This window comes from Catellatospora bangladeshensis, assembly GCF_016862575.1.
In the GTDB taxonomy this organism is placed as follows: Bacteria; Actinomycetota; Actinomycetes; order Mycobacteriales; family Micromonosporaceae; genus Catellatospora; species Catellatospora bangladeshensis.
Genome location: NZ_BONF01000012.1, coordinates 114,722 through 170,350 on the forward strand (window position 1 = coordinate 114,722; position 55,629 = coordinate 170,350).

51 protein-coding genes, 5 tRNA genes, 1 other RNA gene and 1 pseudogene (2 of these 58 only partly in view) are annotated in these 55,629 nt (G+C 70.5%); 31 read left to right on the top strand and 27 right to left on the bottom strand.

Annotated elements, in window-relative coordinates; genetic code table 11:
- The 3 genes in view from Cba03nite_RS13020 to Cba03nite_RS13030 are tightly spaced (each overlapping or abutting the next) and all read right to left on the bottom strand, a layout consistent with a single transcriptional unit that may run on beyond the window.
- Nucleotides 1-1,126, bottom strand: the 5' portion of a protein-coding gene (locus Cba03nite_RS13020; protein ID WP_203745581.1) for a DUF4153 domain-containing protein. 707 nt of this gene lie to the left of the window's left edge; 1,126 of the gene's 1,833 nt are visible here — the first part of the coding sequence; the start codon lies at nucleotides 1,124-1,126; its stop codon lies off the left edge, out of view.
- On the bottom strand, nucleotides 1,089-2,243 hold the full coding sequence (locus Cba03nite_RS13025; RefSeq protein WP_239125690.1) for a sensor histidine kinase: 1,155 nt from the start codon (nucleotides 2,241-2,243) through the stop codon (nucleotides 1,089-1,091). The genes Cba03nite_RS13020 and Cba03nite_RS13025 overlap by 38 nt, the downstream gene beginning before the upstream one ends.
- Nucleotides 2,240-2,932, bottom strand: coding sequence for a response regulator transcription factor (locus Cba03nite_RS13030; RefSeq protein ID WP_203745582.1), 693 nt, complete (start codon nucleotides 2,930-2,932; stop codon nucleotides 2,240-2,242). The genes Cba03nite_RS13025 and Cba03nite_RS13030 overlap by 4 nt, the downstream gene beginning before the upstream one ends.
- Nucleotides 2,933-3,105: 173 nt before the next feature.
- Between Cba03nite_RS13030 and Cba03nite_RS13035 the strand changes: the two genes are divergently transcribed.
- Nucleotides 3,106-3,663, top strand: a complete 558-nt coding sequence (locus Cba03nite_RS13035) for a Uma2 family endonuclease (RefSeq protein ID WP_239125704.1) — start codon at nucleotides 3,106-3,108, stop codon at nucleotides 3,661-3,663.
- 63 nt (nucleotides 3,664-3,726) lie between these two features.
- Here the strand turns inward: Cba03nite_RS13035 and Cba03nite_RS13040 are convergent, their stop codons facing one another.
- The 3 genes from Cba03nite_RS13040 to Cba03nite_RS13050 form a co-directional block, all read right to left on the bottom strand.
- Complete coding sequence (locus Cba03nite_RS13040; protein WP_203745584.1) at nucleotides 3,727-5,679, bottom strand: peptidase associated/transthyretin-like domain-containing protein; 1,953 nt, start codon at nucleotides 5,677-5,679, stop codon at nucleotides 3,727-3,729.
- 70 nt (nucleotides 5,680-5,749) lie between these two features.
- A complete protein-coding gene (locus Cba03nite_RS13045; protein WP_203745585.1) occupies nucleotides 5,750-7,315 on the bottom strand; it encodes a sugar transferase in 1,566 nt (521 codons plus the stop codon).
- A 210-nt stretch (nucleotides 7,316-7,525) separates the two neighbouring features.
- Complete coding sequence (locus Cba03nite_RS13050; protein ID WP_203745586.1) at nucleotides 7,526-8,380, bottom strand: Fpg/Nei family DNA glycosylase; 855 nt, start codon at nucleotides 8,378-8,380, stop codon at nucleotides 7,526-7,528.
- Nucleotides 8,381-8,426: 46 nt separating this feature from the next.
- Between Cba03nite_RS13050 and Cba03nite_RS13055 the strand changes: the two genes are divergently transcribed.
- Nucleotides 8,427-9,587, top strand: a complete 1,161-nt coding sequence (locus Cba03nite_RS13055; RefSeq protein WP_203745587.1) for a glycosyltransferase family 4 protein — start codon at nucleotides 8,427-8,429, stop codon at nucleotides 9,585-9,587.
- 71 nt (nucleotides 9,588-9,658) lie between these two features.
- Here Cba03nite_RS13055 and Cba03nite_RS13060 read toward each other — a convergent pair whose 3' ends face one another.
- From Cba03nite_RS13060 to Cba03nite_RS13075, 4 genes are all read right to left on the bottom strand, one after another.
- Complete coding sequence (locus Cba03nite_RS13060) at nucleotides 9,659-11,107, bottom strand: ATP-binding protein (protein WP_203745589.1); 1,449 nt, start codon at nucleotides 11,105-11,107, stop codon at nucleotides 9,659-9,661.
- Nucleotides 11,108-11,267: 160 nt separating this feature from the next.
- Nucleotides 11,268-11,972, bottom strand: coding sequence for a CDP-alcohol phosphatidyltransferase family protein (locus Cba03nite_RS13065; protein ID WP_203745591.1), 705 nt, complete (start codon nucleotides 11,970-11,972; stop codon nucleotides 11,268-11,270).
- A complete protein-coding gene (locus Cba03nite_RS13070; protein WP_203745592.1) occupies nucleotides 11,959-13,029 on the bottom strand; it encodes an iron-containing alcohol dehydrogenase family protein in 1,071 nt (356 codons plus the stop codon). Before Cba03nite_RS13070 ends, Cba03nite_RS13065 begins: the two co-directional genes overlap by 14 nt.
- Complete coding sequence (locus tag Cba03nite_RS13075; protein WP_203745593.1) at nucleotides 13,017-13,766, bottom strand: phosphocholine cytidylyltransferase family protein; 750 nt, start codon at nucleotides 13,764-13,766, stop codon at nucleotides 13,017-13,019. The genes Cba03nite_RS13070 and Cba03nite_RS13075 overlap by 13 nt, the downstream gene beginning before the upstream one ends.
- A 212-nt stretch (nucleotides 13,767-13,978) precedes the next feature.
- Here Cba03nite_RS13075 and Cba03nite_RS13080 point away from each other — a divergent pair, with 212 nt between their 5' ends.
- The 3 genes from Cba03nite_RS13080 (at nucleotide 13,979) to corA (ending at nucleotide 17,243) form a co-directional block, all read left to right on the top strand.
- The gene (locus tag Cba03nite_RS13080) at nucleotides 13,979-14,377 is read left to right on the top strand and encodes a CBS domain-containing protein (RefSeq protein WP_203745736.1); all 399 of its coding nucleotides are present in this window, start codon (nucleotides 13,979-13,981) and stop codon (nucleotides 14,375-14,377) included.
- 177 nt (nucleotides 14,378-14,554) lie between these two features.
- Nucleotides 14,555-15,649 (top strand): aminotransferase-like domain-containing protein, encoded by a 1,095-nt coding sequence (locus tag Cba03nite_RS13085; protein WP_203745594.1) that lies wholly within the window; start codon nucleotides 14,555-14,557, stop codon nucleotides 15,647-15,649.
- Between the two features lie 526 nt (nucleotides 15,650-16,175).
- Nucleotides 16,176-17,243, top strand: coding sequence for a magnesium/cobalt transporter CorA (gene corA / locus Cba03nite_RS13090; RefSeq protein ID WP_203745738.1), 1,068 nt, complete (start codon nucleotides 16,176-16,178; stop codon nucleotides 17,241-17,243).
- Nucleotides 17,244-17,298: 55 nt separating this feature from the next.
- On the opposite strand, the gene Cba03nite_RS13095 is transcribed toward corA, so the two are convergent.
- A complete protein-coding gene (locus Cba03nite_RS13095) occupies nucleotides 17,299-17,943 on the bottom strand; it encodes a hypothetical protein (RefSeq protein WP_203745595.1) in 645 nt (214 codons plus the stop codon).
- A gap of 259 nt (nucleotides 17,944-18,202) precedes the next feature.
- On the opposite strand from Cba03nite_RS13095, the gene Cba03nite_RS13100 reads away from it, so the two are divergent.
- From Cba03nite_RS13100 to Cba03nite_RS13130, 7 genes are all read left to right on the top strand, one after another.
- On the top strand, nucleotides 18,203-18,730 hold the full coding sequence (locus Cba03nite_RS13100) for a peptidylprolyl isomerase (RefSeq protein WP_239125691.1): 528 nt from the start codon (nucleotides 18,203-18,205) through the stop codon (nucleotides 18,728-18,730).
- 10 nt (nucleotides 18,731-18,740) lie between these two features.
- Nucleotides 18,741-19,670 (top strand): rhomboid family intramembrane serine protease, encoded by a 930-nt coding sequence (locus tag Cba03nite_RS13105; RefSeq protein ID WP_373315745.1) that lies wholly within the window; start codon nucleotides 18,741-18,743, stop codon nucleotides 19,668-19,670.
- Between the two features lie 83 nt (nucleotides 19,671-19,753).
- A complete protein-coding gene (locus tag Cba03nite_RS13110; protein WP_239125692.1) occupies nucleotides 19,754-20,248 on the top strand; it encodes a hypothetical protein in 495 nt (164 codons plus the stop codon).
- Nucleotides 20,249-20,403: 155 nt separating this feature from the next.
- Nucleotides 20,404-21,093, top strand: a complete 690-nt coding sequence (locus tag Cba03nite_RS13115) for a response regulator transcription factor (RefSeq protein WP_203745744.1) — start codon at nucleotides 20,404-20,406, stop codon at nucleotides 21,091-21,093.
- Nucleotides 21,086-22,501: a sensor histidine kinase gene (locus Cba03nite_RS13120; RefSeq protein ID WP_203745596.1), complete on the top strand. Its 1,416-nt coding sequence runs from the start codon at nucleotides 21,086-21,088 to the stop codon at nucleotides 22,499-22,501. The genes Cba03nite_RS13115 and Cba03nite_RS13120 overlap by 8 nt, the downstream gene beginning before the upstream one ends.
- Nucleotides 22,502-22,535: 34 nt before the next feature.
- Nucleotides 22,536-23,093: a hypothetical protein gene (locus tag Cba03nite_RS13125; protein WP_203745597.1), complete on the top strand. Its 558-nt coding sequence runs from the start codon at nucleotides 22,536-22,538 to the stop codon at nucleotides 23,091-23,093.
- 150 nt (nucleotides 23,094-23,243) lie between these two features.
- Nucleotides 23,244-23,951: a glycosyltransferase family 2 protein gene (locus Cba03nite_RS13130; protein WP_203745599.1), complete on the top strand. Its 708-nt coding sequence runs from the start codon at nucleotides 23,244-23,246 to the stop codon at nucleotides 23,949-23,951.
- On the opposite strand, the gene Cba03nite_RS13135 is transcribed toward Cba03nite_RS13130, so the two are convergent.
- Nucleotides 23,948-24,883 (bottom strand): NAD(P)H-quinone oxidoreductase, encoded by a 936-nt coding sequence (locus Cba03nite_RS13135; RefSeq protein ID WP_373315746.1) that lies wholly within the window; start codon nucleotides 24,881-24,883, stop codon nucleotides 23,948-23,950. The genes Cba03nite_RS13130 and Cba03nite_RS13135 overlap by 4 nt on opposite strands.
- 75 nt (nucleotides 24,884-24,958) lie before the next feature.
- Between Cba03nite_RS13135 and Cba03nite_RS13140 the strand changes: the two genes are divergently transcribed.
- Both Cba03nite_RS13140 and Cba03nite_RS13145 read left to right on the top strand, forming a co-directional pair.
- A tRNA-Ser gene (locus Cba03nite_RS13140) sits at nucleotides 24,959-25,045 on the top strand.
- A 213-nt stretch (nucleotides 25,046-25,258) separates the two neighbouring features.
- On the top strand, nucleotides 25,259-25,723 hold the full coding sequence (locus Cba03nite_RS13145; protein WP_203745603.1) for a hypothetical protein: 465 nt from the start codon (nucleotides 25,259-25,261) through the stop codon (nucleotides 25,721-25,723).
- A 16-nt stretch (nucleotides 25,724-25,739) separates the two neighbouring features.
- Here the strand turns inward: Cba03nite_RS13145 and Cba03nite_RS13150 are convergent, their stop codons facing one another.
- Nucleotides 25,740-26,756 carry a GOLPH3/VPS74 family protein gene (locus Cba03nite_RS13150; protein WP_203745605.1) on the bottom strand — a complete coding sequence of 339 codons (1,017 nt, stop codon included), beginning with the start codon at nucleotides 26,754-26,756 and terminating at the stop codon, nucleotides 25,740-25,742.
- Between the two features lie 549 nt (nucleotides 26,757-27,305).
- Here Cba03nite_RS13150 and Cba03nite_RS13155 point away from each other — a divergent pair.
- A complete protein-coding gene (locus Cba03nite_RS13155) occupies nucleotides 27,306-27,587 on the top strand; it encodes a hypothetical protein (RefSeq protein ID WP_203745607.1) in 282 nt (93 codons plus the stop codon).
- Nucleotides 27,588-27,667: 80 nt separating this feature from the next.
- Here the strand turns inward: Cba03nite_RS13155 and Cba03nite_RS13160 are convergent, their stop codons facing one another.
- The 3 genes from Cba03nite_RS13160 to Cba03nite_RS13170 all read right to left on the bottom strand — a co-directional run bounded on the left by Cba03nite_RS13160 (nucleotide 27,668) and on the right by Cba03nite_RS13170 (nucleotide 29,410).
- Complete coding sequence (locus Cba03nite_RS13160) at nucleotides 27,668-27,823, bottom strand: lamin tail domain-containing protein (RefSeq protein WP_203745609.1); 156 nt, start codon at nucleotides 27,821-27,823, stop codon at nucleotides 27,668-27,670.
- Nucleotides 27,824-28,042: 219 nt separating this feature from the next.
- On the bottom strand, nucleotides 28,043-28,315 hold the full coding sequence (locus tag Cba03nite_RS13165; protein WP_203745612.1) for a hypothetical protein: 273 nt from the start codon (nucleotides 28,313-28,315) through the stop codon (nucleotides 28,043-28,045).
- Between the two features lie 276 nt (nucleotides 28,316-28,591).
- Complete coding sequence (locus Cba03nite_RS13170) at nucleotides 28,592-29,410, bottom strand: hypothetical protein (protein ID WP_373315751.1); 819 nt, start codon at nucleotides 29,408-29,410, stop codon at nucleotides 28,592-28,594.
- 278 nt (nucleotides 29,411-29,688) lie between these two features.
- Here Cba03nite_RS13170 and Cba03nite_RS40295 point away from each other — a divergent pair.
- Nucleotides 29,689-30,642 (top strand): annotated as a pseudogene (locus tag Cba03nite_RS40295) (helix-turn-helix domain-containing protein); the annotation flags it as partial.
- Between the two features lie 68 nt (nucleotides 30,643-30,710).
- Here the strand turns inward: Cba03nite_RS40295 and Cba03nite_RS13180 are convergent.
- A complete protein-coding gene (locus Cba03nite_RS13180; RefSeq protein ID WP_203745616.1) occupies nucleotides 30,711-31,823 on the bottom strand; it encodes a globin domain-containing protein in 1,113 nt (370 codons plus the stop codon).
- A gap of 63 nt (nucleotides 31,824-31,886) precedes the next feature.
- Here Cba03nite_RS13180 and Cba03nite_RS13185 point away from each other — a divergent pair, with 63 nt between their 5' ends.
- Complete coding sequence (locus tag Cba03nite_RS13185) at nucleotides 31,887-32,684, top strand: CPBP family intramembrane glutamic endopeptidase (RefSeq protein ID WP_203745618.1); 798 nt, start codon at nucleotides 31,887-31,889, stop codon at nucleotides 32,682-32,684.
- A 58-nt stretch (nucleotides 32,685-32,742) separates the two neighbouring features.
- On the opposite strand, the gene Cba03nite_RS13190 is transcribed toward Cba03nite_RS13185, so the two are convergent.
- Nucleotides 32,743-35,223: an MSCRAMM family protein gene (locus Cba03nite_RS13190; RefSeq protein ID WP_203745620.1), complete on the bottom strand. Its 2,481-nt coding sequence runs from the start codon at nucleotides 35,221-35,223 to the stop codon at nucleotides 32,743-32,745.
- A gap of 306 nt (nucleotides 35,224-35,529) precedes the next feature.
- On the opposite strand from Cba03nite_RS13190, the gene Cba03nite_RS13195 reads away from it, so the two are divergent.
- Nucleotides 35,530-35,620, top strand: a tRNA-Ser gene (locus tag Cba03nite_RS13195).
- 56 nt (nucleotides 35,621-35,676) lie between these two features.
- Nucleotides 35,677-35,749: transfer RNA gene (locus Cba03nite_RS13200), tRNA-Arg, on the top strand.
- A gap of 133 nt (nucleotides 35,750-35,882) precedes the next feature.
- Here Cba03nite_RS13200 and Cba03nite_RS13205 read toward each other — a convergent pair.
- Complete coding sequence (locus Cba03nite_RS13205) at nucleotides 35,883-36,107, bottom strand: winged helix-turn-helix domain-containing protein (protein WP_203745622.1); 225 nt, start codon at nucleotides 36,105-36,107, stop codon at nucleotides 35,883-35,885.
- 588 nt (nucleotides 36,108-36,695) lie between these two features.
- Between Cba03nite_RS13205 and Cba03nite_RS13210 the strand changes: the two genes are divergently transcribed.
- Nucleotides 36,696-37,334 (top strand): DUF6230 family protein, encoded by a 639-nt coding sequence (locus tag Cba03nite_RS13210; RefSeq protein WP_203745623.1) that lies wholly within the window; start codon nucleotides 36,696-36,698, stop codon nucleotides 37,332-37,334.
- A gap of 64 nt (nucleotides 37,335-37,398) precedes the next feature.
- Nucleotides 37,399-38,736 carry a DUF6114 domain-containing protein gene (locus Cba03nite_RS13215; protein WP_203745624.1) on the top strand — a complete coding sequence of 446 codons (1,338 nt, stop codon included), beginning with the start codon at nucleotides 37,399-37,401 and terminating at the stop codon, nucleotides 38,734-38,736.
- 71 nt (nucleotides 38,737-38,807) lie between these two features.
- Here the strand turns inward: Cba03nite_RS13215 and deoD are convergent, their stop codons facing one another.
- From deoD to Cba03nite_RS13240, 5 genes are all read right to left on the bottom strand, one after another.
- Nucleotides 38,808-39,518: a purine-nucleoside phosphorylase gene (gene deoD, locus Cba03nite_RS13220; protein ID WP_203745625.1), complete on the bottom strand. Its 711-nt coding sequence runs from the start codon at nucleotides 39,516-39,518 to the stop codon at nucleotides 38,808-38,810.
- A gap of 66 nt (nucleotides 39,519-39,584) precedes the next feature.
- Nucleotides 39,585-40,160 carry a hypothetical protein gene (locus tag Cba03nite_RS13225; RefSeq protein WP_203745626.1) on the bottom strand — a complete coding sequence of 192 codons (576 nt, stop codon included), beginning with the start codon at nucleotides 40,158-40,160 and terminating at the stop codon, nucleotides 39,585-39,587.
- 162 nt (nucleotides 40,161-40,322) lie between these two features.
- A tRNA-Ser gene (locus Cba03nite_RS13230) sits at nucleotides 40,323-40,412 on the bottom strand.
- A gap of 22 nt (nucleotides 40,413-40,434) precedes the next feature.
- Nucleotides 40,435-40,980, bottom strand: coding sequence for a hypothetical protein (locus Cba03nite_RS13235; RefSeq protein ID WP_203745627.1), 546 nt, complete (start codon nucleotides 40,978-40,980; stop codon nucleotides 40,435-40,437).
- 565 nt (nucleotides 40,981-41,545) lie between these two features.
- Nucleotides 41,546-41,633, bottom strand: a tRNA-Ser gene (locus Cba03nite_RS13240).
- Nucleotides 41,634-41,692: 59 nt separating this feature from the next.
- Here Cba03nite_RS13240 and ffs point away from each other — a divergent pair.
- From ffs to Cba03nite_RS13280, 8 genes are all read left to right on the top strand, one after another.
- Nucleotides 41,693-41,786, top strand: an RNA gene (ffs, locus tag Cba03nite_RS13245) — signal recognition particle sRNA small type.
- 113 nt (nucleotides 41,787-41,899) lie between these two features.
- Nucleotides 41,900-42,205, top strand: coding sequence for a YbaB/EbfC family nucleoid-associated protein (locus Cba03nite_RS13250; protein WP_239125693.1), 306 nt, complete (start codon nucleotides 41,900-41,902; stop codon nucleotides 42,203-42,205).
- Nucleotides 42,206-42,217: 12 nt separating this feature from the next.
- A complete protein-coding gene (gene recR, locus Cba03nite_RS13255) occupies nucleotides 42,218-42,811 on the top strand; it encodes a recombination mediator RecR (protein WP_203745629.1) in 594 nt (197 codons plus the stop codon).
- Nucleotides 42,812-43,194: 383 nt separating this feature from the next.
- Nucleotides 43,195-44,208, top strand: coding sequence for an ABC transporter permease (locus Cba03nite_RS13260; RefSeq protein ID WP_203745631.1), 1,014 nt, complete (start codon nucleotides 43,195-43,197; stop codon nucleotides 44,206-44,208).
- Nucleotides 44,209-44,277: 69 nt separating this feature from the next.
- Complete coding sequence (locus Cba03nite_RS13265; protein WP_203745633.1) at nucleotides 44,278-46,035, top strand: ABC transporter substrate-binding protein; 1,758 nt, start codon at nucleotides 44,278-44,280, stop codon at nucleotides 46,033-46,035.
- Between the two features lie 125 nt (nucleotides 46,036-46,160).
- Nucleotides 46,161-47,174, top strand: a complete 1,014-nt coding sequence (locus Cba03nite_RS13270; protein WP_203745635.1) for an ABC transporter permease — start codon at nucleotides 46,161-46,163, stop codon at nucleotides 47,172-47,174.
- Nucleotides 47,171-48,241 (top strand): ABC transporter ATP-binding protein, encoded by a 1,071-nt coding sequence (locus Cba03nite_RS13275; protein WP_203745637.1) that lies wholly within the window; start codon nucleotides 47,171-47,173, stop codon nucleotides 48,239-48,241. Before Cba03nite_RS13270 ends, Cba03nite_RS13275 begins: the two co-directional genes overlap by 4 nt.
- Complete coding sequence (locus Cba03nite_RS13280) at nucleotides 48,238-49,254, top strand: ABC transporter ATP-binding protein (protein WP_203745638.1); 1,017 nt, start codon at nucleotides 48,238-48,240, stop codon at nucleotides 49,252-49,254. The genes Cba03nite_RS13275 and Cba03nite_RS13280 overlap by 4 nt, the downstream gene beginning before the upstream one ends.
- Nucleotides 49,255-49,340: 86 nt before the next feature.
- Here the strand turns inward: Cba03nite_RS13280 and Cba03nite_RS13285 are convergent, their stop codons facing one another.
- The 3 genes from Cba03nite_RS13285 to Cba03nite_RS13295 all read right to left on the bottom strand — a co-directional run bounded on the left by Cba03nite_RS13285 (nucleotide 49,341) and on the right by Cba03nite_RS13295 (nucleotide 52,978).
- Nucleotides 49,341-51,695 (bottom strand): DNA polymerase III subunit gamma and tau, encoded by a 2,355-nt coding sequence (locus Cba03nite_RS13285; protein ID WP_203745639.1) that lies wholly within the window; start codon nucleotides 51,693-51,695, stop codon nucleotides 49,341-49,343.
- 105 nt (nucleotides 51,696-51,800) lie between these two features.
- Nucleotides 51,801-52,334: a DUF5615 family PIN-like protein gene (locus Cba03nite_RS13290; RefSeq protein ID WP_203745640.1), complete on the bottom strand. Its 534-nt coding sequence runs from the start codon at nucleotides 52,332-52,334 to the stop codon at nucleotides 51,801-51,803.
- Nucleotides 52,331-52,978 (bottom strand): DUF433 domain-containing protein, encoded by a 648-nt coding sequence (locus Cba03nite_RS13295; RefSeq protein ID WP_203745641.1) that lies wholly within the window; start codon nucleotides 52,976-52,978, stop codon nucleotides 52,331-52,333. The genes Cba03nite_RS13290 and Cba03nite_RS13295 overlap by 4 nt, the downstream gene beginning before the upstream one ends.
- A gap of 280 nt (nucleotides 52,979-53,258) precedes the next feature.
- Here Cba03nite_RS13295 and Cba03nite_RS13300 point away from each other — a divergent pair, with 280 nt between their 5' ends.
- Together Cba03nite_RS13300 and Cba03nite_RS13305 are read left to right on the top strand one after the other, a co-directional pair.
- Entirely contained in the window at nucleotides 53,259-54,923 is a 1,665-nt protein-coding gene (locus tag Cba03nite_RS13300) for an ABC transporter substrate-binding protein (RefSeq protein ID WP_203745642.1), read from the top strand.
- A 128-nt stretch (nucleotides 54,924-55,051) separates the two neighbouring features.
- Nucleotides 55,052-55,629, top strand: partial view of an MSCRAMM family protein gene (locus tag Cba03nite_RS13305; RefSeq protein WP_203745643.1) — the start only. It continues 1,471 nt past the right edge of the window; only the first 578 of its 2,049 coding nucleotides appear in the window; the start codon lies at nucleotides 55,052-55,054; its stop codon lies off the right edge, out of view.

Below are 55,629 nucleotides of genomic sequence, written 5' to 3' on the forward strand. Positions count from 1 at the left end.
AGAAGAAGCGCAGCTGCACCGCGACGAACGCGGCGAACAGCAGCACCAGGCCGCCCAGCGGCAGCGCCACCTCGATGCGGCCGATGCGCCGCGAGGACGGGCGCTCCAGCCCCGACAGGTCCGGCGGGGCCAGCACCGTGAAGATCGCGCCCGCCGTGATCAGGCCGCCGATAACCGTGTAGATCAGCAACCGCATGAACGTACGCATGTTGATCTCAGGCAGGATGTCGCCGAGCAGCGTGGCGAATGCGGCGTCGGCCGAGGCCAGCAGCGCGCCGAAGACGATCAGCAGGATCACCGTCACGACCAGCGACAGCACGATGCGGCCAGCGGTGCCGCCCTTCTCCCGGGACTTCTGCCAGGCGCTCGCGCCCCGGCCCAGCCACGGGATCGCCCGGAACGCGGCCAGCGGCAGCGCCAGCGCGCCGACGATCACGGCGCGCACCGAGTGGCCGCCGGCCACCGCCAGCGAGCCGCAGGCCACCGCGCCCAGCACGCAGAACACGTACAGCCAGCCCGCGTCGCGGAAGGTGCCGACCGCCAGCAGGGCCAGCGCGAGCACCGCCCAGCCGATCCGGATCAGTCGCTCGCTGCGGGTGTCCGGCTTCGGGCCGAACCGGGCCGCGTGCCAGATCGCCCCGGCCATGACCAGGCCGACCAGCAGCCAGCCGACGGCGGGCCGGCTCAGCGGCAGCGCGATGGCCGTGGCCAGGCCGCCGATGAGCGCGGCGGTCCAGGCCGCCGGACCGCCCGCGTAGTCAGGCCCCTGCCAGCGGGTGGCGAGGAAGCCCGGCGGGGGCGGCGGCAGCGGGGCGAACCGGGCCGCTTCCGCCGGGTACGGCTGCGCGGGCAGCTTGGCCGGGGCGGGCGGCTCGGTCGCAGGGGCGACCGGCGCCGCGAACCCACCGGGCGCCTTCGCCGCGGCGGCAGCCGGGTCGCCGACCGCGTCCGGCGCTGCGGGCGCGTCGGCGGCAGGGGACCCGGCGGTCACCGACTCCGCTGCCGGGGCCTCGGCGGGAGCCGCCGGTGCCGGGTCGGCGGAAGCCGGGGCAGCCGCCGGGACCTCGGCCGACGCGGGTGGCGACGGCTCAGGCGGGGGCGTGCCTTCCGGAGAGGTGTGGGACATCATTGCCTCCGACTTCTGCGGGCGACTGATGAGGGATCGGCTTCTGGGGGAGCGTGATGCGGATGCGGCAGCCGGTCCCGCCCGGGGGATCGACGATCGCGATGGTGCCGTGGTGCAGTTCCACCGCCCAGCGGGCGATGGCGAGTCCGAGGCCCGTGCCGCCGTCCTGCGACTGCGCGTTCTTGCCCCGGGTGAAACGCTCGAAGACCCGCTCCCGGAGGGCGGGCGCGATGCCCACCCCCTGATCGAGCACCTCGAAGACGGTGTTGTGGCCCGACGGGCGGGCGCTCACGGTGACCAGGCCGCCGGGCGGGCTGTGCCGTGCCGCGTTCTCCAGCAGGTTCGCGAAGACCTGGTGCAGCCGGGCCGGGTCGGCGTGGATGGTGTGCGCGACGACGCCGTCCAGCCGGAACCGGGTCGCCGGGGCGTTCAGCCCGGCCTCGTCGACGACGGCGGCCAGGAACTCGGCCACCTGCACCGGCACCCGGTGCAGCGCCGCCGCGCCCGCGTCGACCTTCGACAGGTCGAGCAGCTCGGTGACCAGGCGGCCCAGCCGCTCTGTCTGCGCCAGCGCGGTGCGCAGCGTCGCCGGGTCGGGCGCGCTCACGCCGTCGACCATGTTCTCCAGCACCCCGTGCAGCGCGGTGATCGGCGTACGCAGCTCGTGCGACACGTTCGCGATCAGCTCGCGGCGCTGCTGGTCGCTGGCGGCGAGGTCGGCCGCCATCAGGTTGAACGCGCGGGCCAGCGTGCCCACCTCGTCGCGGCTGGTGGCGCGTACCCGGCGGCTGTAGTCACCGCGCGCCATGGCCCGCGCCGCCGCGGTCATCTGGCGCAGCGGCCGGGTCATGCCGTGCGCCAGCACCTGCAGCGTGATCAGGCCGACCAGCGCGGCGGAGATGGCCACCGGCCAGTTGACGAACCCGAGCCGGCCCCAGAAGACCAGCAGGCCGGTCGCGCCGGAGATGCCGAGCAGGATGGCCAGCTTCAGCTTGATCGAGCGGAACGGGTCCAGCGGGCGCGGCAGCCGGTCCAGCACGTTGTTCGAGAGCACGATGAGCGGCCCCAGCACGCGGTACATGGGGATGCTCAGCCAGTCGAGGACGCGCTCGATCACGCCGGCTCGGCCTCCAGCGCGTAGCCGACGCCGTGCACGGTGCGGATCAGGTCCGCACCCAGCTTGCGGCGCAGCGCCTTGATGTGCGAGTCGACGGTGCGGGTGCCGTAGCCCTCGGCCCAGCCCCAGATCTCGGCCAGCAGCCGCTCCCGCGGCAGCACCGACCGGTGCCGCTCGGCGAGGTACACCAGCAGGTCGTACTCGGTCGGGGTCAGGTGCGCCTCGGCGCCGTCGCGGCGCACCCGGCGCTCCGAGCGGATGATCTCCAGCGGGCCGAGCTTGATCGACGCCTCCGGCGAGGTGGTCCGCTCCGCCCGGCGCAGCAGCGCGTGCACCCGGGCGGCCAGCACCCGCAGCGAGAACGGCTTGGTGAGGTAGTCGTCGGCGCCCACCGCGAGCCCGACCAGCAGGTCGTTCTCGTCGTCGCGGGCGGTGAGCATGAGCACCGGCACCGGCCGTCCGGCCTGCCACTGCTGCCGGTGGATCTGGCGGCACACCTCCAGCCCGTCGAAGCCGGGCAGCATCAGGTCGAGCACGACCAGGTCGGGCTTGAGGCGCTCGGCGGCGTCCACAGCGGCCGGCCCCGTCCCGGCGTGCGCGACGGCGAAGCCCTCGGCCCGCAGCCGGGCGATCACCGACCCGGCGATGGTGGGGTCGTCCTCCACCACCAGGACGCGACGTTCACTCATGACCTGGGACTGTAGCGGTCACCTGTGGTGACCATCAGTACCAGTTGTGAAGAACCTGTGCTGGGCCACGACGACCCGACTTATTCCCGACCTAGGGAAACTTCCTATCGGGGTACGGCTGAGGCAGGCTGGAAACGCCGGACGCGCATCGCTAGGAAGGACGGGTGACCACCATGGCCCATCCACTGCTCCGGGCTGAGCCCCTGCGCGCCTGGCGGTTCGAGGACCTCCTCGACTCGCCCGACGACGGCTACCGGTACGAGATCTTCGACGGGAGCCTCCTCGTGACCCCACCACCCCCGATGCCACACGCGAACCTGGTCTACCGGCTGCGCCGGGCCCTCGAACGGCAGGCACCCGAGACTCTGGCCGTGTGCGAAGCGATCGGCGTGCTGCGCGAAGACGGCACCTCGTATTTCGTCCCCGACCTGGTCCTCTTCGACGCCACCCTGTTGGGCACGACACTGCCCGCGCTGCCCCCGTCGGCGGCACAGCTGATCGTCGAGGTCGTCTCGCCCAGCAATCCCAGCAACGATCTGGTTCTCAAACGTCACGGATACGCCCTGGTCGGTGTGGCCGAGTACTGGATCGTCGATGTACGCACGCAGGAGGTGCTGGTGCTGACCGACCCGTCGCCGACGGGATACCTGACCGAGGAGAAGCACACAGGCTCGCTGCGCAACGACAGGCCGTTCTCCTACGAGATCGACCTGGCCGCGATCTTCGCCTGACTCTGGAGACGATCAGGGCTCCCCGCACGCCGAGCGGGGAGCCCTGATCGGTCTGGGGACGGGCTACCGGCCGAGACCCTGCGGCCGGGTCGGTGCCGTCATCGTGCCGGGCTTGCGGGGCACCGGGATCCGGTAGAGGGTCGGCTGCGAAGTGCAGCCCTGCACGCTCAACGCGACGTCGGTCTCGGCCCCGGCCCTGGTCTGCACGGCGCGCTGGTTCGTGGCGTCGAGCGGCAGCCGCAGCCAGCAGCCGCCGGTGCCGGTGTCCAGCCGCACCAGCACCGGGCCGCTGTTGAGCCCGAGGAGGTTGAACTGCCCGTCGGTCAGGGAACCCGCATTGATCAGGTCGCCGGTGTACGCGTCGTGCACGCTGACCGTTCCGCCCGTGGCGCCGGCGACGGTGCCGTACAGGAGTCCGCCGAGCGGCAGCGTGACGTCGTAATAGCTGATCTTGCCGGGCAGGATGCGCAACGGGGCGGCCAGCAGGCGGCTGGATGCGCCGCCGGACCAGGTGACCGCGCTCTCCACCGGCTCCCGTTCGGCGATGCGCAGCGGCCAGGCGTACGGGCCGATCCGATTGATCCAGTAGGCGCCGTCGCTCCCGGCGCAGCCGAGATGCTCCATCAGGACGGCCAGGTTCGGGCGCGGTGCGAAGGGCTGCACGCAGATCCGCGCGTCGGTCGGCGCCGCGGTCGTGGACACGTGGCCCATGACTGTGCCGCCGTGATCGAGCCTGATGTCGGGGGCGTCGATGAAGGCGCCCTCGGCGAGCTGGTACACCGCGGCTTTCGCCGCATCGCCGGTGCCGCCGGTCACGCTGACCCACTGCATGGCCGGTTGGGGGTAGCCCAAGCTGGTCGGCTGATCGGGCAGCGCGAACAGCCGGACCCGGGAGGCGTCCAGCGGCGCGATCTCCAGGCGCCCGTCCGCGTCGGAGCAGAACGTGCCCGCCACCCGCGCGCCGCGGTCGGAGGAGGTGAGCACGACGCCGTCGGGCTCGGCAGGCACCGCAGCGACGCAGGTGCGCGGGTGCAGGCCCGGGTCCGCCCGCATGGCCACCCGGGTACGCAGCGCGTACGCCCGCTTCAGGCGGATCTCCACGCGGGTGGTCCGGCCCGGTTCGATGACGACGGTGCGGGCCTCCGGTGACCAGTGGGTGCGCTGACGCGGGGTGAGGACGAGGTCGTACTCGCCGAAGGTGCCCGTCCAGGCTGCCGGGCTGCCGTCTGTTGCCGTGCACCTGGTGATCGTCGTGCCGCTGTTCAGCTGCCTGAGTGCGCCGCACAGCTGCGCCGGCGCGCCGGTCACGTCGTCGACCGCGACGAGCTCGATCCCTCCCGGTGGCAGGAGCTGCTCGTCGACCGTGAGGTCACTGCCGTCCCCGACTTCGAACCACGTGCCTTCCTCGTAGGTCGTCTTGCCGGGCACGTACTGGAGAGGGAGGTTCTCACCGGTCACCGCGATCTTGAAGCGTCCCGGCGGGGCGTTCTCGATGGTGTACTGCCCGCCGTAGGAGAAGGCTCGCGCGTACCCGCCGGGGTGGAGTTCGGTCATCAGGGTGACGGCGCCCAGCGCCGGGTCGCCGTGCTCGTCGGTGATCCGGCCGTGGACCCGCGGCGCCTGGTGCAGCAGGTCGAAGCTCGCGGACCTGCGGTCGCCCGATCGCACGGCCTGGGGTCGCATGCTGTTCCACCCGGCCAGCTCGTTCCACCAGAACTCGGGGTAACCCACGGCCGTCGCCTTCAGGGCGTACCAGGTGTCGCCGCTGCTGGTGCAGCAGGCGATCTCCATCCGGTAGTACCCCTCGGCGTCGGTGCAGGCGGAGCCGACGGGCTGGGCGGTGCCCCAGGGCAGCACGCTGACGCACGCACCGGCCAGCGGGGACCGGGTCGAGTAGTCCCGCACCAGGCCGCTGAACGTGACAGTCGTTCCCGCGGCCTGGGCGGGCACGGCCACGAGGGGGATGAGCAGCGCGCACGCGAGCGCGAGAGCGCCGCGGCGGAAGAGGCGGGGCATGTCCGCTCCGAGTTCAAGATCGGCGTTGGCCACCGGATCTTAAGTCAGCGGCATGCCCCGTCGGCTCCTCCTAGTAGGCACCCTTGCGGCGCAGCACGACACCGACGGTCCGCCAAAGAATGCTCAGGTCGTATGCGAGCGACCAGTTGTCGACGTAGTACAGGTCCAGCCGGACCGACTCGTCCCAGTTCAGGTCGGAGCGGCCGGAGACCTGCCACAGACCGGTCATGCCGGGCCGGACCAGCAGGCGGCGGCGTACGTCGCCCAGGTAGTCGCCGTCCTCGGCGGGCAGCGGACGCGGCCCGACCAGGGACATCTCGCCCTTGAGCACGTTGATCAGCTGGGGCAGCTCGTCGATCGAGCTGGCGCGCAGGAACCGGCCGACCGGCGTGACCCGCGGATCGTCACGGATCTTGAAGAGCATGCCGTCGGTCTCGTTCTGCGCCTCCAGCTTGCTCTTGCGCTCCTCCGCGTCGGTGTACATGGTGCGGAACTTCCACACCTTGAACAGCTGACCCTCGTGGCCGACGCGCAGCTGGCGGAAGAACGCCGGGCCCCGGTCGGTCAGCGAGATGGCGAGCGAGATCAGCAGGAACAGCGGCGCGAGCAGGATCAGGCCGATGGCGGCCGCGACCCGGTCCAGCGTGTTCTTGGCCAGCCAGGCGACGCCGGAGAGCTTCGGCTCCTCGACGTGCAGCAGCGGCAGGCCCTCGATCGGGCGGATGTGCACGCGGGGCCCGGCGATGTCGGTGAGCTGCGGCGCGACCACCAGGTCGATGCCCGTGCCCTCCAGCTGCCAGGCCAGGCGGCGCAGCTCGTCGGGTTCCGCGCCGGCCGAGCCGCACACCGCGATGGTGTCGGCGCGCAGCTCGCGCACCAGGTCGACGAGGTCGCGGCCGTAGTACACCGGCACCGGCGCCTGGGAGCGCCGGGAGGCGGGCACGTGCTCGGACAGGTGGATCGCGACGGGGACCAGACCGGCCTTCGGGTTGCGGGCGACGACCTTGTACACGAACAGCGTCTCCGGCAGCGAGCCGATGAGCAGCATCCGGTACGTCGCCATGCGCCCGCGGCGGCGCACCACGTAGAGCACGCGCCGGGCGAGCAGCCGCGCCGCGATGATGTACGTCATCGCCGCCAGGATCACGAAGGCGACCGTGCCGCGGGACAGGCCCTCGCCACCGGCCTTCTGGAAACCGAAGGCGATGAACGAGACCGTCGCGGCGACCGCGATGGTGGCCCGGAAGACCCGCTTGAACTCGTCGGTGCCCAGGCCGATGACGCGCCGGTCGTAGGCGCCGTTGCCCCACAGCAGCAGCAGCCACAGCAGCGGCATGAAGGCGTACGCGGCGACCTGGAACTCGACGATCCCCTCGAAACCCGAGGTGACCCGGTTGATCTCCAGCTGGGAGATCACGGTCCAGCTCGCCGCCATCACGCACAGCAGGTCCGAGATGATCAGGCAGAGCAGGTACGGCCGGTGCCAGCGGGCCCGGCGCGCGGTGGGGCGGGCGAACGCGTTGCGTGCCACGCCGTTGGTCTTCGGCACGGGGGGCAGCTCGTATCGATCGGCTACGTAGTCCGGGACATTCGACCGCTTGGGCACGGTGGTCGGGTGCTTCAGGCTCGTCGTCACCTCACCTGGGTCCTCCCGTGCGTCACGTTCCTGCCCGGTGGTGCCGGTCAGTGCTGCAGCCCTGCGATCGGAACGTGCGGCAGGACGGGTGTCGCCCACGACGTTCAGTCTCGCATGGTTTGTCCGAGGTCGGCGGGAGACACCGTTTGCGACCGTGTCATCCGAAGACCCCAGGACCGGGACACTATACGAACTGGGCCGTGGGCGACACTAGCGCAGGAGTTTGGAAAGTCGACGATCTGCGAGCGGTTTACCCCCTGTTTGGCACGTCGGGCAGTACTGCAGGCTCGAATCGGCGAACGACACCTCACGCACCGTATCGCCGCAGACCGGACACGGCTGCCCAGCCCGCCCGTGCACCCGCAGGCCCGCGCGCTTCTCGGCCTTGAGCGTGGCCGCCTTCTGCCCGGCGGACCTGGTCACCGCCTCGGTGAGCACCTGCACCATCGCCGTGTGCAGGTTCTCCAGCTGTTCAGGTGTCAGCCGGTCCGCCCGCGCGTACGGCGACACCCGCGCGGTGTGCAGGATCTCGTCGGAGTACGCGTTGCCGATGCCCGCGAGCACCTGCTGGTCACGCAGCACGCCCTTGATCTGGGCGTTGCGGCCGCGCATCAGCTCGGTGAAGGCGGCCAAGTCCAGGCTGAGCGCGTCCGGCCCGAGCCGCGCGATCCCGGGCACCTGCCCCACGTCGGTCACCAGGTAGGCCGCCAGGCGTTTCTGCGTACCCGCCTCGGTCAGGTCGAAGCCCGACCCGTCGCCCAGCCGCACCCGCAGCGCGATCGGCCCCTTGCCCGGCTTGAGCAGCGTGTCCGGCAGCGCGTCGCGGTAGTGCAGCCAGCCCGCCCGGGACAGGTGGATCACCAGGTGCAGGTCGTCCAGCTCGACGTCGAGGAACTTGCCGTGCCGGCCCGCGCCGGTGATCGTGCGGCCGTGCAGGGCCGTCAGGGGCGGGTCGAACGTCTTGAGGGCGCTGATCGCCGACACGTCGACCCGCTCGACGCGCTGGCCGACGGCTCGCTCACGCAGGTACGCGGCGAGCGCCTCCACCTCGGGCAACTCTGGCACGGCGCTAACGCTACCGTTCTATCGACAACACAGCAGGGAGCAGCAGTTGAAGGTCGTCGTCGCCCACAACCGGTACCGCTCCGAGCTGCCCTCGGGTGAGAACGTCATCGTCGACCAGGAGATGGCGCAGCTCGCGGCGGCCGGGGTCACCGTGCTGCCGTTCCTGCGCAACTCCGACGACATCCCGTCGCTGTCGGCCGCGCAGAAGGTGCTGCTGCCGATCTCCCCGATCTGGGCCCCGGCCGCGCAGCGCGACCTCACCGCGCTGCTGAAGCGGGAGCGCCCGGACGTGCTGCACCTGCACAACCCGTACCCGCTGCTGTCGCCCTGGGTGGTGCGGACCGCGCACGCCCACGGGGTGCCGGTGGTGCAGACCGTGCACAACTACCGGCAGGTCTGCGCGCCCGGCCTGTACTTCCGCGACGGCCACGCCTGCCACGAGTGCCGCGGGAAGGCGTTCGCGCTCCCGGCGATCAAGCACAAGTGCTACCGCGGCTCCACCGCGCAGAGCGCGATCATGGCGACCACGCTGGCCGTGCACCGCGGCACGTGGCGCTCGGTCGACCGGTACATCGCGCTGACCGGCGCCATCGCCGACCACCTGCGCGACTTCGGCATCCCCGACGAGCGCATCGTGGTCAAGCCCAACGGCGTCGACGACCCCGGCCAGCCCGCCCAGCCGGGCGAGGGCCTGCTGTTCGTCGGCCGCCTGTCTCCCGAGAAGGGTCTCGGCCTGCTGCTCGACGCCTGGCGGCGGCACCCCGACGGCTCGCTCGGCACGCTGCGCATCGTCGGCGACGGCGAGCTGCGCCCGCTGGCCGAGCAGGCCGCGGCCGAGCGCCGGGACGTGGAGTTCCTGGGCCCGCAGGACCGGGCGGGGGTACGCGCCGCGTTCCGCGCCTCGGCCCTGTTCGCCGCCCCGTCGACCTGGCACGACGTGCTGCCCACGGTGATCATCGAGGCGCTGGCGTCCGGCCGTCCCGTCATCGGCACCACGCTGGGCGGCATCCCGTACCTGATCGACACCGCCGGTTTCGCCGTCCCGCCCACCGCCGAGGACTGGGCCGCCGCCCTCCCCGACGCCCTCAAGGCGGCCCCCACCCTCTCCGACACGGCCCGCCGCCGCTACGAACAGACCTTCCACCCCGACGTCGTCACGTCAAAACTCCTCGCCGTCTACGACTCCCTCCGCCGCCGCCCCGCTTGATCGTCGGACTTGCCAGGCACCTGGGCGTATCTTGACCCGCCATTCGCCCATCTGCCTGGCAAGTCGAACGATCAAGAAGGGTCGGCGTACAGCGCCGGGAGATCGACCAGGAGGACGCCTTCGGCGTTCGCGACCTTACGTAGCTCGTCGGTGAAGCCGGCGCCGCTGTAGCAGGCGAGCCGGGTGCGGGCGACACGGTGCCCCTTGGCGGCGAGCAGATCGCGTGCGCGGCGGAGCCGGTCCAGGTGTGCGATGCCCATCGTCTGCCGCCACTTCGCCTCGCCCAGTGACAGCACCGCTCCATCGGTGCCGAGCACCGCGACGTCGATCTGGATCTGGGTACGTGCGGCCTGGTCGGCGACGGTGCCCGCCGCGACCGTGCTCGGTGGCTCGCCGAACAGGGTGTACGCGTTGCGCAGCGCGAACTCCCGGCACAGCTGCTCGAAGTGGGGTCCGACCACCTGGGCCCGGAAGGTCTCCTGCCCGGCCTGCCAGGCCTGCTCGGCCATTCCGCGCTCCAGGAAACTCCAGTTGCGGCGCATGACCGCCGAGTAGAACGTGATCAACGGCTCGGCGATCCGGTAGGTGGATCTGCCGGTCCGGAATGCGTCCGGCTCCTTGGCGACCAGGCCGCAGTCCTCCAGCACGGTCAGCGGGTGCCCGATGTTCGTGGAGGGCCGCTCCAGGTAACCCGCGATGCCGCCACGGGTGTTGTGGCCGAGCGCGATGGCGCCGAGCACCCCGTGATACAGCGGGGTGTCCCGGGCTCCGGTCTCCTCCGCGAGCAGGTATCGCGCCTCCCGGAACAGCGGGACCGCCGGGTTCAGCACGGTGCGGATCACCCAGGAGTCGAAATCGCCGAGGCCCGCCGGAGCGTCGGAGTGGACGAACTCGTGACGGTAGGCCGGGGTGCCGCCGACGATGCTGTGCAGGAGAACCGCCAGCTCAGGCTGGTCGGCCACCCCCCAGAACTCGGCGGCCGTGCGGTAGTCCATGGGCGGCACGACCAGTTCCAGGCTGGCACGCCCTCGTAGTGGGGCGTTGCCCGCCAGCAGGTTGCCCATCACGGCCATGGCCGAGCCGCAGACCAGCAGCTTGGATGACGTCTCTCGGGCCACTCCGCCGGGGTCGAGCACGTGCTGGAGCTGGGAGGCGAGAGAGGGGCTGGCCGACAGCAGGTAGGGAAGCTCGTCGATGATGATCAGCCCATCCGGCACCACCGCGTACAGCCGTCGCAGCGCCTCCTCCCAGCTGTGCAGCTCGAACGCGCCGCCGGTGCCGGCGCGGGCTGCCAGCGCCCGCCCGAAACGGCGCAGCGACTCCAGCTCGGTGTCCTCGGTAGCCGCGAAGTAGAAGCCGTCGGTGGCTCGGGCCAGCGCATCCAGCAGGAAGGTCTTCCCCTGGCGGCGTCGCCCGCTGACCACCCCGAACCTCGCACTGGCCGCGGGGGACGTCGCGAACCTCGCGAGCGCCTCCCACTCGGCATGGCGATCGAACACGGCTTCAGGCTTGGCAAGCATACGTAGAACTATAGTTCTTAGAACTACACCTCTAAGAACTACGCCTCTAACGAACCGGCACCGGTGCGCAGCCCCGCAGTTTCGGGGAAAGTGCGCTCTAGGGAGCGCGCGAAGCCGCAGTTTCTCTGAAACTGCGCCCACAGCAGCGCGGGCACGGCCGTCAGGAGCGGTAGGCGGTGCGCGCGGTGAAGGCGATGCTGGCCAGGAGGAAGCCGAAGTTCACGACGGTGAAGGCGGCGATGAACCAGATCGTCAGGGCGGGCGCGAGGGTGAGCACCAGTCCTGCCACGAAGATGACCGCGCCGTAGTCGCGGACCAGCTTGACCAGGCGGACCGGCAGCGAGGTCGAGGTGACCATCGAGGCGGCCTTGTCGCTGGTGGCCAGGACGCTGGTGACGAGGTTGACCATCCACGAGCCGGCGAACAGCGCGCCCAGCCACAGCGGCGGGCGGCCGATCGCCACCAGCGCGGTGACCAGCAGGATCTGCGAGGCCACGTCGCACAGGATGTCGATGCGGGCTCCGGCCAGGCTGCCCTGCCCGGTCACCCGGGCGAGCTGCCCGTCCGCGCAGTCGAGGGCGTAGGCAAACTGCCAGCCCAGCAGCGCGAGCAGCCCATACGCGGGCGTGATCGCATCCGTGCCGTCCTGCGCGCGCAGCACCAAGACCGTCGACACCGCGATGCCGAGCAACAGGTTGATCAGGGTGAGCGTGGTCGGCTTCGTGCCGGTGCGCGAAGCGACCAGGGCGATCACCGCGCCGATGCGCTGGCTGAGGGCCTCGGAGAACAGCCCGCCGCCCCGGTTCACCGCGTAGAAGTCGGCGACACCGGGGCGGTGCGGGGTCAGCGTGTCAGTGGACGGCATCCGCGTAGTCTGCCACCCGCTCGCCCAGCTCGTCGCGGCTGAGGTCGAGGTGCTCCAGGATCGTGTACCGGTCGGGCCGGGTCCGGGGCGCGAACTCGACCGCGTCGACGAACTGCTCGTCGGTCAGCCCGAGGTCGGCCGGCGTACGCGGCAGCCCGTGCCGCTTCAGGCAGGCGCTGATCTGCGCGAACCGCGCCTCGTGCACCTTGTCCAGCGAGGCGCGCAGGTACGTGCAGAACAGCGCGCCGACGCCGCACTGCTCGCCGTGCCCGGCGGTGCCGGGGTAGAGGATGTCGAGCGCGTGCGAGATCTCGTGGCAGCCGCCGCTCGACGGCCGGGACGTGCCGCAGATGGCCATCGCGAGGCCGCTGGTGATCAGCGCCTCGGCCAGCAGCGTCACGAAGCCGTCGTCGCTGATGTCGCCGGGGTGGTTGATCACCGCCTCGGCGCCGGAGCGGGCCATGGCCACGGCGAGGCCGTCGACCGGCTCGCCGCGGGTCTGATGGGCCAGCTCCCAGTCGGCGATGGCGCTGATGTTGCTCAGCGTCTCGGCGATGCCGGCCCGGGTGGACCGGTCCGGCCCCGACTCGACGAAGTCCAGGTCGACGACCACGGCCAGCGGGATGTGCACGCCGTAGGAGGGGCGGGCGCCGTCGTGGTCGAGGCTGGCCACGGGGGAGGCGATGCCGTCGTTGGCCAGCGTGGTGGCCACGCTGACCATCGGGATGCCGGCCCGGGTCGCGGCGTACTTCGTGGTGTCGATGGTCTTGCCGCCGCCGATGCCCACGATCGCGTCGTAGTTGCGCCCGCGCAGCCGCTGGCCCAGGTCGAGGGCGGACTCCAGGGTGCCGCCCTCGATGTTGATGAACTCGGCCCGCTGGAGGGTTGGGCCGATCATGTCCACGATCCGCTGACCCTGGCCGGGGCCGACCACCACCGCGACGTCGCCGCCGGCGGAGATGCGGCGGTCGGCGAGCAGCGAGGCGAGCCCGGCCACCGCCCCCCGCCGGACGTCGATGCTCAGCGGGGTCTGCACCGAACGGGTCAGTAGTGGCATGCGATCTCCCGCGCACGGGCGAGGTCGTCGTGGTTGTCGACCTCGACCCAGGAGACGTTCCCGATGGACGCGCCGCGGATGACGCCCCCGCGGTCGGCCAGCACCTGGTAGCCGTCCTCGTAGAAGCGGTTGGGGTCGCTCTCGAAGGTGGTCTTCAGCGCGTCGGCCAGCGCCTCGGCGGCCTCGGGGCGGATCAGCGTGGCGCCGATGTACTCGCCGTGCGCGGTCTCCGGGTCCATCAGCTTGGTGATCTTCTGGAGCAGGCCGTCCTCGGTGAAGATCGCCTTCATCTCCTCGTCGGCCAGCTTCTTCTGGTCGTCGAGGGCCAGGATGATGCCCGCGTCGGCGTACTTCTCGTCCTGCGCGGCGGCGAGCAGGGTCTGCTCGACGGAGACCGGGTGCACGGTGTCGCCGTTGACGAGCAGCGCGCCCCGGGCGAAGTGCTCGCGGGCCAGCCACAGCGAGTACGCGTTGTTCCACTCCTCGGCCTTGTCGTTGTGCACGAGGGTGAGGGTGACGCCGTACTTCTCCTCCAGGGCGGCCTTGCGGACCTCCACGGCCTCGGCCCGGTAGCCGACCACGACCACGACCTCGGTGAGCCCGACCTTCGCCAGATTGCGCAGCGCGATGTCGAAGATCGTCGTTTCGCCGTCCACCGGCACCAGGGCCTTGGGCAGCGTGTCGGTGTAGGGGCGCAGCCGGCGCCCGGCGCCCGCGGCCAGCACCATACCGATCATGGTGGCTCCTTCGAGAGGGGGAAGAGGGTGTTGCGTCGCTGGTGAAGGCTACTGCACTCAGCGCGGGAGGCGACGCCCAGCACAGACGCCGGGGCATAACAAGTCTTGTGAGTTGACCGGAACCTCGCCCAAGATGTCCGTACGGTGCGTTTCAATGGGGTTGCGTTCCGAAGGGGTGATTGCATATGGCTAACGCTGCACAGGCGCACGCGATGCACGTTCGTGAGGCAATGAGCAAGCCCGTCCTCATGGTCGGCCCGCAGCACACGTTGCGCCAGGCGGCCCAGCTGATGGCGATGCGCCGGGTCGGCTCGGCGATCGTGATAGATCCGGACGGCGAAGGGCTCGGCATCATGACCGAGCGAGACGTCCTCAACGCGGTCGGCGCCGGGCTGGACCCCGACGTCGAACTCTGCGCGAACCACATCACCTGGGACGTCGTCTACGCCGCGCCCGACTGGAGCCTGGAGGAGGCGGCGATGGCGATGGCCCGCGGCGGCTTCCGGCACCTGGTCGTGCTCGACGGCGACGAGGTGCTCGGGATCATCTCGGTCCGCGATCTGATGCGCGTATGGGCACTGCGCCGCGCCGAGGCCGCCGCGTCGGTCTGAGCGGGCGCGCCCGGCCTCCGGAAGATTTCGCGCGGAGCGCCCTGGCGATACGGATACCAATGGACAAAAGGTCTTCCCTCCGCGTGGGCTCGTTGAGATCCTGCGCGGAGGGATGACCTGCGGTGCGGCGCGGGCGGGTGGGGCGTTCTCGCATTTCGGGCGCACTAACCTGTTCCCATGACCGCCGAGCAGCTCATCTCGTTCGCCCGGGGCGCCCCGAGCCTGGACATCGTCGATGTCGAGGGGCTCAGCGCCGCGGCTGTCCGCGCCTTCGCCAACGACCCGGCCGGGCTCACCGCGTACGGCAACTCCTACGGCTACGCGCCCCTGCGCAAGTGGATCGCGGCCAAGCACGGGGTCGCCGTCGACCAGGTGCTGATCACCAACGGCTCCCTGCAGGCCGACGCCTTCCTCTTCAACCACCTCGTCCAGCCCGGTGACCACGTCGTGGTGGAGAAGCCGACGTACGACCGGACGCTGCTGAACCTGAAGAACCTCGGCGCGGTCGTGCACCAGGTCACGCTGCACCCGGACGGCATCGACACCGCCGAGCTGCGTGCCCTGCTGGAGTCGGGCGTGCGCCCGAAGCTGGCGCACATCATCCCGAACTACCAGAACCCGGCGGGCGTGACGCTCTCCCTGGACAAGCGCCGGGAGCTGCTCGCGCTGGCCGCCGAGTACGGCTTCACGATCTTCGAGGACGACCCGTACGTCGACATCCGGTTCCGCGGCGACGCGCTGCCGACGATGCTCTCGATGGACAGCGGCGACGTGGTCGTGCACGCCAGCTCGTTCACGAAGACCGTCTGCCCCGGCGTCCGGGTCGGCTACCTGGTCGGCTCGAAGGGCCTGATCGACGCGATCGCGGGCAGGGCCACCAACCTGTACATCTCGGCGGGCCAGGTCGCGCAGGGCATCGTGTACGAGTTCTGCGCCTCCGGCGACATCGACCGCTCGGTGGCCACGGTGAGCGCGGCGCTGGCCGAGCGCGCCTCCGTGCTGGCGGAGTCGCTGCGCAAGCGGATCGACGGCGTTTCGTTCACCGAGCCCGACGGCGGCTACTTCCTCTGGATCGAGCTGCCCGCGGACGTGCACGTGGACAAGCTGCTGCCGGCCGCGGCCGAGCGCGGCGTGGCCGTGGTCAAGGGCTCCGACTTCCTGCTGGAGGGCGGGCAGAATGCGCTGCGCCTGGCATTCAGCGCGGTCACCGTGGATCAGATCGACGAGGGCGTACGCCGCCTCGCCGAGGCGATCGACGCGGTTCGCGGTTGATTCGCCAATTCGGATATCTGACCGAGTTCTGTCGTATTTCTGACAGTTAGTGCGGGGCGCTGCGGGGTTCCCTTGGCCAGGTTACGTGGATCACAATGCGTCGGGCGCACGTCGCCGGTTGACCGCCGGACATGCGGCCACCACGGTGGCCACGTTCGCGCACGGTGCACGGGAGCCCTGACACGCATTGCCCCCGCCCCCAATAAAGAGGAGCGTCACCCACCCCCCACCCCGGGTGTCGTTCCAGGCGCCGGGTGGACCCGAGCCGCACTCCCCCCGACCGCGGCTCACCTGGGTCCACCCGGCGCCATTTTGGTAGCACCCGCCCGCAACGCGCCGGGGGCCGCGCGCCGATCGGCGTCACCGCGCCGAGATCCCGGGCAAGTAGCCTGTCTCCGGAATCCCCGAGCGGGGTGCCCCGGGGTGGAGGAGGCGAGCCGTGGTTGACGACGTCCGGGACGACAACGGCCGGCGATCCTCCAACGGGGACCGGCTGACCAGAGCCATCACCGCCCCGGCGCGGGCGATGACCAGGCTGGTGTCCGGGCTGGCCGGGGACGACGAGGCGCCCGTGCCGGCGCAGGCCGGGCAGCGCGACGCGATCGTGGACTGCGCCCTCTACCTCGACGGCGTCCGGCAGCCCGCGGTGGGCGACTACCGGCAGACCCTGGCCGCCGCCCGTCGGCAGCGGGGCTCGTTCGTCTGGCTGGGCCTGCACGCGCCCGACGCGACCCAGATGGCGGGCATCGCCGACGCGTTCGGCCTGCACGAGCTGGCCGTGGAGGACGTGGTCAGCGCGGGCCAGCGGCCGAAGCTGGAGCAGTTCGGCGACGTGCACTTCCTGGTCGTGCGGACCGCCCGCTACGTGGAGCACAAGGAGCTGACCGAGCACTCCGAGGTGGTCGAGACCGGCCAGATCATGCTGTTCATCGGCCCGGACTTCGTGGTCTCCGTCCGGCACGGCACGGCCTGCCGGCTCAAGCCGGTGCGCGAGCACCTGGAGCAGCGCCCGGAGCTGCTCAAGATCGGCCCCTGGGCGGTGGCGTACGGCGTGCTCGACCACGTGGTCGACCTCTACCTGGAGGCGGCCGAGGGCATCAGCCTGGACGTGGACCTGATCGAGGAGAGCGTCTTCGCCCGCGACACCACGGGCAGCGGCCGCATGCAGCGCATCTACCAGCTCAAGCGGGAGCTGGTCGAGTTCAAGCGCGCGGTGCTGCCGTTGCAGCGCCCGCTGCAGCTGCTGATCGGCGACACCCCCGAGGTCACCAAGGAGCTGCGCAAGTACTTCCGCGACGTGCAGGACCACCTGGCCCGCGTCGTGGACCAGGTCACCTCGTTCGACGACCTGCTGATCTCGATCATGCAGGCACGGCTGGCCCAGGTGACCGTCGACCAGAACAACGACATGCGCAAGGTCGCCGCCTGGGCGAGTATCGCCGCCGTCTGGACCGCCTTCGCCGGCATCTACGGCATGAACTTCCGCTTCATGCCCGAGCTGGAGTGGCGCTACGGCTACCCCGCGATCCTGACGGTGATGGTGCTGATCTCGTTCGCCATCTACCGCATCCTCCGCCGCTCCGGCTGGCTATGAAAAGGAAGGGCACCTCCGTCGGCGTAGAAGAAGGTGCCCTTCTCAACCCTCGGCGTCACATGCGGCTGTTCTTCGAGCCGGTCGTCGACTCGTACTTCGACAGGTAGCTGTCGGTGGCGTCGTTGGCGGCCTCGGCCGTCTCGTTGACCCGCGCCTTCATGTTGTCCCGGCCGCTCTTGAGCGACGAGGACGCCGACTGGAGCTTGTCCGCGGTCTTGTCCATGGCCTTGGTGGTGTGCTGCGTCGCCTTGTCGATCACGTTCTCGGCCTTGCCGCTCACCTTGTCCGTCATGGACCTGGTCTCCGAGCGCATCGACTCCAGCGCCTGGCTCGGGTCGTACTCCGACCACTGCTGCTGACGGCGGCGCTTCATGACGAGCGCACCGGCGATTCCGACGGCGGCGCCGGCGGCCAGCAGGCCGATCAGCATCCCCGTGTTGCCACCACGAGACACGTGGGCCCCCTTCTTCTTCTTGGCCGCCTTCGCGTACGCCTTCTGCGAGGACTTCATGGCGTCCGCCGCGCCCTCCCGGTATGCCGCGACGAGCGGCGCCAGCGTGGTCATCGTCGAGTCCATGCCGCGAGACGTGGCGCGGCGCATGCGTCCGGTGGTCGGGCCGAAGGAGGCGCCGACCCCGCCGGCGGCGTGTGTCGCCGCCTGCAGGAAATGCTCCCAGCTCTGCCCCATTTCGTCGCGCATGAGCTCCCCGCGCGTCTTCTGTCTGAATCCGAGCATCTTCCCCCGCCCTTCCTGGACGGCGCCCCCGCACCGTCCAGCCGTTTCCGCCGGACGCCCCCGCGCCCGTGCGGTGGTATCGCAAGGCGCGCCGTCAGCACGAAAGCGCGCCTCGTTCATGTCCCCGAGTGCCATACTGCCTCGCCGGACGCCTTCGCACACCCGGAACGGGCACATGGGAGAATCTGTCGGTAACTGACCATCGGATATTCAGGAGTCAGCCGTGAAGGCTCAGGCCAATTACGCCGTCCTGCACACCAGCGCCGGTCCCATCCGCCTGGAGCTCTACCCGAACCACGCCCCGAAGACCGTGCAGAACTTCGTGGAGCTGGCGGAGGGCACCAAGGAGGGTGCGAAAGACCCGCGGACCGGTCAGCCGATCACGGGGCCGTACTACGACGGCACCCCGTTCCACCGCGTGATCGACGGCTTCATGATCCAGACCGGTGACCCGACCGGCACCGGCCGGGGCGGCCCCGGTTACACCTTCGACGACGAGTTCCACCCGGAGCTCAGCTTCAACGCGCCGTACCTGCTGGCCATGGCCAACGCCGGCCCGAAGACCAACGGCTCGCAGTTCTTCATCACCACCGCGGCGACGAGCTGGCTGAACTTCAAGCACACGATCTTCGGCAAGGTCGCCGACGCGGACTCGCAGAAGGTCGTGGACGCCATCTCCAGCACGCCGGTCGACGCCGCCGACCGCCCGCGGGACGCGATCGTCATCGAGCGAATCGAGATTGAGCGCTAGTCTCGCACCCATGACGTCTCCCGCACCCCTGGGTGGCCAGCCGCCCGTTCCGACGTGTTACCGCCACCCGGGTCGGGAGACCTATCTCAGTTGTACGCGGTGCTCGCGGCCGATCTGCCCGGATTGCATGATCTCGGCGTCGGTCGGGCACCAGTGCCCCGAGTGCGTGGCGGAGGGCCGGCGCACCCAGCGTCCGGCCCTCACCCACTTCGGCGGCTCCCAGGTGGGCATGCACGGGTACGTCACCAAGGCCCTGATCGGGATCAACGTGGCGGTGTTCCTGCTCGGCCTGGTGCTGGCGGGTGCCGCGGCGGGCTTCGACGGCGGCCTGTTCACCGGCGCCACGAAGATCCAGTTCCTGGGCGGCGTGATCGGCCCGGACTTCTGCGGGCTGGGCAACCCGGACACCGGGATGTGCTACGAGGCGTACACCGGCATCGACAACGGTGCCTACTACCGCCTGTTCACCGCCATGTTCATCCACTACGGGATCATCCACCTGGCGCTGAACATGTGGGCGCTGTGGGTGCTGGGGCGCTCGCTGGAGGCGGCGCTCGGCCCGATCCGGTTCGGCGCGCTCTACCTGATCTGCGGCCTGGGCGGCAACGTCGCGTGCTACGTGCTCAGCCCCGGCGCGCTGTCGGCCGGCGCGTCGACGGCGGTCTACGGCCTGTTCGCGGCGTACTTCTTCGTGCTGCGGCGGCTGGGCCGGGACGCCATGTCGGTGGTCCCGATCATCGTGATCAACGTGATCCTGAGCTTCTCCATCCCGGGCATCTCGTGGCAGGGGCACCTCGGCGGCCTGGTCACCGGGGCGATCTGCGGCTTCGGCCTGGCGTACGCGCCACGCCAGAACCGCACCGTGGTGCAGGCCGGAGTGCTCGGCGGCATGCTGACCGTGCTGCTGCTGGCGACGTTCGCGCTGAGCTTCACGCGCTGACGCTGGTTACGTCGAGATATGTCAATAATGGATCGCATGAGTGACTCGCGTGACGTTGGTCACGCGCGCTCGTTGCTCCTTACATGGACGTCTTCTCGCGTACGTTCCTCCCCGCCACCGGCGAGGCCGGGATCCCCATGGCCACGGTCAGCCGGCACATGCCGATCTTCCGCCGCTGCGTCGAGGCCGGTGACGCCACCGTCCTCGTCGCGCGCGCGCTGCGCCCCGAGCGCCCGCTCGGCCGTGAGTTCCTGCTGCTGCTGACCTACCGCCGCCTGGTGATCACCCAGGAGAGCCGCATCCTGCGCCGGCTGCGGCTGCACCTCAACACCGACCTGCGCCACCTGGCGAACGTCACCTGGCACCCCGACCCGCGCCTGTCCGCGATCGAGTTCGCCGCGACCGCCGTCGACGGCATCCGCGAGCGCTTCTGGATCCACGCCGGCCACCCCAAGCAGGTCTGGCACCTGGACGCCCTCTTCAGCCACGTCTTCAAACCGAAGCTCGTAGCCCAGCGCACCGCCGGCCTGAACCCCACCCCCTACACCTCCTTCGCCGACCACCTCGTCGGCGCCTGACCCACCCCACTCCCCGGGGTGCTGCAAGATCGCGACGATCTTGCGTGAACTGTTAGGGATATGACCGCTTTGTGCGTGTCGCACCCACAGTCCGCGCAAGATCGTCGCACTTTTGGGGGCTGGGGCTTACGTGGCTCGTACATGAGGCCGAGATGATGGGCGGCGTGGGTGAGAAGGGGCTGGTGCTCGTCGTGGAGGACGAGCGGCCTATCGCTGATCTGATCCGGCTTTATCTGCAGCGTGAGGGGTATGGGGTCCAGGTCGAGAGTGACGGGGCGGCGGGGCTGGCGGCGGCGCGGCGGGTGCGGCCGGTCGCGTGTGTGCTGGACATCGCGCTGCCGTCGATGGACGGGACCGAGATCTGCCGGCGGCTGCGGGCCGAGGACGTGTGGGTGCCGATCATCTTTCTCACCGCGCGGGACGACGAGGTGGACCGGATCGTCGGGCTGGAGCTGGGGGCCGACGACTACCTGACCAAGCCGTTCAGTCCGCGGGAGCTGGTGGCGCGGCTGAAGGCGGTGCTGCGGCGGGCGGGCGGGACGCCGGAGCCGGATCGCACGCGCAGCGTGGGGGCGGTGCGGCTGGACCCGGCGCGGCGCGAGGTCACCGTCGGCGGGGCGGCCGTGCAGCTGACCAGCACCGAGTTCGACCTGCTGGCGCACCTGATGAGCCGGCCGGGGCGGGTCTACACCCGCGACGAGCTGCTCAGCACCGTCTGGGGGTACGCCGCGCACGGCGGCACGCGGACCGTGGACGTGCACGTGGCGCAGGTCCGGGCCAAGCTCGGCGACGCCGCGGGCATCGTGCGCACGGTCCGGGGCGTGGGGTACACCGCCGATGCCTGACCGCCGTGCCGATCTGACCGTGCCGATCCGGGTGCTGGCGGCGCCGCCCCGGCCCACGCGCAGCACCACCACCTTGACCACCCGCGCCGTGCTGGCCGGGGTGATCGTCGCGCTGATCTCGGTGCTGGTGACCGCGCTGGTCGCGGTGCCGCTGGCCGCCCGCGCCGCCGAGCAGGCCGCCCGCGAGGGCCTGGCTGCACAGACCGAGGTGGTGGCGCAGGTGCTGCGCACCCGCCGGGCCGCGGCCGCCGACGCCCGCCTGATGGACCAACTCCGCAAGATCGATGACGGCGCGGACGCGTACCTGATCACCGCTGGGCAGCCGGACCGGCCGGGGCTGCCCGACCGGCTGGTCGCCCGGATCGCGGGCGGGGAGGCGGTCAGCGAGCGCCTCGCCATGGTCGGCGGCCGCCTCTCCATGGTCGAGGGACGGGTGCTCGGCAACGGCGACGGCGTCGTGCTCGCGCGGCCCGCCGCCACCGGCATCACCCGCCAGGTGCTGCGCAACCTGTGGCTGCCGCTGCTCGCCGGGCTCGGCGCGGGCGTGCTGGCCGGAGTCCTGCTCGGCCGCCGCCTGGCCCGCCCCATCCGCAACGCGGCGACGGCCGCGGCCCGGCTCAGCTCCGGCGACCGTACGGTCCGGCTGGCCGCCGAGCCGCCCGAGGAGGTGGAGCGCCTCGCCCAGTCGATCAACGAGCTGGCCGAGGCGCTGGCCGTCAGCGAGGGCCGCCAGCGCGAGTTCCTGCTCTCCATCTCCCACGAGCTGCGCACCCCGCTGACCACCATCCGGGGGTACGCCGAGGCGCTGTCCGACGGCGTGGTCGGCGCCGACGCCGCGCAGGACGTCGGGCAGACCGTGCTCGCCGAGGCCGAACGGCTGGACCGGCTCGTCGCCGACCTGCTGTCACTGGCCCGGCTGGACGCCGCCGACTTCGCCATCCAGCCCGCCGACGTCGAGCTGGTCTCGCTGGTACGCGCCGCCGAACGCGCGTTCGCGCCCCGCGCCGAGCGCGCCGGGGTCGGCCTGCGCGCCGAGGTGCCCGCGCACGAGGTGTGGACCCACACCGACCCGGTCCGGCTGCGCCAGATCGTGGACGGCCTGGTCGAGAACGCGCTGCGGGTGCTGCCCGCGGGCTGCCCGCTCGTGCTCGCCGTACACCCGCTGCCCGACCGCACCGGGGTCGAGGTGCGCGACGGCGGCCCCGGGCTCACCGACGACGACCTCGCCGTCGCATTCCAGCGCGGCGCGCTGCACCAGCGCTACCAGGGCATCCGGCAGACCGGCAGCGGCCTGGGCCTGGCGCTCGCGGCCAGGCTGGCCCGCCGCCTCGGCGGCACCATCGAGGCCGGTCACGCGCCCGAGGGCGGCGCCCGGTTCACGGTTTACCTGCCCCGTACATCGGCCTGACCGCGCGCTGCCCGCGCCCGGTCAGCCTGTCCTCATGAAGAGACTGAGCCTCACCGTCGCCCTCGGCCTGGCCGCGCTGCTCGGCCTGACCGCCTGCGGCCCCACGGACGTGCCCGGGGTCGCCACCGAACTGGTCGCCTCGGTCGAGGCGGAGGCGCTCGCCGCGATGGGCGTCGAGCCCGCGGACCTGGTGCCCGCCGAGACCACGCTGGCCCTCACCGCCTCACCGTCCCCGGAGAAGGGCGAGCCCGGCGAGGAGGGGCTGCGCAACTGGCGCAAGCGGCACGCGCTGCGGGTGGCCCTGCGCCGCGGCACCCTGCACGGCGAGGCCGTCGTCGAGACGAAGCAGGGCCCGGTCACCGTGCTGGTGCAGCGCGGCACGGTCACCGCGATCGACGGCGACTCGATCACCGTGAAGTCCGCCGACGGCTTCACCCTGACCTGGAAGTACGCCGAGAAGCTGCGGGTCGTCGAGAAGCGCGCCACCATCCAGCCCACCGAGCTGAAGCCCGGCGCGACCGTGGCCCTGGCCGGCCCGAAGCAGGGCGACACCCCCACCGCCCGGCTGATCGTGATCCCCCTCACGAAGTAGCCGGGCAAGGAAGGGCACCTTCTTAACGAATATGGTTAATAAGGTGCCCTTCCTTTCTGTCAAGAGGGGCTGACCTCGCCGAATGTGCATGCCCCCTCCACAGCGGCTAGACTCAGCGGGTTCCAGCCAGCTCCAGCAGCGGAGAGCCCCGTGAAGCTATCGATTCTCATGCCGGTCTACAACGAAGAGGCCCGGCTTGGTGAAGCGCTCAAGCAGGCGCTGGCGGTCGACTACCCGTGCGAGACCGAGCTGGTCGTGGTCAACGACGGCAGCTCCGACGGCACCGCCGACATCCTGAACAGCTGCGACGACCCCCGGCTGCAGGCGTTCCACCACGCCAAGAACGCCGGCAAGGGCGCGGCCATCCGCACCGCCGTGGAGTCCGCGACCGGTGACTACATGGTCATCCTGGACGCCGACCTGGAGTACGACCCCAAGGACATCCCGAAGCTGCTGGAGCCCGTGCTCGACGGCCGAGCCAAGGTCGTCTACGGAAACCGCAGCTTCGGCGGCCACGCGGCGTTCTCGTTCTGGTACGTGATGGGCAACAAGGGCGTCACCCTGTTCGCCAACATCATGTTCAACTCGTACATCGGCGACCTGGAGACCTGCTTCAAGCTGATGCCGCTGGAGCTCTACCGCTCGCTGAACATCAAGTCCAAGGGCTTCGGCATGGAGGCCGAGGCCACCGGCAAGCTGCTGCGCCGCAAGATCCGGCCGTACGAGGTGCCGATCAGCTACACCGCGCGCACCCGCGAAGAGGGCAAGAAGATCACCGCGATGGACGGGATCGAGGCGCTGCTCATCCTCACCCGCGAGCGCTTCCGCCCCGTGCCGAAGCAGCGCACCGGCGCCTAACCGGCCACCAGCAGCACCTTGCCGACGTGCGCGCCGGCGGCCACGACCGCCTGCGCGGCGGCCGCCTCGGCCAGCGGCAGGGTGCGATCGACCACCGGCCGGATCGCGCCGGACTCCAGCAGCGGCCACACGTCCCTGCGTACCCCGGCGACGATCTCGGCCTTCTCCGCCGCCGGGCGGGCGCGCAGCGCGGTCGCCGCCACGCTCGCCCGCTTCGCCAGCAGGGCGCCCAGGTTCAGCTCCGCCTTCGTGCCGCCCTGCAGCCCGATCACCACGAGCCGCCCGCCGGTCGCCAGCGCCCGCACGTTGCGCTCCAGGTACGACGCGCCCATGATGTCGAGCACCACATCCGCGCCGACCTCGGTGAAATCGTCGACGGTGTAGTCCAGGCACACGTCCGCGCCCAGCTCCCGCAGCCGCTCGTGCTTGACCGCCCGCGCCGTCGTCACCACCCGCGCACCCAGCGCCTTGGCGTACTGGATCGCGAACGTGCCGATGCCGCTCCCGCCGCCGTGGATCAGCACGGTCTCCCCGGCTTGCAGGCCCGCCACCATGGTCAGGTTCGACCAGACCGTGCACGCCACCTCGGGCAGACCGCCCGCGGTCACCACGTCGATCCCGGACGGCACCGGCAGCACGTGCGCGGCGGGCACGGCCACCAGCTCGGCGTAGCCGCCGCCGCCCAGCAGGGCGCACACCTCGGCGCCGTCGCGCCAGCCACCGGCGGCGTGCACGACGGTGCCGGAGCACTCCAGGCCGGGATACTCCGGTGCGCCGGGCGGGGGCGGGTAGAAGCCGGCCACCTGGAGCAGGTCGGCGCGGTTCACGGCGGTGGCCGCTGTCCGGATCAGGACCTCATCCGGGCCCGGCACCGGGTCCGGCACCTCTGACCAGGCCAGTTCGCCCTTGGTGGGGATCGTCATCGCGCGCACCCGACCATCTTCTCCCAGAACCGGCACGGGCATGAGCGCGGCGCGTCTGGCACACTGGTCGTCGGCGATGTGCCGGGAGGGTTCGCCTAGTGGCCGATGGCGGTGGTCTTGAAAACCACTAAGGCAGCGATGTCTTCAAGGGTTCGAATCCCTTACCCTCCGCCGAGGAGCAGTACAGACGCAGCCAGGGGCTGACGGGGAGAGATCTCTCCGTCAGCCCCTGGTTCGTGGGGGTGTCCTGCGCCCGCGATGGCGCGCGGTGACCAGCGAAACCGACCATCTGCGCAGGTCACGGCCGGTAGCCTGGGCGCAGGATACGTCGCGGCCGGTACTGGCGCCCGCGGCACATCGGACGGTCGTCGACGGGGGACGGACATGCATCTCGATCTCGCTGGGTGGAGGACCGCACCGGTCCGCAAGGGCTGGGTCGTGGGGCCGCTTGATTTCGGGCGGCTGCCGAGCGGAACGCTGGATTCAGTCATATTGCGCGGCACCGCACCGAGTTCGGAGGAGGGCAAGGCCTACCTGTTCGATGTCCGGTTCGCCGCGCCGCCCCCGCCTGACGTCGCCGAGGTCATGAGCGCCGAGGCTTGGACGCCCATCACCGGCGGGGGCGCGATTATCCAGCGCGGGTCGTTCGAGATCGGGCACTTCTTGGGGCTGGACCAGGGACGCAGCATGAAGCTGGATGGGGCGAAGCGGGAGTTCCGGGTGCTCGCCCAAGAGGTGAACGTCGGTGACCATCGCGACTCGATGGGGATCTCGATGGCGGCCCAGGACCGGCGCAACTACGTCGGTGCGGCGTTCATCGCCGGAGTGGGCACGACCACGCTGCACTGACGGGCAGCCGAGCGGCTCAGGGCAGCGGCTTGATGGCGCGTTCCGCGATCGCCCGGTCCACGGCAGCGACCACCTCGCGGGTCCACGGCGGCAGCGTTGCGGCCAGGCCCTCGATGCGCTGCCTCATCTGCGCCCTGGGCAGCTTCACCAGGATGCACTCGTGCCCCTCGGTGACGTCGACCAGCGCCGCCAGGATCACCGTCGGCACGTCCTCGGCTTCGACCCTGGTCAGCACGCGGCGCAGGCTGCTCGCGGGCGCTCCGGCGGCCGGATCCGCACTCGGCCGGTAGCGCAGCTTGCGGCCGAGCCAGCGCAGGGGCGAACGGCTGTCCTCCGGCGTGACCAGCCCGGCGTCCTCCAGCCGCTGGCTGACCTGGCGTAGCGCCTCCGCCTGCAGGTCGCGTACCCAGCGCCAGAGCTGCTGGTCCCGCCGCTCGGGGTCGGCCGTGGCGATGAGGTCGGCGAAGACGGCGTACGGGTGGCCGGTGCGGTCGGCGGAGTCGTCGACCACGACCCGCTCGCCCACCGTGATCAGCCCGGCCTGAGCCAGCTCGATGAGAATCGCGCCCGCCACACCCAGCCCCAGGGAGCTCTCGCCGATGTAGGCGTCGCCGTCCCGGTCGTGGTTGACGAGGAAGAACTCCTCGGCCAGCCCGAGCCGGCCGTCGCCCTCGGCCGTGGACTGCGCCGCGGCGGCGGCCGCCCGGCCCGTCTGCGCCGCCTGGCGGGTGTTCTTCGGCTCGGCCTTGCGGGCCGCGATCCACAGCTCCTGGAACCGGGCGACCTCGGCGCCGTGCAGGCAGGCGACGACCGCGAGCAGATGCTGCTGCGACCCGAGATGCGGGGCGCGCAGGACCTTGTTCACGGTGTTGTGCGACAGCGTCACCCGTTCGCCGGATCCGGGTGGCAGCTCTCTGACCCGGCGGCTGATCCGGTCGGCGATGGTGCGGCAGCTCGGCTCGTCGGCGGCTATGTACAGCTCCTCGAGTGCGAGCAGAAGTGCCCGTGCCGGTTCCGTCAGCGACTCGGCCATGTCGTCCCCGCTCCAGATTGGTCAGTCGCCAGGCATGTCGATGCGTGAAGACGTCATCCTAGATGCGTTGCGCGCTGTCACGAAATGTCACGCGGCCGTCCAGCGGTGTTCCCGTGCGCGGTAACGAGGTCTGGACCAGGGATTACGTGACCATGCGGGATTGGTCACCGCTGTCACGGATTGGCACAACGGCGGCCGGCCGGCGGCGTCCGGGCCTTCTCCGGTGTCCGTGTCTGCACTGTCATGTCACCGAAGAGCGGCTTCCGGAATCAGCTTTGTCCGCCGCTGTCTCCGCCGATGCCGGATGACGACCGAGCGTGGCCATTCGTGTCCAACTGTGTCATGGGCTCTGGAAGCCTGCCCGGCCGTGGCCGAGAGTCGATGGTGAGCGATTCGCGGCCCCACCGGGGGCGGCGGATCGCTATTCCGATCAGTGCGCCATCAGAGCCGGCGGTGCGGGCGGCCGGGTGGTGCGGGACAGGGGAGCGGGTATGGAGACGCACTTTCGGGGGAGCGACGGTGGCTCGGCGGTTCGAGGGGGCCGGTGACATGACGACGTACGAGCAGGAGTGGGGCGCGGCGGCCGGGTGGGGACACGGCACGCGCGGCGGGCTGACGGCCGGCATCGACGGGCTGCTCCGCCGGTCGGGGCAGGCGGCCGAGGCTGAGGCGTACGTGCCGGTCGTCTCGTTCCTGCGGCGGGCGCGGGAGGTGTCGGCCGGCGGTGACGAGCGCGGCGCGGTGGCGCTGCTGCGGCTGGCCGCGGAGGTGGCCGAACCGGCCGTGTCGGTCGCGGACAGCATCACCGCGCTGATTCCCGCGGTCCGATGAGCGGGCATGCCGCCGCGGGTGCGGAGGCCCCCTGCCGGGTCCGGCGGGGGACTTCCCTCCCCGCCGGGCCCGGCCGGTCGTCAGCAGTAGGTGTGGCTGCCGCTGCTGCCCCAGGAGCAGGTGTCGATCGTGGTGCCGGCGGCGTTGCGCTGGTACGCGGTGTCGCCGGTGTTGTTCCACACGTGGGCGGCCGCGCCGCTGAGAGCGGCGGCAAGCCCGGTCAGCCTGTTCTGCAAGGGTGGTTCTCCTGGTCCTGACGGCGGAGCCGCGGACGGGGTCGTAACGGCCCGTCGGGCTCACGGTGACCGGAGAAGGCCGCCTGGCCGGACGGTGTGACCGGTGGGGCGGCCGGGCGGAGGACTGGACACTCCTGCGCGCTCGCGCGTGGCCTTACATTGAGGGGGTGCGGCCCTCGGACCCAGGATGTTCGAGGGCCGCACCCGTTCAGTGCCGGATCAGGCCGCGGCCAGTCGGCAGGCGACGTCCGCCGTGGCCGGCGGCACGGCGAGCAGGGTGAGCTGCGTGGTGCACAGCGTGTACGAGATGTCGCCCAGGGTGCAGGCGAGGCCGTGCTCCAGCCCGCCGAAGCCCTGCGCGGCCAGGTACGCGCTGCAGTCGCCCGGCGTGGCGTGGGCCGGGGTGGCCGCGATCGCGGAAGCCCCGGCGAATGCCACGACCGCCGCTCCGATGACCGCGATCCGCTTGGCGATGCCGCTACGGTTGCGCATCGTCACACCTCCATAACTAGGAGTGATAGGTACCTGGGAACCTATCGACGAGCGCGGATCGGCGGTAGTGGGGAACCACCCCTTCGGCGGCGAATGAATGCTCGCTGGTGGGGCGAGCTGCCGGACTCATTCTGTTCATCGAATGTGGATGGTGGCCTGGCCACCGCCGAGTGGCCCGGCGCTGACCATTCATGATCGATATGAGCGAAGCTCGGTCTCATCTTCCGAGACGCCGAGATGTCCCCGATAGCGTGAAGATCGCCGGAGGGTGGCGGGTCAGCGGAGGCAGCAGCCGGAGCAGACCTTGGGCTGCGGCAGGGTGAACGCCAGGCAGCAGGTGCGCCGGTGCACGGTGGGCAGGCCGGCCTCGTCCGAGCCGATGTCCACCAGGTCGCTCAGCTCTAGCGCGTCGAGCAGCGTGCCCGCGATCTCGGGAGCGGGGCCGTGCAGGGCGTGGCCGCTGCGCAGCACCGCGTACGCGATGCCGGAGGCGACCGAGCCGAGCAGGGTGCGCCGGCCGACCTTGACCCCGGCGCGGATGCGCTCGGACAGCGGGTCGAGGTGGCCCTCGAGCAGGCTCGTGCGCAGCGTCTTGAGCAGCACGGTCTCGTCCGGGACGACGGTGATGCCGGGCACGTTCACGTGCGCCAGCGGGTCGTCGGGGAGCACCGCGACCTGCGGGTGGTGCAGGCCGAGCTGGACCAGGGCGGTGCCGGGCGCGCCGCCGAAGCGCACCGCGACGCGGTCGGCGTCGACCAGCGGGACCCGGCGGGCCACCGCCCAGCTCAGCACGGCGGGCATGGCGAGCCAGTAGCTGTACGACTTCCAGGCCAGCGTCGCCGCGGCATGCGGGGCGGCGCCCCAGCGCTGGACGGCGGTGTCGAAGAAGGCCGGCAGCGCGGAACCGTCGAGCAGGGCGCCGGCCGGGGTCCAGCCCCGGGTGTCCGAGATCACGAGCGGATCGGCGAGGCCGTGGACCGCGTTGAACCCGCTGCGACGGCGCACTGCACTGAGCGTGACGTTGAGGGGGCGCAGGGCGTCGGTCAGGAGCAGTGGCGTCAGCGTACGCACCCGGTCCTCACCGTTCCCTTCCAGCCCAGACACGCGGTTACGCGGGGTAGGCGCTCACTGTACCCCGATAAGGCTAGCCTAACCAGACCAAGACCAGTTTACGCCACTTAGCTCACCGAGTGTCACGTCTGGCATGGTTCCGGATGCTGCCGCACCGGCTGGCCGCTTGTCAGCTTGTCAAGGCATATGTCAGGTAATCAGCAGTTCTCCTCAGCTGATGCTCCGGCCGCGAAGAATGAGGATTCACGACAAGCGGAGGAGGGGGCGAGGTGTGGCATGACCGAGCGGAGCGGGATCGGGTCATGAGCGTTTCGCCGGTGGAGCGTGCCGTTGAGGCCTTCGCTACGGAACTCGGCCGATGGCGCATCGACCGCGGCATGACGAAGAAGCAGCTCGCCAGCAGGATGGGCTTTGATCCCTCGTACATCAGCCACATAGAGGGCCGAAGACATCGGCCCACGGAGGACTTCGCGCGGCGGGCTGAGGCGGTGCTCAACGCCGGCGGCGCCATCTGGCGCCGCTTCCAGGAGTACGAGGAGGCGAGGCAGGCCCGCGGCCCGGCGACCCTGCTCACCCGCGAGCCGGCGGTGCCGGCCCAGTGGCTGCCGCCGGGCACCGGCCTGGTGGTCGAGCTGGAGGAGGCGCAGCTGACCTACGTCGGCGGCGACTACCAGGTCATCGTGCGGCGGGCGCTCTACAACGCCGGGAACGAGCCGGTGACGCGTTACCTCATCCGGGTCGCGGTGGACCGCTACCCGGGCCAGCCGCAGCGCTCCAACGACCACCACCGGGCCCACCCGCTGGCGCTGGAGGAGCTGAGCCTGGTGGCGTACTGCGGAGACCCCGGGGCGGCCGAGCCGATGGTGTGGCGGGCGAAGCAGGACCGGGACGCGTTCAAGGAGATCTGGCTGCTGTTCGAGAACACCGACGGCCGGTTTCCGCTCTACCCCGGCGAGCGGACCACGGTCGAGTATCGCTACCGCGTGCCCGAGCTGAAGTGGGGCACCTGGTTCGAGCGGGCGGTGCGGCTGCCCACGCGGCGGCTCGTGGTGCAGATGCGCTTCCCGGCGTTCCTGGACCCCCAGGTGTGGGGGGTGGAGACGTCCATGGCCGCCGAGGAGGCGCCGCTGCGTACGCCCATCGTGCGCGAGCTGGAGTCCGAGCAGGCGGTGTTCACCTGGCGCACGGAGGACCCGTCGCTGAACGCGCGGTTCCAGCTGCAATGGCGGTTCCGGGCGGTGACGTCGGCTCCGCCGGTGCCCGCACGTTGACAACGAAAGACGAGGCCCGCCGGAAGGCGGGCCTCGTTCGTCGTACGGGCCGGTCAGTGGTCGCTGAACGCGTCGTACCGGACGCGCGTCTGGGGCACCTTGAGCTGCGTCAGGCAGCGCAGCGTCGAGCGGACCATGTTCGGCGAGCCGGACACGAAGAAGTCGTGCTCCATCCACGGCCCGAAGCGGTTGAGCGCGTCGGTCACGGTGCCCTCCTCGCCGCCCCAGCCCGGGTCGTCGCTGCACACCGGCACGATGGACAGCCACGGGTACGCCGCCGCCAGGGCCTGCAGCGAGCCGAGGTCGTATAGGTCGTCCCGGTCGCGGGCGCCGAAGAAGACGTGCACCCAGCGGGTGCGGTTGAACGTGGTCAGGTCCTCCAGCAGCGCCTTGATCGGTGACAGCCCGGTGCCGCCGGCCACGAAGACGATGTCGCGGGTGGAACGCCGGTCCAGCACCATGGTGCCCATCGGCGCGGCCAGCCGCAGCAGGTCCCCGGCCTGCACCCGGCGCACCAGCGCGCCGGACACCCAGCCCGCGCCCAGCGCCCGCACGTGCAGGTCCATGGTGTTGTCGGTGCGCGGCGCGTTCGCCACCGAATAGGTGCGCCACACCCGCGGGTGGAACTTCGGCACCTCGACCGACAGGTACTGCCCGGCCCGGTACTCCAGCTGCTGGAACGGCCGCACGGTGAGCACCGCGATGTCGCGGGAACGGCGCTCGTGCGCCACCACCTCGGCGTGCCACCAGGCCGGGTTGCTGTCGGCGGTGGCGCCGGACAGCATCTTGCGGGCGATCACGTCGTACGCGTCACGCCAGGCCTGCTCGTACTCGTGGCTCCACTCCGGCCCGGCGAACGTCCGGATCGCCTCCAGCAGCGCGGCGCCGATCACCTCGTAGTGCTCCGGCACCACCTGGAACTTCCGGTGGTCGCGGCCGAGCGAGCGGAGGTACTCGTCGAAGCGGTCCGGGTCGTCGACCGATTGCACCGCGGTGACGATCGCCCCCAGCAGTCTGGCTCGCTGCACGTCCATCGTCACCGGGAACATGTCACGGATCCCCGGGTTGTTGAGGAAGATCCGCGCGTAGAAGTAGCCGGCCACCTTGTCCTGTTGCTCCTCGACAAGGGTCCAGCTCTCTTTCAACAGCCGCTGAAGGTCACTCACGTTCGTAACGATGTCAACGCGCTGCGTACTCGCGTCGCACAGACTGTGCGACCCTCTTATGTCATGGCTGCTGAAGAGCTCGTCCGGGGGATCTCCACCCCCTCCCGTACGGTGCTGCGCAACGAGGTCTGGTTGCTGCTGGGGGTCTCGCTCGGGCACTCCGCCGTGCTGTCGGTGCTGTCGCTGATCGAGAAGCTCACCGCGCCCGGCCCGCTGGACCAGCAGGCGGCCGAGCTGAACACCGCGGTCACCCCCGACCGCCCCTGGCTGGACCTCGCGATCCAGCTCACCCGCATCTTCTTCGCCCTGGTCCCGGCCCTGTTCGCGGTGCACCTGCTGAACCGGGGGCCGGGCTGGGACGGCCGCTTCGGCGCCCGCGGGCTGCTCGGGATCGACGGCACCCGCAAGGGCTTCGACGCCGGTGCGGGCGCGCTGCTGGCCGCCCTGATCGGCATCCCGGGCCTGGCCCTCTACGTGGGGGCGCGCGAACTCGGTCTCAACGCCACGGTCGTCGCCGAGGGCCTGGGCGGCGTCTGGTGGGCGGTGCCCGTGCTGCTACTGGCCGCCGTCCAGAACGCGGTGCTGGAGGAGGTCGTCGTGGTCGGCTACCTGATCACACGGCTGCGCCAGCTGTCCTGGCAGGCGCCCGCCGCCATCGTCGCCAGCGCGCTGCTGCGCGGCTCGTACCACCTCTACCAGGGCTTCGGGGCGTTCGTCGGCAACGCCGTGATGGGCGTGGTGTTCGCGCTGTTCTTCCTGCGCTACAAGCGCACCGGGCCGCTGATCGTCGCGCACACCCTGCTCGACGTCGTGGCGTTCGTCGGGTACGCCCTGCTCGCCAAGCACCTGGACTGGATCTGAGACGGCGGGAGGGGGCGGCGTGACGCCACCCCCTCCGTACGGCTTCACCGCGGTGCGATCACCGGGGCTGCGGCCCGCCGCCGCCCGGCAGCACCGGCTGCGCCGGCATCGTGCCCGGCACCGGCCTGGCCGGCGGTGTGGGCTGCAGCGGCACGTCGATCGCGGCCTTGCTGCCGCAGATCACCATCGTGGTGGGCGAGGTCACGCAGAAGTTCACCAGCTGGTCCCGGCGACCGACGGTGAGCTTGCCGGTGAACTGGACCGACTGGTAGGTCGGCCACGGACCTTCGTACTCGATCGTCATCTGCACCGGGCCCAGCACCCGCATCGTGTAGCTGCCGTCCGCCAGCACCTCGCCGACGGCGGTGTAGTCCTTCGTCGTCACGTTGCTGGCGATGAGGCGGTCCCCACCCGGCTTGTCGACGGTTTCGGGCAGCGTGATCCTGCCGCTGACCGCCTGGCCCACCTTCAGCTTGTAGTTGTAGGTGGTCGTGGTGCCCGCCGTGAGCTTCACCGGGATCGCGCTGAAGCGGTCGGGCTTGCCGCCGCTCCACTGCACGGCGTGGCCGGTCGCGCCGAAGACCAGCGGCCAGCTGTACGGCCCGAAGAAGTTTGAGCTGTACCGGCCGTCCTCGTCGACCTGCACGTCGCCGAAGCCGCCGCCGACGCCCGGGTGCGGAACGTACATGCCGACCGAGCCCCACTCGACCGGCTGCCCGGTCTCACTGGTCACGGTGCCCTTGAGCAGTGCTCGCTTGTCCATCTTGATCGCGGGACCGGTGGTCCAGCCCTGCGCGCCGGGGGTGACCGTCACCGCCTGCCGCTGGTCACCCGTGCCGCCGGTGGCGCCGACCCACTGCGCACCGTGCAGGGATTCCTCGTACGGCGCGACGAAGATCTTGACCGGGCCGGACTCGGGCAGGTAAGTGATGCGGTAGTTGCCGTTCTCGTCGGTGCTGTCACCGCAGCCGTCGGGCAGCACGAACCGGGGCACCGAGACCGCCATCACGCAGACGCCGCGCACCCCGGCGCCGGTCGCCCGGTCGACGATGGTGCCCGCCAGGGCCCGGATCCGGGTCAGCGGCACCTGCACGGTGACCGTCTTGCCGGCCTGGACCGTCACGCTGACCTCGCCGTCGATCGAGTCGTACCCGGCGGCGCTGAGCGAGATCGGGTGCGTGCCGATCGGGATGCCGGTGAGCGTCAGCGAGTCGGTGGCGGCCTGGCCGTAGCCGGTGAACACGGACGCGGTGAAACCCTTGACCGCGGCGCCCGAGGTCAGGTCCTTGGCCGTCAGCTTGACCGTGCCCGTCGGCAGCAGGCTGTCGTTCACGGTCGTGGTGCCGCCCGCGGTCACCGCGAAGATGTTCGCGGTCTCCTCGGTCAGCTTGCCGGTCGCCCACTGCTCGAACGCGCCGTCCGGGTCGCGGAAGTCGACCGTGTAGGAGCCCGCGAAGACGTCGTCGATCTCGTAGTAGCCGTCGTCGTCGGCGTTCGTCCAGGCCGCGCCGTAGCCGCCGGCCGGGCGGGCGATGACCTCCACGCCGGCCGCGCCCTCGGTGCCGACGGTGAACCGGCCCTTGACCGTGCCGGTGCCCAGGAGCTGGTCGTCGACGTCGGTCACCGCGTTCTCGGCGACGGTCACCGTCTGCGCCGCGGACTCGACCATCGTGTGCGGGTACAGCATGATCGATCCGCTGGCGAGGCGGAACATGACCCGGTACGGGCCGGGCGGCAGGCCGTCGAGCCGGTAGTCGCCGTTCTCGTCGGTGTACGCGCTGGCGTACACGTACTCCGGGTGGTCCTCGGTGCTGGCGAAGATGACCTCCAGGCCGTAGCCGACCCGCTGGCCGGCCGCGTCGAGGACGGTGCCGGCGGCCGAGCCGTTCGGCAGCGCCGTCTCGTTCACGGTGACGGTCTGGTCCGCGGCGACGGCGACGGCCTGCGCGTCGGTGAAGTCCCGCGCACCCGGCACGTACTGCCGGGAGCTGCCGATCGTGAAGGAGACGACGTGCGTGCCCACGGGCACGACCATGCTGTAGTAGCCCTGCGCGTCGGTGGACGCCGAGCCGCCGGTCGGCTCCTCGGTCTCCGGGTCGTGCGTGGCGATCATGGCGTTGGCCATGCCGCCGCCGGAGCTGTTCACCAGCCGTCCGGCGATCGTGCCGATGGGCACCAGCGCGTCGTTGACCACGGTGTTCACGCCGGTGGAGACCGCGTGCATCGCCGCGTCGAAGTAGCTGATGGTGGCCGGTGCGTACTGCGTGGGGTGGCCCTGCGCGCTGACCTGGACCCGATACAGGTCGGGCTGGAGGTCGGCGATCTGGTAGTTGCCGTTGGCGTCGGTGGTGGCGTAGCCGCTCGCGCCGGATTCGGCGAAGGCGTACACGAACACGTCCGCGACCGGCTGGTTCTTGTAGGTGATCTTGCCCGAGATCGTGCCGGTGTCGGCTGCATGTGCGGGCGTGGTCATGCCCAGAGTTGTGACGACCACGGCCAGCAGCATCAGCCCGACCCGGCGCAGAGGTGATCTGCGCATGTTTCCTCAAGGGTGGGAAGGGATGTGCGCTTGGACCGGGGTTAAGAGGCCCCGTTCGGATGCACGATAGTGGATCGAGGCAACGTGACGTGAGGTACTTTCGGGCGGTCTCGTGTCGCGGCTGCGCCGTCGGGCGGACCATGCCGAGATGTCCGGTGCCCGGGCCGCCGCCCGGTTGTGGGCGGTGCGTGGCGCAGGCCACATCGCGAGCCAGGGAGCGCGACACGGTATCCGCTTTGCTCTCTCCCGTGGGGGCACGGTATTCTTCTGCGTCGGTGGTCATCAGGGCAGCCTGGGGACCACCATGGAGGCTTCGCCTAGTTCGGTCTATGGCGCCGCACTGCTAATGCGGTTGGGGTCTTAAAGCCCCTCCCGGGTTCGAATCCCGGAGCCTCCGCGCAGGACCACCTGAGCGGTCGGGAAACCGGCCGTGTATGCTGATCCAGCACGCAAGCGCCCGTAGCTCAACGGATAGAGCATCTGACTACGGATCAGAAGGTTAGGGGTTCGAGTCCCTTCGGGCGCACATAGGCCCCCCTGAACAGCAGTTCAGGGGGGCGTTTTCATGTCCCGGGCAGATGCCTGCGGTGAGCTCGCGTACGCGCCATCGCGCCCGCACCGCCGGAGGGCAGCGCGGGCGTGGCGTGACGAGGAGCAGGTCAGTCCTGGCGGTTCGGGTCTTTGACGAAGACCCCGTCCCCCTGCCGTCCCTCGATCAGCCCCTCGGCCTTGAGCACCAGCATGGCGCCGCGGACCGAGCCGTAGCTGATCTGGTACTCCTCGCGGATCTGGCTGATGGAGGGCAGTTTGTCGCCCGGCTTCAGCTCTCCCGAGCGGATCTTGTCGCGGATGGCGTTGGCCAGCCGCTCGTACTTTGCGGTCATACCATCTCCCATGGCTCGCCCCAGTAGTAGATCACCGTCACTTGTCCGGAATCAACTCACCGGGCGAGATACCTAGACATAGTCAACTAGCTCGTTTATGGTGATGACGGTCTCTTTCCCATGGCTCGCACCCCACGGGACGGAGACCGAGGGTGTGCCGGCTGCTGCGAGGGACGCGTAGACGGTGTGCCGGGCGCGGTGGCCGCTCCTACCTGTGTGCCGTGAGCCGCCGCGCCCATCCAGCGCATACGCAGGAGATCCGTATGGCGTCCCGGCCCGGCCGTTCGGCCTACGGGGCACGGTCTCGTTACCAAACCGTTACTGATCGGTAAACCTCCACCGTCGGTGACCGACGCCATACCCAAAGCGGGCAATCGACCCGATCTCCGACCCGAGCGATCACGCAACGTGATGATCGCCGGAAATGCAGACCACCCACTGTTACTGGCCAGTAGCTTGCCTCTTGTGGTCCGCGTCATAAGGGTGAAACATCTTGCCCACCCCCGGGCGCGGTGCATCCTGCGCGCGGCGAAGACAGACCCCGCAGGCGGTGCGCCGCGGGTTGAACCCCATCGCGAGGAGGTCCCTGTGAAGGACTCGCAAGGCAATCTGGTACTGGGGCGTACCAGATGGCGGCGCTTCGCCGCCCTGGTGATCCCGGCGACCATCGCCGTGACCGGCCTGATGGCCGGCGTGGCCAACGGCGCGGTGTCGGTCACCTTCCACGTCTCCGGGCAGACCGCGAAGATCTCGGCCGACAAGCTCGACGGCAAGGGCTTCGCCCAGTACGGCGGCGTGCTGATGGAGAAGAACGGCACCCCGCACGTCGTGGCGATGTCGGCCATCAAGAGCGCCGAGCTGGAGAACCTGTGCCAGTCGGTGACCACCCCGATCCCGGGCCTGGGCAACTTCACCCTCTACATCCGGGCGGGCCGTTCCGAGGGCGCGCCGGTGACGGCGTCCAACCTGCTCATCGGCATGGACAAGCTCGGCGGTGACGCGACCTTCACCAACATCGACATCGGTGTGGACGCGTCGGAGCTGACCAAGGGCGGCCCGAACCACGGCGACGCCGGCCTGTTCGGCCAGGAGGCCGACCGTGCCGTCATCACCGATCTCAAGCAGATCGCCCGCAGCACGCAGGCCGGCACGTTCGCGCTGACCGGGCTGTCGCTGTCCATCGCCCAGGACAGCACCGGCTGTTTCCCGAACTCCGCCATCAACTGAGCGCCCCGGCTGGAGGCGCGCCGCTCCCGGTGCGCCTCCGGCCCGCTGAATCCTTGGAGGCACCGTGATCCTGAGGCAGCTGTCTCGCACCTGGTGGGGACGCCGCCGCCCGTTCTGGGGTGGTCTGCTGACCATCCTCGCCGGTGTGGAGATCATCGCCACGACCAAGATGACCCTGCACGGGGCCACCATCAGCGTGGGTCTCACCGGTTTCCAGTCCCTGCTCATCCCGTTCGTGCTGGTGGTGTGCGGCCTGCTGGCCTGGTTCACCCCGGCCCAGCGGATGTTCTACGGCCTGGTCGCGGTGTTCGTGGCGATCTACTCGCTGATCGCCGTGAACCTCGGCGGCTGGTTCGTGGGCACGCTGCTCGGCATCATCGGCGGCGGCCTGATCTTCGCCTGGAACCCGGTGGAGCCGGCCGGCGACGGGGCGGAGCCCGGCGAGCCCGAGTCCGGTGACGACGGGGATCAGCAGGCCGACATGGACGGCCTGCTGGACGGCCCGATGACGGACACCCCGCCGCCCGCGGTCAACCCGCTGCGCGACGGCGTGCCCGGCCCGCGGCAGCCGTCCGGCGAGGAGACCGTCGCGGACGAGCGGCGCAACGGACCCCGCCACGCCGCCATGGTGATCACCGTGGCGACGCTGGCGACCACCGCGCTCGGCCTGCTCGTCACGCAGCAGCCCGCCAGCGCGGCCGACTGCAAGCCGGCCGCCACGTCGGACCACCCGGTGCAGGACTTCCTCAACGGCGTCGTCGACACCATCGGCGGCCTGCTGGGCGGCGGTGACACCGCGTCGCCCAGCCCGTCCCCGTCGCCGGAGCCCTGCCCGACGCAGGAGCCCAGCCCGGAGCCGACGGGCGGGCCGAAGCCGACGGCCAAGCCCAAGCCCACGCTCAGCCGGCCGGTCCCCTCCGTGAAGCCCGGCCGGCCGACCGAGAAGCCGGTGAAGACCCTGCGGGCGGCCCGGAACCAGAAGGAGGTCGCCGCGTGCCCCTCCCGGATGACCGGCAGCCGGGTGTCGATGGAGGGGCTGACCTTCGACGGCATCGTGGAGCTGCCGACCAAGCAGGGCACCATCCGGACCCTGCGGTTCTCCATGACCAAGTCGGTCACCCGCGACTTCAAGCTCGTGCCGTGCGCCGTGAACGGGTGGACCACCGAGATCACGACGCCGGCCCTGACCGTGGCGGACCGTGACGACACGCGGGTGTTCTTCTACACCAGCCGTTTCCGGGGCAACGCCCTCGGTGTGCTGCCGGTGGACTACACGCCCGACGAGCCGCCGCTGCTCACCCCGCCCCTGGTCTTCTTCACCGACCCGGTCATCGACCTGGTGTACGTCGACGCGCCGTCGCTGACCGCGCCCGACATGCTGGTCAAGACGATCAAGGCCTGATCAGGCACGAAACGAGGAGGCCCCCCGGCCGCGGATTCGCGGGCGGGGGGCCTCCGGTGTCTGGTACGCCGTCAGGACGCGACGACCGTGTCCAGGGCGATCTCGACCATCTGGGAGAAGGTCTGCTCCCGCTCCTGGGCCGTGGTGGCCTCGCCCCGCTTGATGTGGTCGCTGACGGTGAGCAGGGTCAGCGCCCGCGCGTCGTAGCGGGCCGCGATCGTGTACAGCGCCGCCGACTCCATCTCCACCGCGAGCACGCCGTAGTCGGCGAGCGTGTCGTAGAGGTCGGGGCGGTCGGTGTAGAAGGCGTCCGCGGCCAGGATCGGGCCCACGCGCATGCTGATGCCGCGCTGCCGCGCCACGTCGACCGCCGTGCGCAGCAGCTCGAAGTTCGCCACCGGGGCGTAGTCGATGAGACCGTCGAACCGCATCCGGTTCATGTTCGAGTCGGTGCTGGAGCCGATGGCGGCCACCACGTCGCGCAGGTTGAGCGAGTCGGCGAGCGCCCCGCACGAACCGACCCGGATCAGGGTCTTCACGCCGTACTCGTTGATCAGCTCGTGGGCGTAGATGGACGCCGAGGGCATGCCCATGCCCGAACCCTGCACGGAGACCCGGGTGCCCTGGTAGGTGCCGGTGAAACCGAACATGTTGCGCACCGTCGAGTAGCACTTGGCGTCCTCGAGGTAGGTCTCCGCGATCCATTTCGCCCGCAGCGGGTCGCCCGGCATGAGGACCCGGTCCGCGATCTCTCCGGGCTTGGCGCCGATGTGCGTACTCATGCGCCGATCATCCCACGGGGCCGGCGGAGGCGGTCACCAGATCACCGGCGCTGTACGCGGCCTCGCTCAAGACTCGACCTCGACCTCGGCGCGCAGCGTGCCGAACTCGGCCCGAGCCTCCTCCAGGGAGGCGCCGTACCAGGTGAGCGTGCCGATGCTGTAACGGTCGGCCCAGCCGCACACGATCGTGGCGTCGTGCCCGGCGCGCACGGTGCCGCACGCCGTCACGCCGCCGAGCGGGCCCGCGGGCACCTCGGTCACGTCGAACACGGGGATCTCCGCGGTGCGCAGGTCGAAGAAGAGGTACTCCACCTCGCCCGGTCCCCAGTGGCCGAAATCGCCGCCGACCACGTGCAGCATCACCTCGGCCTGGCCGGAGCCGTACACGGCGGCGAGATCGGCGTAGGTGCCGTAGTCGGGCTGGCCCCGCATCGCACGAGTGATGAGCTCCTCCGCTCCGCTCAGCCGGGGCCGCCCGCCCAGCGTGTCCGGGGCCGTCACCGTCCGGTCCTGCGGCGGGAGCACCTGCCGGCCGACGTCGGCCAGGACGGAAAGCAGCAGCGAGAACGCGACGACGGTCGCGGCCCCACCGATGCTCAGCAGCCCGCCGAGCACGACGAGCAGGATCTGGTGCGGGCGCATCCGGGGGAGACGACTCGGGGCAGGGTCGGGCAGGACCACGGCACTTCCTCAGGTTGAAGGTGACGCGCATCCTAGGCACAGGTGAGGCGACCGTGTGTCCGCACGGTCACGGCTGGACGAAGAACGCCCGGCAATCCTGAGGGACTGCCGGGCGTTCTGTCTTGGCGGTGGCGGCGGGATTTGAACCCGCGGAGGGCGTAAACCCTCACACGCTTTCGAGGCGTGCTCCTTAGGCCACTCGGACACACCACCGCCGCAGACTCTACACGAGGGTTCAGCAGGAACCGAAACCGGTATTGAACAGCCGGGTCAGGTAGTCGCCGTAGCCGGCTACGGCCTTCTGCACGGTGACTCCGTCGTGGAGGAACAGGTAGCCGCGGTCGCCCTGGGTGATCAGCAGGCCGTCGAAGCGGTGGCTGCCCGCCGGTGCGGTCAGCACCTGCGCGCCGGGGTACGCCGCCCGCACGTCCTGCAGGGTGCTGCCGGTGCTGACGCCCTCGGGGGTGTGCAGCGGGGCGTCGAACCACATCATCACCAGGCGGTCGTCGGCGGCGAAGACGAGGTTGCCCTGCGGCATGCCGGAGACCTGCGAGCTGCAGCCGGCGCGGGAGGTGTCCAGGCGGCTGCCGAGCTCGGCGCGGCTGGCGCCGAAGCGCACGTCACGCACGCCCTGGAAGTGAACGATGTCGGGGCCCTGAGCGACTTCGGTGGCGCTGGCGACCACTCCCTGGGCGGGGGTGGTCCGGGCCTGTGTCGACTGGGCGGCGCACGCGACGCCGCTCAGCATCATGACGGTCGCGAGGGCGAAAGCTCCGCGCATGACTGTCCTCCTGGTAGACACGGCCTGTGAGTTGACACTCACCGGGGGTGAGGTCGTGCACTCGACTATACGACTACTTTCCGTGATGGCCACTTCACGCTGAGCCTTTCTCAAGTTCCAGCTGGCCCATATTTATCCAGTTTGAGGCTGTTTTATGCGTGTTCAGTGAGCAAGAATGCCCCAGATCGGGTGAAACAACCCGCCCAAGATTTCTGTGTACCGCCCCCTGTCGTCCTTCCCACTCCCGCGCCGATCTTGCGCGAACTGTGGTTATGACTCGCCTGAACCGGTACAAACTGCCCTCACGAGTCGCAAGATCGACGCGATCTTGGCTGGGGTAGCTTGCGATGATCGGGATTTCGTGTCACAAGGTGCGGTGAGACCGCAGATCTTGACACGAAGCCGCGATCATGGCGAAGGCCGGTGCGCGGAGCCGGCCGTCCCGGACGCGGCCGGTCCGGCCATGGGAACAACGGTCGGGGCCGGGCGCGGGATGCGGGGCCGGGGACGGAACAGGCCCCGCTCCGGGTGGGAACGGGGCCTGCCGTGAGCGCGTCTGCGCTGGTGGCGGAGGATACGAGATTCGAACTCGTGAGGGTTTTATCCCAACACGCTTTCCAAGCGTGCGCCCTAGGCCTCTAGGCGAATCCTCCGCGGAGAAGAATACATGCGGGGTCCAGCGCATTGCGCTCACCCCCGCCGGGTACAGTGAAGCAGCCCCCGTGCGGCGGCACCCTGCGAACCTCCCCAGGGCCGGAAGGCAGCAAGGATAAGCAGGCAATACCGGGTGCACGGGGGCCCTTTCACGTCCGGCCCCGCGCGGGATGCGGCACTGACGGTCCCTGGGTCTAGGCTGAGGGCGACAGTGAACGTCCGTGGGCAGGGGAGTGCGGCGATGCGGCCGGGTGGACAGCCGAACATGCAGCAGCTGATGAAGCAGGCGCAGAAGATGCAGCAGCAGCTGGCGTCGGCGCAGGCGGCGCTGGCCGAGGCCGAGGTGACCGGCACGTCCGGGGGTGGCCTGGTCACCGTCACGATGAGCGGCTCCGGTGAGTTCCGCAAGATCTCCATCGACCCGAAGGCGGTCGACCCGGAGGACGTCGAGACGCTGGAGGACCTGGTCGCGGCCGCGATCACGAACGCCGCCGACGAGGTGCGCAAGCTCACCGAGCAGAAGATGGGTCCGCTCTCCGCCGGTCTCGGCGGCATGGGCCTTCCCTTCTAGGCCCGGCCCGCCGTGTACGAAGGCGCGATCCAGGACCTGATCGACGAGCTCGGCCGGCTCCCCGGGGTGGGGCCGAAGAGCGCCCAGCGCATCGCGTTCCACGTGCTGTCGGCCGATCCGACGGACATCAAGCGGCTGGCCGCCGCGCTCACCCGGGTGAAGGAGCAGGTGCGCTTCTGCGTGCTCTGCTTCAACGTCGCCGAGGAGGAGCAGTGCCGCATCTGCCGTGACCCGCGGCGCCGCGACGACGCGCTGTGCGTGGTCGAGGAGCCGAAGGACGTGGTCGCGATCGAGCGGACCAACGAGTTCCGCGGGCGCTACCACGTGCTCGGCGGCGCGATCAATCCGCTGGAGGGCATCGGCCCCGACCACCTGCGCATCCGCGAGCTGATGGCGCGGCTCAGCTCCGGCGCGGTCGGCGAGCTGATCCTGGCCACCGACCCGAACACCGAGGGCGAGGCCACCGCGACCTATCTGGCGCTCATGGTCAAGCCGATGGGGATCACGGTGTCCCGGCTGGCGAGCGGCCTGCCGGTGGGCGGCGACCTGGAGTACGCCGATGAGATCACTCTCGGTCGCGCCTTCGAGGGGCGGCGCACCCTGTAACACGGCCTCTGACAACGTCTGCCGGAACCGGCAGAAATTCGCATAGGCCGATGTATCTGCGGCTGTTACCTGCGATTTTTCATTAGCACGGCGTCCGATTTTTATAACGCCACCATCACGGCCCGGCCTGAACTTGGTTACAGGCACTGCGCAAACTTGACGCAACGTTTGGTCGCGAAGAATGCTCTGATCATGCGGTGGCGTGCACCACACTCCACCGCGGTCGCCCTGTCATCCGACCGCCCCCACGGTGGAGAGAGGGTCGGGCGGCGCGAATCACGCAGGTAACAACCGAGCGGATGTCGCGCGCGGCGCACCGGTCCCGCCCAGCAGGGGCGAGACAGTGGTGCACCGTGGGCCTCCGCGGGGGAGGCAGCCCGTCCATGGCCACGTCAACCGATACCTCGGCCCCCGAGGCGACCCAGGCGCCAGTCAAGGCGATCGAAGGGCGCTCTCTCGGCCGCATCGCCTGGACGCGCCTCAAGCGCGACAAGGCGGCCATGACCGGTGGCGTCGTCGTGATCCTGCTCATCCTCATGGCGGTGTTCGCCCCGCTGATCGTCGGCTGGCTCGGGCACCCGCCGAACGAGTTCCACCAGGACAACACCCTGCTCGCGCCGGAGCTGGGCGGCCTGCCCCGCGGCGACTTCCTGTTCTTCGAGAACAGCGGCATCAGCGGCGACTTCCTGTTCGGCCTGGAGCCGCAGAACGGCCGCGACCTGTTCAGCGAGATCGTCTACGGCGCTCGGGTCTCCCTGCTGATCGCCTTCCTGGCGACGCTGGTGTCCGTGGTGATCGGCTCGACGCTCGGCGTGATCGCCGGCTTCTTCGGCGGCTTCGTCGACACCGTGATCAGCCGCCTGATGGACATCTTCCTGGCGTTCCCGCTGCTGCTGTTCGCCATCGCGCTGGTCGGCGTGCTGCCGGACCGGGCGTTCGGGCTGTCCGGCAACTCGCTGCGCATCGCCCTGCTCATCTTCATCATCGGCTTCTTCAACTGGCCGTACATGGCGCGTATCGTGCGCGGCCAGACCCTGTCGCTGCGCGAGCGCGAGTTCGTCGACGCCGCCCGCAGCCTGGGCGCCCGCGGGCCGTACATCATCGTCAAGGAGATGCTGCCCAACCTGGTGGCGCCGATCCTGGTGTACGCCACGCTGCTGATCCCGACGAACGTGCTGTTCGAGGCGGCGCTGTCCTTCCTCGGCGTGGGCGTGCAGCGCCAGGTCGTCGGCGAGCCCGGCGTGACCTGGGGCGGCCTGCTCGCCGACGCGGCTCGCAACTACACGGTGCCGCACTTCATGTTCTTCCCCGGTATGGCGATCTTCATCACCGTGCTGGCCTTCAACCTGTTCGGCGACGGCCTTCGCGACGCGCTCGATCCCAAGAGCAAGCGCTGACGGACCCAGCCAGGCATTACCACCCAAGCGCGGTTCGAGACACGGACCGTTCCCCCAGGGAGGAAGTTAGTGAGAAACAAGGGAAGGGTGCTGGCGGCGACCACGGCCGTCTTCGCACTCGCGGTGACCGCGGCCTGCGGCACCGGTGACGACACTCCGAAGCCCACGGAGGTGAAGCCGGAGTTCAACGCCGCGCTCACCGCGGTCTTCAACCCTTCTGACAAGAAGGGTGGCACGCTCAAGATGGCCATCTCGTCGGACTGGGACTCGGTCGACCCCGGCGACACCTACTACGGCCTCTCCTGGAACCTGCTGCGCCTCTACGGCCGTTCGCTGGTCATGTTCAAGCCGGCGGCCGGTTCGGCCAGCTCGGAGCTCGTCCCGGACCTCGCCGAGAGCCTGGGCGTGCCCAGCGACGGCGGCAAGACCTGGACCTACAAGCTCCGTGCGGGCGTGAAGTTCGAGGACGGCACGCCGATCACGTCGAAGGACGTGAAGTACGCGGTCATGCGGTCCATGGACAAGGAGGTGCTGGTCAACGGCTACACCTACTTCAACGACTTCCTGGACCTCGAGGCCACCTACAAGGGCCCGTTCAAGGACAAGGCCGCCGACACCAAGGCGATCGAGACCCCGGACGACCAGACCATCGTCTTCCACCTGAAGCAGGCCTTCGGCGGCTTCGACTACTTCGCGATGCTGCCGGCGACCGTGCCGGTGCCCGCGAAGGCTGACACCGGTGTGAAGTACAAGGAGCACGTCGTCGCCTCCGGCCCGTACATGTTCGACAAGTACGAGGCGGGCAAGGGCTTCACCCTCAAGCGCAACCCGAACTGGGACCCGGCGACCGACCCGAACCGCAAGGCGCTGCCGGACGCGTACGACGTCAAGATCGGCCTGAACGCCGACGACATCGACAACCAGCTGATCTCCGGCGACCTGCACGTCGACATCGCGGGCACCGGCGTGCAGCCGGCCGCGCTGCCGAAGGTCCTGCAGGACCCGGCGCTCAAGGCGTACGCCGACAACCCGGCCGTCGCCCGCCTCTGGTACACCTCGATCAACCCGAAGGTCGCTCCGCTCGACAACATCGAGTGCCGCAAGGCCGTGATGTACGCGATGGACCGCACCTCGTACCAGGCCGCGTTCGGTGGCGAGTTCGCCGGTGGCCAGATCGCCACCAGCATCATGCCGCCCCAGATCCCGGGCTACGCGCCGACCAACGTCTTCCCGGCGGGCGCGGACAACAAGGGTGACGTGGAGAAGGCCAAGGCCGCGCTGACCGCTTGCGGCAAGCCGGACGGCTTCGAGGTCACCATGGGCTTCCGGGCCGAGCGGCCCAAGGAGAAGGCGACCGCCGAGGCGTTCCAGCAGGCGCTGGCCAAGGTCGGCATCAAGGTCACCATCAAGGGCTTCCCGGTCGGCGACTACTTCTCGCTCTACGCGGGCAAGCCGTCCTACCGCAACAGCCCGACCACCGGCCTGGGTCTGATGACCAACGGCTGGGGCGCCGACTGGAACGACGGCTACGGCTTCCTGTCGCAGATCGTGGACAGCCGCGTCATCCGTGACTCGGGTGGCTCGTCCAACCTCTCCGTCATGATCCCCGAGGTCGACCAGCTGATCGACCAGGCCCTGGCCGAGACGGACGTCAAGAAGCGTGAAGCTCTGTGGGCGCAGATCGACAAGCGCGTCATGGAGGAGGCCGTCATCCTGCCGGGTGTCTGGTCGAAGGCCCTGACCCTGCGTGGCAAGGGCGTGACCAACGTCTTCGTCAACGAGGCGTTCGGTCAGTACGACTACCTCTCCATGGGCGTCGCGCAGTAATTCGCGCGGCAAGCGAACCTGCTCCAACCCACCTGGCAACACACCAAAGGTAGGTGAAGGCACATGGGGGGCCGGTCCGGCCGGGCTGAGAAGCCCGGCCGGACCGGCGCCCCGGGCCGAAAATCGTGGTCACATACATCATTCGCCGTACGCTCGGCGCGCTGCTGATCCTGTTCGTGGTCAGCCTGGCGACGTTCCTGATCTTCTTCGGGCTGCCCCGGCTCGCCGGCGCGACGCCGGAGACGTTCGCCGCCCGGTACGTGGGCAAGACCGCCGACGCGCAGACCCAGCAGATGTACGCCGAGAAGCTGGGCTTCTACGACCCGCTCTACGAGCAGTACGGCCGGTGGATCGGCGCCGTCTTCACCGGCACCGAGTACGACTACGGCACGGGCGTCGAGCAGTGCGAGGCTCCCTGCTTCGGCTACTCCTTCCGCACCAACCAGCCGGTCTGGGAGGACCTGCTGGACCGGCTGCCGGTCACCGGGTCGCTGGCGCTGGGCGCCTCGATCATCTGGTTGCTTACCGGCGTCGCCGTCGGCGTGCTGAGCGCGCTGAGACGGGGCAGTTTCTTCGACCGAGCAGCCATGACCGGTGCCCTGGCAGGCGTGTCACTACCGCCGTACTTCACCGGTCTGATGTTCCTCTACTTCTTCAGCTACAAGATGGGCGTCACCGCGCCCGGCGCCAGCTACACCCCGTTCGCGGACGATCCGGCCGAGTGGGCGTACAACCTGATCCTGCCCTGGATCACGCTGGCGCTGCTGAACGCCGCCGCCTACGCGCGGTTCACCCGCGCCGGCATGCTCGACACGATGGGTGAGGACTTCGTCCGCACCGCGCGGGCCAAGGGCCTCACCGAGGGTGTGGTCGTCACCAAGCACGGCCTGCGCGCGGCGCTGACCCCCATCATCACCATCTTCGGTATGGACGTCGGCCTGCTGCTGGGCGGCGCGATCCTGACCGAGAGCACCTTCTCGCTGAAGGGTCTGGGCTACTTCGCCATCGACGCCATCGGCAAGCAGGACTTCCCCCAGATCATGGGCGTGACGATGTTCGCGGCGTTCTTCGTCGTCGTCGCCAACCTGATCGTCGATCTGCTCTACGCGGTGGTCGACCCGCGAGTGAGGCTGTCATGAACACGGTGATCTCTCCTCGTCAGGACCCGACCAAGACTCCGTTCCTGGAGCTGCGCGACCTGAAGATCCACTTCCCGACCGACGACGGCCTGGTCAAGTCCGTGGACGGCCTGTCGTTCTCGCTGGAGCGCGGCAAGACGCTGGGCATCGTGGGCGAGTCCGGCTCCGGCAAGTCGGTGTCCAGCCTGGGCATCCTCGGCATCTACCACCGCCGCAACGCGACGATGTCCGGCGAGATCTGGCTGGACGGCCAGGAGCTGGTCAGCGCCTCCCAGGACACCGTGCGCGGGCTGCGCGGCAAGCGGATGGCGATGATCTTCCAGGACCCGCTGTCGGCGATGCACCCGTACTACACGGTGGGCGCGCAGATCATCGAGGCCTACCGGGTGCACAACAAGGTGTCCAAGAAGGTCGCCCGCAAGCACGCGATCGACCTGCTGGCCCGGGTCGGCATCCCGCAGCCGGACAAGCGCGTGGACGACTACCCGCACCAGTTCTCCGGCGGCATGCGCCAGCGCGCGATGATCGCCATGGCGCTGTCCTGCGACCCGGAGCTGCTGATCGCGGACGAGCCGACCACCGCGCTCGACGTGACCGTGCAGGCGCAGATCCTGGACCTCATGCGTGACCTGCAGCGGGAGTTCAACTCCGCGCTGATCATCATCACGCACGACCTGGGCGTCACCGCCGAGCTGGCCGACGACGTGCTGGTGATGTACGGCGGCAAGTGCATCGAGTACGGCACCGCCACGGAGATCTTCGAGAACCCCGAGCACCCGTACACCTGGGGTCTGCTCGGCTCGATGCCGCGCCTGGACCAGGCCGTCACCGAGCGGCTGCTGCCCATCAAGGGCACCCCGCCGTCGCTGATCAACGTGCCGCCGGGCTGCGCCTTCCACCCGCGCTGCGCCTACGCCGAGCAGACCGGCGGCCTGGACCGCACCGTGGTGCCCGAGCTGCAGCTCACCGGCACCAGCGGGCACCGGGTGCGCTGCCACCTGCCGGCGCACACGCGGCAGGAGATCTGGCGCAACGAGATCAAGCCGAACCTGGAGGGCGTGGCATGAGCACCCCGAACAACGCCCTGCTGTCGGTCCGTGGCCTGCAGAAGCACTTCCCGATCACCAAGGGCCTGCTCAAGCGCAAGGTCGGCGCGGTGCAGGCGGTGGACGGCCTGGACTTCGACGTCCTGCCGGGCGAGACGCTCGGCCTGGTCGGCGAGTCCGGCTGCGGCAAGACGACCACCGGGCGCCTGCTGACCCGGCTCATCGAGCCGACCGGCGGCAACATCACGTTCGAGGGCCACGACATCACGCACCTGTCGCAGGGGAAGCTCCGCCCGCTGCGCCGGGACCTGCAGATGATCTTCCAGGACCCGTACTCGTCGCTGAACCCCCGGCACACCGTCGGCGCCATCGTCGGCGCGCCGTTCCGGATCCAGGGCGTCAAGACCGAGCAGGGTGTGAAGAAGGAGGTGCAGCGGCTGCTGGAGCTCGTGGGCCTCAACCCCGAGCACTACAACCGCTACCCGCACGAGTTCTCCGGCGGCCAGCGCCAGCGCATCGGCATCGCCCGTACGCTGGCCCTGAAGCCCAAGATGATCATCGCGGACGAGCCGGTGTCGGCGCTGGACGTGTCGATCCAGGCGCAGGTCGTCAACCTGCTGGAGGACCTCCAGGAGGAGCTGGGCCTGACCTACGTCGTGATCGCGCACGACCTGTCCGTGGTGCGGCACATCTCCGACCGGGTCGCGGTCATGTACCTCGGCAAGATCGTCGAGATCGGCGACCGGGACTCGCTGTACCTGCAGCCGCGGCACCCGTACACCGCCGCGCTGCTGTCGGCGGTGCCCGTGCCCGACCCGCGCCGGCGCGACGGCGGCCAGCGGGAGCGCATCCTGCTCACCGGCGACGTGCCCAGCCCGATCAACCCGCCGTCGGGCTGCCGCTTCCGCACCCGTTGCTGGAAGGCGCAGGACATCTGCGCGACCACGCCGCCGCCCCTGGTCCTGCACGGCACCGACACCCCCGGCCATCTCGCCGCCTGCCACTTCCCGATGGCCGACGGCGAGAAGCGCTGACCCCGCGCCCCTCGGGGCGCAACTCTCCAAGACTCGCGGCCTCAGGACTGTCCTGAGGCCGCGAGTTTTTTCAAGTCATGGGCTGGTCAGTCGAGTTTTTCCAATTGGAAAGAGGTGCGCAGGGACTCGACCGCGGCCTGCTCGGTGGTCTGGCGGGCGGTGGCGGCGTCGACGATCTCGTCGGTCGGCTCGTCACCGGGATCGAACCCCTCGATGGTGGGCGGCGGCGGCCCGTCGAACTCCGGGTCGTACGGCGGCTCCTCCAGGGGCGGGCCGTCGTCGGCGGCCTGGGCGCGGCGCGCCGTGGCCTGCGCGGGAGCTGCTCCGCCGACCCGGGCCGGGGTCGGCCAGTCGTCGCCGGACGTCGCGGCGGGACGGCGCGCGGGCTCGGCGGACCGGGCCGGAGCATTACGCGGCGGGGCCGAGGCCGGCGCGGCAGCCGTGGTGCGCGACGCCGCCGGGCGCTGGTCGCCGCCCACCTCGCAGCGCAGCTGCCAGTTGCCGCCGAGCACCTGGTGCACGGCGTCCAGCAGTGGAGCCGGGTCGTTCTCCACGCCGTTCGCGTGCACGCGGTGCTTGAACACCAGCACGAGGGTGCTGCCGTCGATGTCGCGGACCACGGCCTCGCGGGCGAACGCGGCCGCCTTCTTGCTGCTGCGGCCGACCATCCGCACGATCTCGTCCCAGGACCGGCGCACCGCCACCGCGTTGTCGGCCCCGCCGGAGGACACCGCAGGCTGTGCGGCGGCGGCCTGGGCGGGAGCAGCGCTGCGAGCGGCCGGTGCCGCCGAAGCGGCCGGGCGGGCGGCAGGAGCGTCGGTCTCGCCCCAGGATTCTGCGGCCCGCCGGGCGGCTTCGGAAGTGCCGCGGGCTGCGGCCGCCTGCGTCGGCTGACCGTTCGCCGGGGCCGCGGCCCGTGGAACGGCCCCGGCCGGATCGCCGTGTGCACCGCCGGAGTCGTGCGCGACGGTACGGGCAGGCTGCTGGGGCTCGCTGCCACCGCGTGCGGCGTCGTGTTCCGGTCCGGCGTCGGCCGCCTGACCGCCGTCCTGCGCGGGGACGGCGCCGCGTGGGGCCGTGTCGCCGTCCCGGCCTGCCGCGGCGGGCGCGGGCCGGGTGCCTGCGGAGGACGAGCTGCGGGCGGCGGCCGATGCGGCGGCCTCCCGGGCTGCGGCACGGCCCGAACCGGCCGAAGCCGGGCTGGTCACGGTGTCGCTCAGGGCATGGCCCGACTCGGGCTGCGGGCGGGTGGGCTGGTCGGCGGCCGCACGGGCGGCGCCGGGCACGAAGCCGCTCTCCAGCCGCTCCAGGCGCTGCAGCAGGGCGTTGCCGGCCGAGTCGGCGGCGGGCAGCAGCATGCGGGCCGCGAGCAGCTCCAGCAGCAGCCGCGGCGAGGTCGCGCCGCGCATCTCCACCAGGCCGTTGGCCACGATGTCGGCGCAGCGCGAGAGCGTCGCGGGGCCGAGCTGCCCGGCCTGCGCGTGCATGCGGGCGAGCTGCTCTTCGGGGACGTCGATCAGGCCCTTCTCGGCCGCGTCCGGCACCTGCCGCAGGATGATCAGGTCGCGCAGCCGTTCCAGCAGGTCGTTGGCGTAGCGGCGGGAGTCGTGGCCGGCCTCGGCGACCCGGTCGATCGCCGCGAACGCCGCCGCGCCGTCCCCGGCCGCCAGCGCGTCGATCATCTCGTCGATCAGGGCGTTGTCGGTGACGCCGAGCAGCGCCACGGCGCGGGCGTAGGTCACGCCCTCCGGACCCGATCCGGCGATGAGCTGGTCCAGCACGGAGAGGCTGTCCCGGGCCGAGCCGCCGCCCGCGCGCACCACCAGCGGCAGCGCCAGCGGCTCCACCGTCACGCCCTCGCTCTCGCACAGCTGCTCCAGGTACGGCCGGAGCACGCTGGGGGCGATGAGGCGGAACGGGTAGTGGTGGGTCCGCGAGCGGATGGTGCCGAGCACCTTCTCCGGCTCGGTGGTGGCGAAGACGAACTTGACGTACTCCGGGGGCTCCTCGACCAGCTTCAGCAGCGCGTTGAAACCGGCCGACGAGACCATGTGCGCCTCGTCGATGATGTAGATCTTGTACCGGCTGGTCGCGGGGGCGAAGAACGCGCGCTCCCGCAGCTCGCGGGCATCGTCGACGCCGCCGTGGCTGGCCGCGTCGATCTCGATGACGTCGATCGAGCCGGGACCGTCCGGGGCCAGCGCCCGGCACGAGTCGCAGACGCCGCACGGCTCCGGGGTGGGGCCCTCGACGCAGTTCAGCGAGCGGGCCAGGATGCGGGCGCTGGACGTCTTGCCGCAGCCGCGCGGGCCCGAGAACAGGTAGGCGTGGTTGAGCCGGCCGCTCTTGAGCGCCTGAATGAGCGGCTCGGTGACGTGCTCCTGGCCGATGACCTCGGCGAAGGTGCGAGGCCGGTACTTGCGGTACAGCGCCAGCGCCACGGGCGTACACCTCCTAGGAACGTCGCAGGCTACCGTACCGCGCGGGTCCGACCACAGGGCTGTCGCGGCTTCGAGCCGCCCGCCGCCCGTCGTAGCTGGGGAGGATCAAGCCTGGTGGGGCACGTGGTGCGAGATCTCGACGACTTCCGGGGCGGGTTCGCCGGCCTGCGCCGGCACGGCAGCGACGGCTCGCGCCGGCCAGTGCGGCGGCGGATCCTGTGCCGGGTCCGTGACCAGGATGCGGCTGCTCCGCGACGGGTCGATGCCGCGCAGCTTGATGAGCAGCTGAGATGGTGCTTCGGCGAGTTCGTCCAGAGCCACGGCCAGCCCCGCGGTCACCGTGCCGATCGCGACGCCGATTCCGACGAGCCCGCCGCGGGACGGATGGGAGTACTGGATCCGGTGGATGCCGGAGGCGGCGATGACCGCCACCTCGGGCGCACGCTTCAGCTGCTTCTCGTCACTGGTCAGGATGACGTGGTAACCCTCGGCCGTGGCCCGCTGGTACAGCTCGACGTCCTTGGTGCCCGACCAGTCGAGGTCGTGCACATGGTCGATTCGGTGACCCTTGCGCTCAAGGAAGGACTTCAGCACGTCGGACAGCGGACGGGCGACGTTCTCGTCGAGGAGCACCTTCACGCCGCCACCCGCCAGGCGTGGACGTCGTAACTGTCGGTGTAGTCGGCGAAGTCCACGGCGTCGCGGGCGGCCTCGGCGGTGACGCCCGGGTAGAAGGCGCTGATCTCGCCGGGCGGGACGCCGTCACGGACCAGCGTCGCGACCTGGAGCGAAGGCACGCGGGTGCCGGCGACGACGGGCTCTCCGCCGCGCACCCCGGCGTCGACACGGAGATGTGGACGCGGCCTGAACAGGTCGGGCACGGAGCGGCCGTCGTAGTAATACGGCCGCAGCGGCTCGTCGGCGAAACGGAGCACGGCACCCGCCCGGTTCTTCACGAGGTCGATCGCGTCATCCTCGTTGAGCAGCAGGATCGTGCCCGCCTCCGTGACCAGGCGGTAGGCGGACAGGTGCGCGTGCTCGCCGAGGTCGAACCGCAGGGTCCGGAGCGCTCGACGGATGCGCTGGAGCGACGACTCGGCGCGGAGCGCGACGCACATGCGCAGGGCGATCAGATCGCGGAACGAGTAGAGGATGGGACGCCGGTCCGACAGCTCGGGCACGAGGATCGCACCCGCGTCGTCGTCCTTCGCCTTACGCCAGTGGGCCAGCTGCGCCAGCGTGGCACCGGAAAGCGCCGCCGCCAGCTTGGGCTCGTAGGACATCTGCTCACCTCCTCGCACTCCGTTCGGCATCTACGACGCTAACGCCGGGAACGTGCCGAAAACTGTCCGCCGCGCGACAGCCGATGCCCTTAACAAGTCACTCGGGGAAGTTTTCCAACGTCGCCTCGGCATCGGGTCTGACCTGGTCCACTGTGCCCATACCAGTTCGGTATCAACATCGGTTGGTCGATGCCTCGCCGCATCGACAGCCGTTAGGGTCGGCGCAGGCGGTGACCCGGTGTCGTCGGGTTGTCACTCGACCAGGACAGGGGTGGCCTCGGTGGGTACGCGTCGGCTCCGGACCGGTTTGGCGGTGGCGGCGATCCTGCTGGCCACGGCGGCCTGCACCGACGACGGGGCGGGCCCCGCGCAGCCCTCGGCGGTGCCCAGCCCGCCCGCCGTGAGCACCGAGGACAGGCTGGTCTTCGGCATGGGCGAGCCGCGCGTGCTGGACCCCGCCCTGGCCGCCGACGCGGAGTCGCTGCGCATCACCCGGCAGGTGCTGGAGACCCTGGTGCGCGCTGAGCCCGGCGGCGCCCGCACCGGTCCCGGCCTGGCCGAGGAGTTCCGTGTCGACGCGACCGGCACGGTCTGGACGTTCCGCCTCAAGCAGGGCGTCACCTTCCACGACGGCACGGCCTTCGACGCCGCCGCGGTCTGCGCCAACTTCGGGCGGTGGTATCGCTTCGACGGCGCACTCCAGGCCGGCGACCTCTCCGCGTACTGGCAGACGGTGTTCGGGGGGTTCGCGAAGAACCGGTCCAGCCGCCTGCCCGCCAGCCTGTTCAAGTCGTGCACCGCTCGTGATGCGGGCACGGCCGAGATCGCGCTGACCCGGCCGAGCAGCCGCTTCCCGGCCGCGTTCGCGCTGCCGTCGTTCGCGATCTCCAGCCCGGCGGCGCTGCGGAAGTACGCGGCCGACAAGCTCACCGGCGAGGGTTACCCGGCGTACGGGAGCAACCCGGTCGGCACCGGCCCCTACCGGTTCGTGTCCTGGGACCGCAAGGCGCGGCTGGTGAAGCTGGAGGCGTACGAGGGTTACCACGGTGCCAAGGCCAAGGTGAAGGAGCTGCACTTCCAGGTCGTGGAGGCGGCGGTGCGCAAGCAGGCGCTGCTCGACGGCAAGATCGACGGCTACGACCTGGTGGCGCCGGCCGATCAGCAGGAGCTGGCCGGGCTCGGCTACCACGTGCTTCCCCGGCCCGCGTTCAACACGCTCTACCTGGGCATCAACCAGAGCGGCAACCCGGCGCTGGCCAAGCCGGAGGTGCGCCAGGCGATCGCGTACGCGGTGAACCGGCAGCGGCTGGTGTCCGAGGCGTTCCCGGCGGGCGCGAAGCCGGCGCTGAACTTCCATCCGGACACGCTGCCGGGCTGGAACCCGGACGTCGCGGCCTACGCCTACGACCCGGCCAAGGCCAGGGAGCTGCTCGCCGCCGCGGGCCTGGCGAGCGGGCTGCGGCTGCGGTTCCACTACCCGCAGGGGGTGACCCGGGCGTACATGCCGTCGCCGAAGCAGATCTTCGAGCTGATCGCCGGGGACCTGCGCGCGGTCGGCATCGAGGTGACCGGTACGGAGCTGCCGTGGACCCCGGAATACCTGCACGCGGTGACCCGAGGCAAGGCCCATGATCTGCACCTGTTCGGCGCCGTCGGCAACTACGGCGAGGCCTACGACTTCCTCGGGCCGCTGTTCGCGCAGCGCCAGGACGAGTTCGGCTTCACCGACACCGGGCTGTTCGAGCAGTTCAAGCAGGTGGAGAAGACGGGCGAGCCGGACGCGCGGGTGCCGCAGTATCAGCGCCTGAACGCCCGGCTGCTGGAGTTGCTGCCGGCGCTGCCGCTGGTGCACGGCCCGGACGTGCTGGTCTTCGACAAGAACCTGATCGGCGTGGTGCCCAGCCCGCTCACCGACGAGGACTTCGCCGCGGCGATCTTCACCTGAGGACGTGGCCCGGCACCCTGACCTGCGCCGGTATTAAAGGGACAGCGACTGTCGGATCGGCTGGCTACTGTCTGCGGTCGAAGGTCTTCGAACCTTCACGTTCGCATCCCCTCATCCAGCGAGGAATCATGAGCAGATCCATCCTGCGCCGATTCGGCGCGTTGCTGCTGGGCGCCAGCCTGGCGGTCTCTGGGCTGGCCACGCCGGCCCAGGCGGCAGACACGGGCACGGTCACCGGCCGGCTGACCGACGGCGAGGCGGGGGTCGCCGGCGGTTCGGTCTCCATCTACGGCGACAGCGTGTCCTACCAGGACACCACCTGGCTCGACTCCGTGGGCAACTACACCTTCGAGGCGGTGCCCCCGGGCACCTACCGGGTGAACTTCCGGCCGGAGAACCGCCCGGCCCAGTACGCCTACGGCAAGACCGACTGGCCGTCGGCGAACCTCATCACCGTGACGGCGGGCGGGACGACCGTCGTCAACGACGAGGTGCTGCCCGTGGGCACCATCACCGGCCGGCTGGTCGACCGGGCGGGCGCCGGGGTGCCGTGGGCGCCGGTCAGCGTGGAGGCCGTCGACTACTCCAGCTACGGCTACACCAGCACGGACTGGAACGGCGAGTTCACCGTCCAGACCGCACCGGGCAGCTACCGGGTGCGCTTCGACCTCGGCCAGTTCAGCCAGTACGCGAACGGCACGCTGGA

Bases quoted from the DNA above. Each gene is read 5' to 3' on its own strand.
- Cba03nite_RS13275 (WP_203745637.1), top strand. From the start codon at position 47,171: ATGAACACGGTGATCTCTCCTCGTCAGGACCCGACCAAGACTCCGTTC.
- Cba03nite_RS13185 (WP_203745618.1), top strand. From the start codon at position 31,887: ATGGCTGCTGAAGAGCTCGTCCGGGGGATCTCCACCCCCTCCCGTACG.
- Cba03nite_RS13035 (WP_239125704.1), top strand. From the start codon at position 3,106: ATGGCCCATCCACTGCTCCGGGCTGAGCCCCTGCGCGCCTGGCGGTTC.
- Cba03nite_RS13085 (WP_203745594.1), top strand. From the start codon at position 14,555: ATGACCGCCGAGCAGCTCATCTCGTTCGCCCGGGGCGCCCCGAGCCTG.
- Cba03nite_RS13205 (WP_203745622.1), bottom strand. From the start codon at position 36,107: ATGACCGCAAAGTACGAGCGGCTGGCCAACGCCATCCGCGACAAGATC.
- deoD (WP_203745625.1), bottom strand. From the start codon at position 39,518: ATGAGTACGCACATCGGCGCCAAGCCCGGAGAGATCGCGGACCGGGTC.
- Cba03nite_RS13080 (WP_203745736.1), top strand. From the start codon at position 13,979: ATGCACGTTCGTGAGGCAATGAGCAAGCCCGTCCTCATGGTCGGCCCG.
- Cba03nite_RS13260 (WP_203745631.1), top strand. From the start codon at position 43,195: ATGGCCACGTCAACCGATACCTCGGCCCCCGAGGCGACCCAGGCGCCA.
- Cba03nite_RS13190 (WP_203745620.1), bottom strand. From the start codon at position 35,223: ATGCGCAGATCACCTCTGCGCCGGGTCGGGCTGATGCTGCTGGCCGTG.
- Cba03nite_RS13105 (WP_373315745.1), top strand. From the start codon at position 18,741: ATGACGTCTCCCGCACCCCTGGGTGGCCAGCCGCCCGTTCCGACGTGT.
- Cba03nite_RS13295 (WP_203745641.1), bottom strand. From the start codon at position 52,978: ATGTCCTACGAGCCCAAGCTGGCGGCGGCGCTTTCCGGTGCCACGCTG.
- Cba03nite_RS13145 (WP_203745603.1), top strand. From the start codon at position 25,259: ATGCATCTCGATCTCGCTGGGTGGAGGACCGCACCGGTCCGCAAGGGC.
- Cba03nite_RS13235 (WP_203745627.1), bottom strand. From the start codon at position 40,980: ATGCGCGGAGCTTTCGCCCTCGCGACCGTCATGATGCTGAGCGGCGTC.
- Cba03nite_RS13110 (WP_239125692.1), top strand. From the start codon at position 19,754: ATGGACGTCTTCTCGCGTACGTTCCTCCCCGCCACCGGCGAGGCCGGG.
- Cba03nite_RS13065 (WP_203745591.1), bottom strand. From the start codon at position 11,972: ATGCCGTCCACTGACACGCTGACCCCGCACCGCCCCGGTGTCGCCGAC.
- Cba03nite_RS13070 (WP_203745592.1), bottom strand. From the start codon at position 13,029: ATGCCACTACTGACCCGTTCGGTGCAGACCCCGCTGAGCATCGACGTC.
- Cba03nite_RS13120 (WP_203745596.1), top strand. From the start codon at position 21,086: ATGCCTGACCGCCGTGCCGATCTGACCGTGCCGATCCGGGTGCTGGCG.
- Cba03nite_RS13165 (WP_203745612.1), bottom strand. From the start codon at position 28,315: ATGCGCAACCGTAGCGGCATCGCCAAGCGGATCGCGGTCATCGGAGCG.
- Cba03nite_RS13155 (WP_203745607.1), top strand. From the start codon at position 27,306: ATGACGACGTACGAGCAGGAGTGGGGCGCGGCGGCCGGGTGGGGACAC.
- corA (WP_203745738.1), top strand. From the start codon at position 16,176: ATGACCAGGCTGGTGTCCGGGCTGGCCGGGGACGACGAGGCGCCCGTG.
- Cba03nite_RS13225 (WP_203745626.1), bottom strand. From the start codon at position 40,160: ATGCGCCCGCACCAGATCCTGCTCGTCGTGCTCGGCGGGCTGCTGAGC.
- Cba03nite_RS13115 (WP_203745744.1), top strand. From the start codon at position 20,404: ATGGGCGGCGTGGGTGAGAAGGGGCTGGTGCTCGTCGTGGAGGACGAG.
- Cba03nite_RS13095 (WP_203745595.1), bottom strand. From the start codon at position 17,943: ATGCGCGACGAAATGGGGCAGAGCTGGGAGCATTTCCTGCAGGCGGCG.
- Cba03nite_RS13040 (WP_203745584.1), bottom strand. From the start codon at position 5,679: ATGCCCCGCCTCTTCCGCCGCGGCGCTCTCGCGCTCGCGTGCGCGCTG.
- Cba03nite_RS13060 (WP_203745589.1), bottom strand. From the start codon at position 11,107: ATGCTTGCCAAGCCTGAAGCCGTGTTCGATCGCCATGCCGAGTGGGAG.
- Cba03nite_RS13125 (WP_203745597.1), top strand. From the start codon at position 22,536: ATGAAGAGACTGAGCCTCACCGTCGCCCTCGGCCTGGCCGCGCTGCTC.
- Cba03nite_RS13150 (WP_203745605.1), bottom strand. From the start codon at position 26,756: ATGGCCGAGTCGCTGACGGAACCGGCACGGGCACTTCTGCTCGCACTC.
- Cba03nite_RS13075 (WP_203745593.1), bottom strand. From the start codon at position 13,766: ATGATCGGTATGGTGCTGGCCGCGGGCGCCGGGCGCCGGCTGCGCCCC.
- Cba03nite_RS13250 (WP_239125693.1), top strand. From the start codon at position 41,900: ATGCAGCAGCTGATGAAGCAGGCGCAGAAGATGCAGCAGCAGCTGGCG.
- Cba03nite_RS13280 (WP_203745638.1), top strand. From the start codon at position 48,238: ATGAGCACCCCGAACAACGCCCTGCTGTCGGTCCGTGGCCTGCAGAAG.
- Cba03nite_RS13030 (WP_203745582.1), bottom strand. From the start codon at position 2,932: ATGAGTGAACGTCGCGTCCTGGTGGTGGAGGACGACCCCACCATCGCC.